Below are 57,671 nucleotides of genomic sequence, written 5' to 3' on the forward strand. Positions count from 1 at the left end.
GGGGCGTCGTCTCTTCCGGTGGAGGGGTTGTCTTTTCCGGCGGAGGGGTTGTCTTTTCCGGCGGAGGCGTCGTCTCTTCCGTCGATGGGGTCGTGTTTTCGGGCGGGGGCGTCGTCTTTTCGGGTTCGGTTGTTTTTTCAGCCTCCGGTGTTTTATCGGGTTTTGCCGTGGGGGCGGTCGTTACGGCCTCGCCGCCCGAGGCGACCATGGCCTCGCCGTCATCCGCGTGCGCTGCCGGGGCCGCTACCAGGCAAAAACACAGCAGCAACGCGCTTGCGCGCCGCGCGCTCATATTCATCAGATCGACTCTCCCTTGTAAAGTGGCATCTTTATTCCAACTTAACTGACGCATGAAGGGCCGCATTTCTTGCGGACTCATGAAATTTTAATGTTTCCTGCCGGATGGAAAAACGGGCGGCGTTTCCGCCGCCCGGCAGCCCGCGGGCTTATCGGGTTTCCAGCAGCTTATCCTTGAGCTCCTTTTCCAGGCGGTTCAGCTCCTGCTGCGCCTGCGCGCGGGCGTTCGCGCCCTCGGTCTGGATGCGCTGCACCTCGGTGATGGTGTCGATCAGCGCGACGTTCGCGGCGCGCACGGTTTCGATGTCGATGATGCCACGCTCGGCCGCCTTCGCCGTCTCGATGGTGCCGGTCTTGAGCAGCTCCGCGTTCTTCTTGAGCAGGTCGTTGGTGACGTCCGTCACGGCCTGCTGCGCCTTGAGCGCGCCCTGCGCGTGCGCCATGCCCAGCGCGATGACCATCTGGCTCTTCCACAGCGGGATGGTGTTGACGATGGTGGACTGAATCTTTTCGGAGAGGATGGTATCGTTGTTTTGCATCAGGCGCACCTGCGGCCCCATCTGGATGGAGACCATGCGCGAGAGCTTCAGGTCGTGAATCTTCTTTTCAAAGCGGTCGATCATCGCGGCGAAGTCGTTGGCCCGCTGCGCGTCGGCGGCGTCCCCCGTCTCCTTCGCGTGCGCGATCAGGGGCGGCAGCTCCTGTTCGCGCAGCGCCTTGAGCCGCTCCTCGCCCGCGACGATGTAGAGCGTCAGCTCGCGGAAGTACTTCTGGTTGAGCGCGTACATCTCGTCGAGCATGGTGATGTCCTTCAGGAGCTGCTCCTGGTGCCCGCGCAGCGCGGTCACGATGGTGTCCACGTTCACCTCGACCTTGTCGTAGCGGGCTTTCATCTCCACCACGCTGGAAGAGCTCTTTTTGAGCCAGCCGAAGAGGCCGCCCTTCTTCTCGTCGTCCACGTCGAAGCCCTTGATCTCGGCGACCAGCTTGGAGAGCATGTCTCCGACCTCGTTTGTGTCCTTGGTGCGCACGTTTTCCAGCACCTTGTCCGAAAAGGCGGAGATCTGCTGCTGCGCGGCCGCGCCGTAGGAGAGCACCACGCGGCTGTCCTCCACGTCGATCTTGTCCACGAAGTCGAGCACGGCCTTGCGTTCCTCGGCGCTGAGCGCTTCCAACGTGAGCGAGGGGTCCTCGGGCGCCGCCTGCGGGACAGACGCTGTCTGCGGGGCGGGCGCCGTCTGCGCGGCAGACGCCGTCTGCGCGGCGGGCGCCGTCTGCGGGGTGGGTTCGGTGGTGAGGGTGGGCACTGTATTCTCTGTCCCGAGCTTCAGTTCGGGGACGGACGGTTCGTTCATGATGGTTCCTCCTCGTAATCGTTTCCTACCTTATATCATACCGCAGTTTTCCGCTCTCGTAAAGTAAAAAAAGCGGCCCCCCCCGAATGGAAGGGGCCGCGTCGGTAAAATGCATCGGGTCATATAACGCTCAAGCGGACGTCCCGAGCGCTCAGCACCGCCTGCCCTCAGGCGTTTTTCCTGCGGAAAGGCAGCACGTTGCTCTTTAAGGCGGGCTGTTCCATTTGAGGCGTGTTCATTGGGGGGATGCTCTGCGAAATGACCATTTCTTCGATCGCGTCCAGGATGAGAATTTTCTGCACGTCCGTGCACTGGCGAAAATATTTGAGCATCCGGCGCTCCTGCTTGGTGAGCTCCATTTAACGACCTCCTTAATCCGGTGTATACAGGAACCGACAGAATTCTCTGATAGGTTAAAGCATACACGCTTTGCGTGATTTCGTCAACGCATTTCGACACGGTTTTCCCCCAAAAAGGCGAAAAATCGTTCGACAAAAAACGCAAATCGCGCGGGCGGGGAGCGCCGCCCCGGCCTGCGAAAAGACGCCTCTGCCGCCCCATGCCCGCCTCTTCCACGCGGAATTTGCGCAAAAAAGCCCGCCCCTTCAGCGCTTTGAAAAGGCGGGCGGCGCAAAGCCTGCGTCAGGCAATCGAAAGGGCGATCTCCATCATCCGGGTGAACGTCTTCTGGCGGTTTTCGGCGTCCAGCGCCTCGCCGGTGACGATGCTGTCCGAAATGGTGCACAGGCACAGCGCCTTCTTGCCCGCGCGCGCGGCGTTCAGGTACAGCGCGGCGGCCTCCATCTCCACGGCGAGCACGCCCAGCTTCTGCAGCTTCGCGGCCGCGCCCGATTCGTCGTAAAAGACGTCCGAGGAGTAGATGGGCCCGACGACGAGCTCCTGGCCGAGCGAACGGCCCGCCTCCACCGCGCTTTGCAGCAGGCCGTAGTCGCAGCAGGGGGCGAGGTTGCCCTCAAAGCCGAACTGGCGGCCGAAGGAGGAATTGGTGTAGGCGCTCATGCCCGCGACGATGTCGCGCAGCTTGAGCTTTTCGCTCATCGCGCCCGCGGAGCCGATGCGGATGATGGCCTCCACCCCGTAGAAGTTGAACAGCTCGTAGGAGTAGATGCCGATGGAGGGCATGCCCATGCCCGAGGCCATGACGGACACGCGCTTGCCCTGATAGTCGCCGGTGTAGCCCTGCACGCCGCGCACGTCGTTGACGAGCACGGGGTTTTCCAGATAGGTTTCCGCGATGAAGCGGGCGCGCAGCGGGTCGCCGGGCATCAGCACGGTTCTGGCAAAGTCGCCCTCCCTGGCGGTGATGTGCGGGGTGGGGATGTTCGGATTCGACATGGAAAGCCCTCCTTATAAATAGGCGGCCTTAGCCGCCGCGTGGAATGAAGCCGTCACTTGCCCTCCGGGGCCATGTGCACCATGCGCTGGGGGATCGACAGCGCGATGCCCTCGGCGTCGAAGGCGTCCTTGATGCGCCTGCGCAGCGCCCGCTCGACCGCCCAGTGCTCGCCGGGCGCGCAGTCCGCCAGCACGCGCAGGTTCACGCCGTCCGCCGCGAGGTCCGTGACGCCCAGAATCTGCGGCGCGGCGGTGAGGCCGGGCGTCGCGGGGAAGCTCTCCGCGAGCACCCCTTCCAGCACCCGCGTCACGCGGTCAAGGGGCTGTGCGTAATCGACGGAAAGATCCACCACCGCGCGGTGAAAGCTGCGCGTGTGGTTGGAGACGGTGCGGATTTCGCTGTTGGGGATGACGTGCAGGTCGCCGGAAAAGCTGCGTAGCTCCGTCACGCGCAGCGTCATGCGCTCCACCTCGCCGGTGAGCCCCGCGAGGCTGACCGTGTCGCCCACGGCGTACTGCTCCTCGAGCAGGATCAGCACGCCCGCGAACACGTCCTTCACGATCGTCTGCGCGCCGAGGCCCACGGCGATGCCGCCGACGCCCGCCACGGTGAGCAGCGAGGCGACGTTGATGCCCAGGCTCGACAGCGCGGCGACCGCGAGGATGAACCAGGCCACGGCGTCGTAGGTGTGCAGCAGCAGGGCCTCGAGCGTGCGGTGCTTGCGCTGGTCCTCCCGCGCGCGGGGGGACCCCTCCTCCTCCCTGCCGCGCGCGCCGAGCCGCGGCAGGCGAAGGGAGAGCAGGCGGCAAAGCCCCGTGCGCAAAAGGCGCTTGACGGCCATGCCGAGGAGCAGGATGACCGCCGCCACCAGCAGCCGCGACGCCCACGAGAGCGCGCCCTCGAGCAGGGCGTCGCGAAATGCGCCGAGCGATGCCATGAACGATTCCCGCAAAGGCTCTTCCCCCTTTCCGCGTCCTTTTTCTCTATTATAGTGCCCCGTTTTGCGCCTGGCAAGGGGACGTCCGAAAAAGGTTTTCCCGCGCCCCGCTTTCTCGCCCCTTGACAAAGGGCTGTCAAAATTTTATAATGCCCTCGAAGGCACAAAAGCCCACGGAGCTTGTGGGCTTGCCGGCGCGCTGCCGGTGCAACACAAATAAGGAGGTTGTTTTTCCTATGAAAAAGTTCCTCGCTCTCCTGCTCGCGGCTGCTCTCATGCTCGGCATGACGACGGTGTTCGCGGAGGACAAGCCCCTGGTCGAGATCATCCTGCCGGGCGCGACGCACGGCTGGGTCGCCGCGGTCACCTACTTTGCGGATCAGAAGGCCAAGGAGCTCGGCCTCAACTACAAGGTGCTCAACAGCGCCGACCCCAACGAGCAGGCCGGCCAGCTCGAGCAGGCGATCACCGATAAGGCTGCCTGCGTGGTCATCCTGCCGCACAACAACGAACTGAACGACGCCACGCAGATGGTGCTGGACGCGGGCATTCCGGTCGTCAACTTCGACCGCAAGCTCGACGTGCCCGTCACCAGCTATCTGGCGGGCGACAACCGCTCCATGGGCGTCAACAGCGCCAAGTACATCTCGGACAAGCTCGGCGGCAAGGGCAAGGTCGTCGTGCTGACCTGCGTGTCCTCCGGCTCCGTCAACGACGAGCGCGCGGGCGGCTTCAAGGAAACCATCGCGGAAATCGCGCCTGAAATCAAAATCATCGGCGAGTACGACACCACCACCTTCGCCCGCGAGGACGGCCTTGCGACCATGGCGGACGTGCTGATGGCGAACCCCGAAATCGACGCCGTCTACTCCATGGACGACGAGACCTCCATCGGCGCCCTGCAGGCGATCGAGGAGGCCGGCCGCACCGACATCAAGGCCATCACCGGCGGCGGCGGATGCCAGGAGTACTTCAACATGATGCCCGGCAAGGACATGAACATCGCCTCCGCGCTGTACAGCCCGGCGATGATCGCGGACTGCGTCGAGCTGGCGGCGAAGATCGTCGCGGGCGAGACGGTCGAGCCCCAGGTCATCATCGACGCGGCGATCGTCGACAAGGACAACGTCGCGGATTACCTGAGCGCCGACAACCCCTACTAAGCATCCCGTCATTCGGAAAAAACATGCGCCCCGCAGAGGCTTCCGGCTAAGAGCCAGGGGCCCTGCGGGGCCCTTTCATATTGCTTGTTGAAGGAGGAACCGCCTATGGAACCGCTCGCGCTGAAAATGAGCGCCGTCACGAAGGCGTTCCATCAAAACGTCGTGCTGCGCGGCGTCGATTTCACGCTGAGGAAGGGCGAGATTCGCGCGCTGCTCGGGGAAAACGGCGCGGGCAAGTCCACGCTGATGAACATCCTGGGCGGCATCCTGCCCATGGACGAGGGCACGATCGAGCTGGGCGGCCAGAGCGTGCGCTTTACCTGCGCGCGGGACGCCATCGAGCACGGCATCGCCTTCATCCATCAGGAGCTGAACCTCGTCAACGACCTGAGCGTCTACGAGAACGTGTTCCTGGGGCGCGAGCTGAGGCGCGGCATCGGCCTTGACATCGCGCGCATGAAGGAGGAGACGCGGGAGATTCTCTCGCAGATGAACATCCCCCTCGACCCCGCCGCGCCCGTCAGCAGCCTGGACGCCAGCTACAAGCAGGTGGTCGAGATCGCCCGCGCGCTGCACCAGCAGGCGAGGATCATCATCATGGACGAGCCCACCACCTCGCTGACGGACGTGGAGATCGAGCACGTCTTTTCCCTGCTGCGCACGCTCAAGGCGCGGGGCGTCTCCATCATCTTCATCTCGCACAAGCTGGGCGAGGTGCTTTCCCTGTGCGACAGCTATACGGTGCTGCGCGACGGCGTCATGGTCGCGGACGGCGACGTGCGCGACGTGACGGAGATCGACCTCGCGCGCTTCATGGTCGGGCGCGACCTGAGCGCCCAGCAGGACTATCAGGCCCGGCCCACCGGCGGCGAGGTGCTGAAGGTTTCGCACTTCTCCTCCCCCCGCCGCTTCGAGGACGTCTCCTTCACCCTGCGCGCGGGCGAGATCGTGGGCTTCACGGGGCTGCTGGGCGACGGGCGCAGCGAGCTGTTTTCCGCGGTGTTCGGCTGCGACCCGCAGGCCCTCGGCGACATGGAGCTCATGGGCAGGCGGGTGCGCATCCGCTCGACCGAGCAGGCGCTCCGCCTGGGCATCGGCTACGTGCCGCGCAACCGCAAGGAAAACGGCATCGTGAAGGACATGAGCATCCTGGAAAACGCCTCGCTGGTGACGCTGCCGGGCCTTCGGCGCAAGGGGCGGCCCGGGATCGACCACCGTCTGGAGCGCGAGCGCTTTTCGCAGCACGCCGCCGCCATGCGCATCAAGATGGGCGGCATGGACGAGGCCATCACCAGCCTTTCCGGCGGCAACCAGCAGAAGGTGGTGCTCGCCAAGTGGCTGGACGCCCACCCCAAGGTCATGATCTTCGACAACCCGACGCAGGGCGTGGACGTGGGCGCGAAGGAAGAAATCTACGGCCTGATCCGCGAGCTGGCCGCCTCGGGCATCGCGGTGGCGGTGCTCTCCAGCGAGGCGCCGGAGGTCATCCGCCTGTGCGACCGCGCGCTGGTGCTCTACCACGGGCGCGTGCAGGGCTGCCTTTGCCGCGAGGCTATGAACGAGGAAAACATCATGCTGCTGGCGACGGGCGGCCGCCTGAGCGGCAGGGAAGAACCCAAGGGAGGAATCGCGTGATGCAGGCTACATCGACAGCGCAGGCGAAGAAGCGCTCCTGGCGCCGCCTGTGGGCGGAAAACCCCTATTTCAGCACGGGCATGGCGCTGCTCGTGCTCGTCCTCATCATGACGGGCGTGCTCATCTGGAAGAACAACTTCGCTTCGTTCGCGGACTTTGGCGCGACGTGGATCTCCAACTGCGTGAACATCTGCCGCAACAACGCGGTCGTGGGCATCATCGCCCTGGGCATGACGCTGGTCATCATCACCGGCGGCATCGACCTGGCGGTCGGTTCCACCATGGTCGGCATGGGCACCATCCTGCTCGTGCTGATGGATACGGGCGCAAACGGCGTGCTCGGGCGTCTGGGCATCACGGGCATCCCCGCGATCCTGATCGCCGCGCTGTGCTGCATGGCCTGCGGCACGGGCACCGGCGCGCTGATCGGCGTGGGCGTCACCAAGGGGCGCATTCCCCCCTTCATCGTGACGCTGGGCGCGATGAACATCATCCGCTCGCTGGCGCAGCACTTCATGCAGGGCCGCGCCGCCCCCGGCGTGCCGGACGCCTTCAAGCTCGTCAGCAACCAGGTGATCCTCGGCCAGCGCATCCTGCCGGTCGTGTACTGGATCGTGCTGGCGCTCGCGCTTCACTGGGTCAGCCGCCACACCGCCTTTGGCCGCCACGTGTACGCCGCGGGCTCCAACGCGCGCACGACGCGCCTTTCGGGCATCAACGTGGACAAGGTGCTCATCAAGGTCTACGCGCTCGAGGGCTTTCTGATCGGCATCGCCGCCATCGTGGAGGCCGCGCGCATGGGCTCCATGAACACGGCGAACGCGGGCCAGGGCTACGAGCTGGACGCCATCGCGGCGGTCGTCGTGGGCGGCACGCGCATGAGCGGCGGCAAGGGCTCGATCCTCTCCACGGTGATCGGCATGCTGATCATCGGTGTCATGAACAACCTGCTCAACCTGCTGGGCGTGCCCGCCTTCCTGCGCGCGGCGTTTAAGGGCGCGATCATCGTGCTGGCCGTGCTGCTGCAGAGGAAGGAAGCGGAGGCCTAACACGGGAAAGGAACCCGGCCGCAGGCGCGGGCAAACTTTTCCCTTCGCCTGCGCCGGGCGTGCCGCCGCAGATAAATGGATTTGAGGGAAGCCACAGGCCGCCCTCCAAAAGGAGGTTTTGAAGATGGTTCGCGTAGGTCTCATCGGGTGCGGCGCGATCACGCAGCGGCGCCACGCCCCGGAATACAGCCAAAACCCCGACGCCGTGACGGCGGCGTGGTTCGACACCGTGCCCGAGCGGGCGCAGCAGATGGCGGAAAAGTACGGCGGCAGGGTATACCCCACCTGGCAGGCCGTCATCGACAGCGGCGAGGTGGACGCGGTCAGCATCTGCTCGCCCAACCGCATGCACGCCGCCATGTCCATCTACGCGCTGGAGCGCGGGCTGAACGTGCTGTGCGAAAAGCCCATGGCGACCACGCTGGACGAGTGCGAGCGCATGGTCGCGGCGGCGCGCGCGGCGAAGAAGATCCTCATGATCGGGCAAAACCAGCGCCTGGCCCCGGCGCACGTAAAGGCGCGCGAGATGATCCAAGGCGGCACGACCGGCCGCGTGCTCTCGTTCGAAACGCACTTCGGCCACGGCGGGCCGGAAACCTGGAGCGTCGGCCAGGGCGCGGGCACGTGGTTCTTCAAGCGAAACGCGTCGGGCTACGGCGTGCTGTTCGACCTGGGCGTCCATAAGATCGACCTCATCCACTTCCTGCTGGGCGAGTACTGCGAGGAGGTCGGGGCGATCCTCGCCACGCGCGACAAGACCGACGACACCGGCATGCGCATCGACGTGGACGACAACGCCGTGTGCGTGCTGCGCATGCAAAGCGGCGTCGTGGGCACCATGGCCGCCTCCTGGACGTACTACGGCGGGGAGGACAACTCCACCACCCTTTACTGCGAGAACGGCATTTTGCAGCTCTTCCGCGACCCCAGGTACGCCCTCATCTGGCGGCCGAAGGACGGGCGCGTGCGGCGCTATGCCCTTTCCTCCATCCAGACCAACGACCGGCAGACGAAGTCCGGCGTCATCGACGCCTTCGTGCGCGACGTCGAGGCGGGCCGGCGCGTCTCTTCCTGCGTGGACGGCGAGCAGGTGCTCATGGCGATGCGCACCGCCTTCGCCGCGGCAAGGTCCTTCGAGGACGGGCGGTTTGAAAAGGTTTGAGCTTTCAGGGAGCGGATTTCCGCTCCCGCTTTTTTTCGCCCGCGGACGGGGGACGCCACCCGGAAAACGGGCGGAAGATATGGAAATCCACCTGTTTCATCTAGGTGAAAAGAAAGAAAAGAATGTTTTACAGACATTACAAATTGCTTTCGGGGCGCTCCCTCTTGCGTTTTGGGGCGTAAACTGATATACTTTTATTATGATTGTATGGAACGTGCGAAAGGAGTGAGCCCCCATGCAAACCATCGAAACGGGTAAAGCGGTCGTGGACATCATCGTCTGGCCGTCGAATAGACCCTGGACTTCCCGCTATGCGACCAGCTATTCGATCGTCGGGGATACGTGCACGCTCGTGCTGACCGAGCACATCTTCCGCGACCCCAAGCGCGCCAACACCGCCTACAAGCGCTTTGCGCGCCGCATGCAGCAGGAGGGCTTCACACCGCCGAGCGTCCTTTTTCACCAGATGACCTCCGCCGCCTCCAAGGGGCTCTTCTGCGTGCTCTCGCCCAAGCAGTCGCTGTTCAACTCCGCCTGCCCCCTGGGCCGCATGACGATGCTGGACGTCGGCAGCGACGACAAGCGCATGGTCATGGCCATGGTCAAGGGCGAGGCCGGAGAAGCGTAAGACGGGCGGTGCCCGCCTCCACTTCCGAACGATCGCTTCCGTGCCGCACGTTTGCGTCCGTGGCCGCGAGCGCGCGGGTGCGCGCCTTCCGACGCGGGCGGTGCGCGGGCGGTGCCCGCCTCCACTTCCGAACGACCGCTTCCGTGCCGCACGTTTGCGTCCGTGGCCGCGAGCGCGAGGATGCGCGCCTTCCGACGCGGGCGGTGTGCGGGCGGTGCCCGCCTCCACTTCCGAACGACCGCTTCTGTGCCGCACGTTTGCGTCCGTGGCCGCGAGCGCGAGGATGCGCGCCTTCCGACGCGGGCAGGTGCGGGCGGTGCCCGCCTCCACTTCCGGACGACCGCTTCCGCACCCTGCGTTTATCTCCGCGACCGCAGGTCAGCCCCTCCACGCGACGCCAGAAAATCCCCCGCGCACGCGATGTCTCCGTGCGCGGGGGATTCGTCTTGCCGGAGGGATGTGAAGCGCAAAGCCGCGCCGTCTGCCCTTATTTTTCGCGGCGGATGGTGCAGTAGAGGCACACGCCCGTCACCAGCAGCAGCAGCGTCGCCCAGAACAGCGCCGCCCATTCCTCCTGCGTCGCGCCCATGAACGTGGACCCTTTCAGCGTCACCTGCGCCACGTTGCTGATGCCCGGGGTCTGATTGCCCGCGCGGTAGGTCGCGAACACGCCCAGCAGCCGCTCGCGCTCGCCGCTCGAAAGCGCCTTGGCCGAGGCGATGAACTCGATGCGCTCCTGCGTCGGGACGAGCCTGCCGTCCAGGCCCATCTGGGCGGCGTCCAGGTGCACGTTCCACGAAAGCGTCTGCCCGCTGATCTTGTTGCCCATGCCGCGCGTCACGAAGCGCGCGAGCGCCATGCCCTGCGGCAGCGCCGCCTGCACCGTCACGTCCGCCGGGGCGCGCCCCTTGTTCTCGATCACCAGCGCCAGCGGGATTTCGTCCCCGGCGCGCGCGCTCGTCGCCTCGCACAAAAGCTGCAGCGAGAGCAGCGGCCCCTGCACCGTCACCCGCTGGGGCGTCAGCCTCTCGTCCCCCGCCGTGACCTGGCTGACCAGCACCTTGCGGCCTGTCAAGACGCCGTCCAGCACGTCCGCCTCCACCTCCACCCGGCCCACGCGCACCGCGTAGGCGGGTTCGACCAGCGCTTCCCCGTCATACGTGGCCGCTGGCACCTCGACGTCCCAGACGAGGTCCGCGCCGTCCACGCGCGCGCCGGCCGGTACCTTCATCTCCACCGGGCGCAGTCCCTCCGGGAGCTGCTGGCGCACCGTGACCCGGCCCGCGGCCGGGCCGTTGTTCGTCAGCAGCACCGTGTACATCAGCGCGCCCTCCGGCTGCGCCACACGGGCGCTCGCGTTCGTGCGCACGCTGATGCGCGGGGCGAGCAGCGAAAACGACGCCGTATCCTGGTAGTAGCGGCTGTCCTGCGACATGGTGACGACCGCGTCTATCGCCTGAAAGCCGTCCTCCGCCCCGGGCACGGGCTGAACCGTCAGCCGCCACACGAGGCGCGTGCGCGAGGGCTCCACCGCGCCGCCCGCGTCGAGCTGCGCAGCGGGCAGCTTGCCCTGCCATAAGAGCGGCGTGCCCTCTACGGCAAAGCAGCCCTCCGGCACGCTTAAGGACACCGAAACCGCTTCCTCGTAGAGGTGCGGATTGCTCACGAGCGCCTCGAGCGTCACCACGTCCCCCTCGACGATGCGCACCGCGTCCGCCTGACAGACGAGCGACAGGTCGCGCGCGTTCGACTGACCCAGCGCGGCCACGTACTTGCCGATACCTTCCTCAATGCCGGATAAGACCTTGTTCACGTCCAGCGGACGGCGTTCCTCCGCCCCGGCCGGCAGCGCCAGCAGGACGAGCATAAAAAAGACCGCCCAGCGAATGCATTTCTTCACCTTTACCCCTCCCTGTGCAAATTAGGTTGCCAAGGGAAAGGCGGTTTATGCAGTCTTCGGACGGTTTTATCGTTTTACGCTCGTTTTCGGCGCGCCGCTGGACGGCGGATTCAGGTTTCCTCCACGTCCAGCGCGCCGGATAGGTACAGACGGCTGCGCCAGGCGCCCATGCGAAGCCGCAGCGAATAGACCGCCGCACGGACGATCTCGTCCGCCGCCATCGCAATCCAGATGCCCGCGAGCCCCAGCCCCAGGCCGATGCCCAGCGCGTAGCCCAGGCAGACCGCGACGAGCCAGGTGCCGCCCAGCGCGATGTAGACCGGCACCCGCACGTCGCCGATGGACGTGAGGCAGCGCGTCATGGTGATGTTGAAGGAACGCCCCAGCTCGAGGAAAAACTCGATAAAGAGGATCTGGCGTCCTAGCGCCAGGATCTCCGGCTCCTGCGTAAAGATGCCCAAGATCGAATCGCTGAATACGAAGAACACAGCGGTCAGCGACATCGAAACCGCGGCTGAGACGCCGATGGTGGAAAAGATGCGCCGCTCGATCCGCTCGATGCGGCCCGCGCCCACCATGTAGCCGATGACGATCTGCGTCGCCTGCGCGATGGCCATGGAGTAGACGTAGGCGCAGTTCGCCAGCGTGGAACAGTAGACCTTCGTGGCGATGACCAGCGGCCCCAGCGGATTGATGAAGCTCAAAATCACCATCTGCGAAAGGCTGTAGGAAAGCTCCTGCCCGGCCGTCGGCAGGCCGATGCCCACCAGCCGCCCGAGCAGCCGCCGCGGGAAGGGACGCAGGTGCGAAAGGCGCATCCGAACGCCGGTCTTTTTCCTGAAAATGCAGAAGAGCAGCAGCAGACCCACGGTCTTGGAAATGTCCGTGGAGATGGCCGCGCCGACGATGCCGAGCCTGGGCAGGCCGAAAAGGCCGCTTATGAGCACCGCGTTGCCCGCGATGTTGAGCGCGTTCATGATGACCGCCGTGAGCATGACCTCGCGCACGAAGCCGTAGGCGCGCAGCACCGCGGCGAAGACCATGTACAAGCCCTGCACCAGCGCAAAGGCGCCCACGATCATCAGGTAATCGTTCGCCTGGCCGAGGATGTCCTCGGGCACGCGCAGCAGGCGGAAGAACAGGCCGCTGCCGAAGACGAGCATCAGCGTCACCGCGAGCGAGACCGCGCCGATGAAGGCCACGGAGACGGTGCAGATCTGCGCGAGGCTCCTGCCGTCCTTCGCGCCGATCTCGCGCGAGACGAGGATCGAGGAAGCCATGCAAAGCACGTTGATGACGATGATCGTCAGGTTCATGACCTGATTGCCGTTGCCGATGGCGGCGACCGCCTCCTGCGAGACGCGGCTGACCATGAACTGGTCGATGTTGCCCACGAGGAGCTGAAGCAGCAGCTCGACGAAGATGGGCACGGACATGAGGAATACGGCCCGGGTGGTGCTGTTTGCGCCGTTTTGCATGCTCTCATTCCTTTTAGCGGTCGTACACTTCTGCCCATACGCACAGGAAGGGGCCCAAAGGCCCCTTATCGCGATTGGACGTTCTTTGCCGGGAAACCGCGTTTCCCCCGGTTCAGCGCAGCACGTCGTGGCAGATCGTGTTGCCGCCGCCGTCCTTTGCGCGCTGAAGCGAGCGCTGCGTGCGGGAAAGGGTGGACAGCCAGTTCTGGTCGCCGCCGAGCACCAGCGAAACGCCGAGGGAAAGCGTCGTGTGACAGGGCGGCATGGTGCCGAAGAACTGCTCCTCCACGGCGCTGCGCAGCGCCTCGCAGCGCATGAGCGCGTCCTTGAGGCTGATCGCGCTGAGCACGAGCATCAGGGCGTCGCCCTCCCAGCGGGCGACGAGGTCGCTCTTGCGGGTGCGTCCGTCGATGAACTGGCCGAGCATGACGATGAACTGCTCCGCCACCTCGCGGCCGTGCAGCTTGCGGATGACGGGCATGTCGTCCGGGTAGATCAGCACGAAGGCGGCGGTCTGCCCGCCGCCCAGCAGCTCCTCCGAGGACAGCTGCATGAAGCGGGGGTAGTTGGCGTCCAGCCAGCCGGTCATGGCCGCCTGGGTTAAAAAGCCGCTCGCCGGGTCCACGAAGGCGGCGGTGCGCAGGTCCGCATAGGCCTTCTTGAGCTTGGTCTGCTCGCTGAGAAGCTGCTCGCGCGCGATGTCGAGCTTTTCCTCGCTCTTCTTCTGCTGCAAATCGCTCATCCGCTTCGCGTAGCGCAGCACCAGATAGGTGACGAGCATCAGCAGGGCGACCAGCGCGATCAGCGAGAGCGCGGACTGAAGCAGCAGGCCCCGCATCTGCGCGGGCAGCGCGTCCATCGCGTCCTCGATGACCGCGCGGCGCGTGAGCGCAAAGATGCGCTGGGCAAAGAAAAAGATGTCCAGCGCGAACCCGATCATGAAGACCGACATGGTCAGGACGAGCGGACGACCGATGCGCGTCTTCTTCATGCGTTCAATCTCCTTTTTCGTCCCGCCGGGGACGCAAAATAGTCCTGTGCGTACTTTATATCATATGGTCCGTTTTGTCAAGGCGAGCTTTGCGCCAGCGCAAAAAGCCCGCCCGGCGAAAGCTTTTTCGCCAGGCGGGCATGCCGGTCGGCCGCGTCATCTCCGTGCCATCGCCACGCGGCGGCGCATCGAAAGACGCCTGAGGATGCGGGCGGGCGAGAACAGGCTCGCCACCTCGCAGGTCGCGCAGACCTTATCGGACAGCGTGACGACAAAGCTCTCCGCGTAGCGCGGGAGCGTATAGCCCAGGGGGAACATGTGGCTCTCGATGATGTTCTCCTCGCGCGGCGTCAGGGTGAAATACCTGCGCGCGTTTTGCAGCGCCACCATCGGGTGACAGTGCGCATGGCAGCCGCAGTCCGGCCCGCTCACGTGCCAGTCGTAGAAGAACAGGTCGTGCAGGAGCCCGCCGCGCGCGGCCTCGCGCGCGTTCAGCCCCAGCTTCACGGCGATGCGAAAGCTCATATACGCGACGTAAATGCTGTGATCCAGGCGCGAGACGCTGCCATGCTGCTGATAGTCCCCCAGGGCCTGCACCTTCGGGTGCGCCAGCAGGTCGTTCGTCTCGCGCAAAAAAGCCTCGAAAGAATCGTCCTTGTTCAACGGAATCACCTCTTTATGATCTAACGGACAGCGTCGTCCTTTTCTTCCCCCGCGGCCGCCCAGCCCATTGCAAGTTGCTCTCCCGTCTGCTACACTGTGGGCAGCGGCCCTTTTTATCATAACACAAATGGGGCAAAGGGAGACTGCTTTTTATAAATTTTGTACAGGAGGAATTTTTGCCATGTTTGACATCGCCATCGTCGGCGCAGGCCCCGCCGGGCTGTCCGCCGCCGTCACCGCGCGCCAGCGCGGCCTTGAGGTGCTCGTGATTTCGCGCAAGGACGCGCGCGGCTGGCTCGCCCGCGCGGAGCGCATCGACAACTACCCCGGCCTTCCCCACGTCTCCGGGCCCGAGCTGCTCGCCGCCCTGTCCGCGCACGCAAAAGACATGGGCGCGCAGTTCATGGAAGGCATGGTGCAGCAGATTCTGCCCATGGGGAACGCATTCTCGCTCGCCATCGGCAGCGAATACATCGACGCGCGCCGCGTCATCCTGTGCATGGGCGCGCGCCAGCCCCGCCTGCTGCCCGGCGAGGAGGCGCTGCTCGGCCGCGGGGTGAGCTACTGCGGCACCTGCGACGGCATGCTCTACCGCGGCAAGGCGGTCGCCGTCGTCGCGGAGAGCGCCGAGGCGGTGCACGAGGCGAACTACCTCGCGGGCCTCGCGGCGCACGTGCGCTACTTCGGCAGGCCGGACGCCGCGCTCGACCCCGCCATCGAGGTGATCGACGAAAAGCCGGCCGCCGTGGAGGGCGAATCGCGCGTCAGCGCGCTCGTCACGAGCGCCGGGCACTACGAGGAGGACGGCGTGTTCATCTTCCGCGACGCCATGGCGCTGGACACCCTGCTGCCGGGTCTCGCGCACGACGGCCCCTTCATCCGCGTGGATCGCGGCATGCACACCAGCCTCGCGGGCGTCTTCGCGGCGGGCGACTGCGCGGGCAAGCCCCTTCAGGTCGCCAAGGCGGTCGGCGAGGGCTGCGTCGCGGCGCTTTCCGCCGCAGAATAGCGGGCAGGCGGTGCCTGCACCCATCTCCGAATAACCGCTTCCGCATTCAGCTTCCTCGCACGCGGCCGCGGGCTGCGGGCGGGCGGGCTGTGCCTGCACCCATCTCCGAATAACCGCTTCCGCATTCAGCTTCCTCACACGCGGCCGCAGGCTGCGGGCGGCAGGCGGTGCCTGCACCCATCTCCGAATAACTGCTTCCGCATTCAGCTTCCTCGCACGCGGCCCCATGCGCAAAAGCGCTTGGAGCACATAAAAATCCGGGACGCTTTTTTTGAAAAAGCGCCCCGGATCGTCTTTTCTGGGGAATCCCAGCCGCGCCGGGCCCTTACTTCACCTGAATCAGCTCGTAGCCGCGCGTGCCCAGGCCGATCTTCTCGGCGTGCTCCAGGCAGCTTTGCCACTCCGATTCCGGCGTGGAGTTGCGGAAGTGGTCGTGATGATCGACGAAGCCTTCCCTGTGCATGTTGTCGTAGAGCTGGCTGCCGGGCATCGGCTGGGCGGCGAGGCAGGCGTCCGCGCAGGCCTGGTCGAGCGCCAGCGGGTCGAAGGAGGCGAACATGCCGATGTTCGGCAGAATCGGCGCGTCGTTCTCGCCGTGGCAGTCGCAGTTGGGCGACACGTCCACGATCAGCGACACGTGGAAGTTCGGCCTGCCGTCCACCACCGCCTTGGCGTACTCGGCCATGCGGCAGTTGAGCTCGGAGACGGCGTTGCTGTCGTTGAAGGCGATCGCGTCGAAGTTGCAGGCGCCGAGGCACCGGCCGCAGCCGACGCAGTTTTCCTCGACCACGTGCATCTTGCGGGTCTTCTCGTCGAACGCGAGGCCGCTGTTCGCGCACTCGTGCCGGCACCGGCCGCAGCCGCGGCACAGCTCCGAGTCGATGCTGGGCTTACCGCAGTTGTGCTGGTCCTTCTTGCCCGCGCGCGAGCCGCAGCCCATGCCGATGTTCTTGATCGCGCCGCCGAAGCCCGTCGCCTCATGGCCCTTGAAGTGCGTGAGGCTGATGAATACGTCCGCGTCCATGATCGCGCGGCCGATCTTCGCCTCCTTCACGTGCTCGCCGCCCGCCACGGGCACCGTCACGTCGTCCGTGCCCTTGAGCCCGTCGCCGATCAGCACCGGGCAGCCCACGGTCAGCGGGGTAAAGCCGTTCTCCCAGGCGCAGTACAGGTGCTCCAGCGCGTTCTTGCGGCTGCCCGGATAGAGCGTGTTGCAGTCCGTCAGGAACGGCTTGCCCCCCAGCTCCTTGACGACGTCCGCCACCGCCTTCGCGTAGTTCGGCCTAAGATAGCTGATGTTGCCCAGCTCGCCGAAGTGCATTTTGATCGCCACGAACTTGCCGTCCATGTCGATTTCGCCGATGCCCGCGCGGCGCATCAGCTTTCTGAGCTTTTCGGGCAGACCGTCTCCGAATGCCTTCGTGCGGAAATCCGAAAAGTAAACCTTTGCCTTCTCCATGCTGTCAAACCTCCTGATTCTTCGCTGCGGCAAAACGGCCGCCTCGCGAATCGATCCTTTGCGTACCCTTTTATATTAGCACCTGGAGTGCACTCCAAGTCAAGGGGTTTCAAAAAGTTTTTCGTCCGCCGGGCGCACGCTTTTGACCCCGAAGTACGAGGCCATGCCCACGTTCTTCCAGTCGTCCGGGGCGGGGCTCAGCGTGCCCATGGCGAACTGCGATTCCATCGTGACCGCGGGCACCGTCACGTCGTCCCCCGGCCCGGCGGCGAGGAGCGCGTCGTACTGGCGCTGCACCTGCGCCCGATAGCGGAAGGCGTCGCCCGAGAGCACCTCGCGCACGGCCTCCGGGTAGCTGCCCTGAAAGTTCCCGGCGGTCAGGCAAAGCGCCAGCGCGCCCGCCAGCGCGAAAGCCGCGGCCCGCTTTTTTCCGTCCGCGCGCATCGGCGTCCGCCCCGTCCGGCGCCTTGCCAGCGCGCCCAGCGCGTAAGCGTAGACGAAGGGGATCGCGCACAGCGAATAGGCGTGGTAGAGGTTCACGATGCGCGCCGGTCCCGCATAGCCGGACGTGTACATGTGCGGAAAGATCATCGCGCACAGCAGCAGCAGCGAGACGGCCGCCACGGCCAACGGCGCGCGAAAGCGCCCCTTCGCGCGGGCCATGCGGCGGTAAAGGGCGGGCGTCAGCGCGAGCAGCAGCGCGAGCAGCGGCGTCCGCGTGAGGAAGCGCCAGAAGTAGGAAAGCGCCGCCGTGAGCGTCCGCCAGAGGGAGCGCGCGAACCAGAAGCTCTCCTCCTGGAACCAGCCGTCGCTCGCAAGGCGCACGCTGTTGCCCGGCGCGGCGATGGAGCACAGCAGCAGCAGTGCGGGCAGCGCGAGCAGCAGCGCAAAGCGCAGCGCGGGCGCGCGCCGGCTTCCCGACGGCGCGTCGAAGACCGCCTTTGCGCCCAGCAGGAAGAGCGCGGCGAGCGTGTAGAGCGCGGTGATGTAGTTGTTCAGCCCGATAAAGGCGAGCAGCAGCGCGAGCAGCGCCGTGCGCCCGGCGCCGAGCCGCCCGTCCGCGCGCAGGTCGTCCGCAAGCAGCAGCGCGAAGCCGGAAAGCGCCTGCGTGAACGTATAAAACCACGCGCCGTTGAACCAGTAGATCCCCTCGACGTACCCCGGCCAGAAGAGCATCTGCAAAAGGGACAGGGCGTAGAACGCGGCGTTTCCCTCCGCGCGCGAAAGGCCCAAATAGCGCGTGCACAGCCGCCGCGTCACGAAGAAGAGCGACGTGAGCCACAGCAAAAGCAGCGCTGCGGCGTGCAGCGGGTAAAGCGAGAGCGAGAAGACCGCCGGGCTCAGCGTCATCACCAGAATGCCGGAGAGCGTGCCCTGCCAGTCTCGCCAGGTGCGCAGCGCGTAGCTGACGGCGTCCTTGAGCACGTGCGGCAGCGAATGCGTGAGCTGCCACGTGCGGTGGGTGATGGAGGCGAAGACGTAGTCGTCCGTCGCCGGGTGCGCGCACAGCGCCCCCACGAAGAGGGGCAGCAGCAGCGCCGCCCACAGCGCGAAAAGCGCGCAGACCGCGGCCCGTTTTCTCATGCGCGTTCCCCCTCTCCGTTCGGTTTCACCCCTTGAGTATAGCGCATCGGCCCGCCTTTTGCAACGCTCTGGCGGCAATCGCGCAAGTTGACATCGATTCTATTCTTATGGTATGATAAAGGCACAACGCAAGGGAGGTCTTTGACATGGTCTTTGATCGCATAGAAGAGCAGGAGCGTTATTACGGCCTGCATCCCATGATGGAGGAAGCGTTCGCGTTCCTCGCGGAGAGCGACACGCTCAACCCCGGCCGCTATGAGCTGTCCGGCGGCATGTACGCCATGGTTTCCGAGGGCGATACCCGCCAGATCCGCGACGTGCAGCTCGAGGCGCACAAGAAGTACATCGACCTGCAATACTGCTTCGCGGGCGGCGAGCGCATGGCCTGGGCGCACGTGCAGGAGCTCGAGCCCGTTTCCGAGTACGACCCGGAGAAGGACATCTACTTCCTGACCGGCCCGTGCACCACCGTCAGCGTGAAGCCCGGCAACTTCTCGATCCTCTTCCCCTCCGACGGGCACAAGGCCTGCTGCCACAACGAATTCCAAAAGCATTACAAGAAGGTCGTCATCAAGATTCCGCTCAAGGAAGAATAAGCGGCCCCAAATCGCCCCCCGGCATCTCTCAACCAGAGCCGGGGGGCGATTTGACGTCCTGCCCTTCAACGGCGAAGAAGGCCGCGGGCGCGGCAAAGGGGCAAAAAACATCGCCTCCGCGGCCCTGCGCGGAGGCGATAGGGATTCAACCGTCCTTGCGGAAGTACTCGACGCCCATCGCGGCGAGGCCCAGCACCAGCAGCACGGCTGACAGCAGCAGCGGGAACGTCATGCCCGTCTCCAGCACCGTCGTCAGGAACCGCCCCGGCGGGGTAGCCCAGCCTGAAACCAGGTTGTTGCCGACGTAGAGCAGCACCGCCATCCCCCAGATCGTGCCCAGCAGCGACAGCACGCCGCCGATCACCGTCTTTTTCATCGGAATCTACCTCCCCTTACCGTGCGCCCCTTTTACATGGGTGCCTTTTTTCATGCCTGCGCACAGCTTAGGCGGACTTGCGGCGCTTCACCGCCCAGATGAGCAGGCCCGAGAGCGTCAGCACAGCGCCCCAGCGGCACAGCCCCGCGTAAAACGCGACGCGGATGCTCTCCACCGTGCGCAGCAGCACCTGCGCGCCGCTCTGGCCCTGCAGCTTCCAAAAGGTCGCCGCGATGTCCTCGGGCTCCACCAGCACCGCCGGGATGTACTCCGGATAGAAGTACACGGGCGACAGCATCTGATTGAAGAGCAGCGCCGCCGCGAGCGCCAGCGCCGCCACCGCGAGCGCGCGCCAGAGGATGTTCAGGACGAACCACGGGAAGATCTGCGCCATGTAGCGCTCGCGGAGCCGAGCTTGCGTGCGCGCGGTGAAGGCGCGCACGCCGTCCGTAAAGCGGCCCACGAAGAAGCCCCAGACGGCAAAGCCCAGCCCGCACAGCAGGAAGCGCAGCCAGATCGTCGCGCCCACCTGCTCCTGGCGCAGGTCGTACAGCGTGCCGCCGGGCATCCAGCCCGTGGCCACGGACTTGAAGGTCGTCATCGCGCCGCCGTTTTCGACCGGGCGCGCGGTGAAGTTCAGCGTTTGAAGCTGCGGCCTGCCCACGTCCGCCACGGCGGCGAGCGGCAGGTACAGGCCGTACTCCGTCTCCTCGCCGGCGCCGCGCGTGTGGCGCAGCACGCCCACGACGCGGTAGTTTTCCCCGCCGACGGTGATCTCGCGGCCCACGACGTCCACCATGCGGAAGACCTTGAGCGCGAACTGTTCATCCATCAGCGCGACGCGCGCGCCCTTTTCAAGCTCCTCCGGGTAAAAAAGGCGGCCCCTTTGCAGATAGCGGGGGTAGAGCTCGAAGTACCGCTCCCCCACCGCCGTCAGCGCGCCGGAGGCGGCTTCCCCGCCCTCGGCCGTGACCGTCACCTGCGGCGCGTAGCCGGACAGCGTGTGCACGGTCACCGCCCCCTCGAGCGCGGTTTCCGTCATGTCGGAAAGCGATTCCATGCGCTGCTTGAGCTGGCTGTCCTGCTTCGGCGCGTCGGGATCCACCGCGTCGCCCTGGGATTCAACGTCCGCGAGCACCGCGTACTGGAGCAGCCCCGGCACGGAGTAGATCGAATAGACGGCATAAGCGGACAGCAGCACGCCGATCAGCAGCACGAAGGCCGCCAGCTTTGCCGGGCGTTTGGGCATACATGAGTCCCCTTTCAGGATGCTTTCAAAGTGCATTTCTTGGGTGGGATTTAAGGGGCCCGCCCCTTAAGCGCAGGGCTTCGCGTCTTAGTTGACGTACTCCATGACGCTCTTGCCGTCCTCGATGGCGCGGTCTTCCTTGTCGCAAAGCTTCGTGCCGCGCAGGTCCTCCTGCACGGAGACGATCGTGTCGCTGCGCTCGAGCACCGTCACCGACTGCTTGACCGCCTTCATCTGCGTGCCCCAGAAGTTGTAGTTGTAATCCACCGTGTACACGAAGTCGAGGTTCTCGCCCTCGTTGCGCACGGCTGAGGCGGGCACCAGCGTGGAGTTGTTCTTGGCCTTGTAGGTGACCTTGACGCCAAGCTCCTGGTTCATCAGGCTGCGCAGGCCGCCCAGCTTGGTGACCGTGCCCGGCTCCAGCGCGACGTGCAGGTATTTTTCGCTCGTGCCCTCGCGCGTCACGGCCGTGACGGAGGACTTGATGTCGTCAAATTCGCTCTTGATGTCCGCGCGCATGCCCTCGGTGAATTCGCGCTTGGAGGAGGAGACGTCCACCCGCAGCACGGGCTCGCAGTTCACGCTCATGGCGTAGGCGGCCTTGCTGCCGTCGTAGGCCTCGCCCTCCGCGATGTTCATCTCGGTGATGTAGCCGTCATGCGGCGCGCGGATGGAGCGCAGCGCCTCGCTCTTGGCGACCAGGTCGATCAGCTTTTCCTCGGCCTCGTCGATCGCCTTTTGCAGGCTCTCGCGCTTTTGAATGAACTCGTACAGCTCCTTCTTCGTGCGGCTTTCGGAGTACGTCTCGATGAAGGCGTCGTTCGCCTTGTTGAGCGCCAGCTTCTTGTCGATCACGCCCTCCATCTTCTCGATGAGCGTGGGATCGCCGCTGCGCTGGATCAGCTCCGCCCACTTGGACGTATCCGCGGGCAGCACGACGCCCGCCTGCGCGGCGGCGGTCAGCAGGTCGATCTGCGCGTCCTGCAGCTCCTTTTCGGCGTCCGCGGCGCGGCGGTAGGCGCTGTTCTTGTCCGAATCGGTGTTGGGCGTGAGCCTGATGTAGGCGATTTCGTTGTCGCGGTAATCCGCGTACGCCTTGGAAAGCGCCTCGCGCGCCTCGTCCACGGTCTTGTCGTAGCTGTCGGAGATCTTCGCGGTGGCGATCAGCGTGCCCGCCGTTACGAAGTCGCCCGCCTTGACCTTCAGCTTGTCGATCTGAATGGACGAACCGCTTTCCAGGCCCTCCGGCGTGACGTTTTCCGTCTTTTCAAAGTAGAGCTTGCCGGAAAGCGACATCTTGTCCTCGAACTTGCCCTGGCGCGCCTCTTCCAGCTTGATCTTCGGCGTCGTGATGGTCACGATCGTCTGCGCAAAGAACATGCTGCACGCAACCAATATCGCGAGGATGATCGCCCCGCGCACCGCGATTTTCTTCATGGATTTCTTCCTCCGAAATGGCAGTTTATTTCAGCTCCGAAAGCTGCACGCCGAGCAGAATGTCTTCCTGGAAGTACAGGTAGATCAGCAGCATGGGCATGATGTACAGCGCCGCGCCCGCGAACACGACGTCCGCGTTCGATTCGGTGAGGCTGTTGAACATGACGGACAGCGGCATCTGCATCTGGTCCTGCAGGTACGCGAGCGGCTGCTCGACCATGTTCCAGCTGTCCGCAAACGAAAGGGCGACCGCCGCGCCCAGCACCGGGCGGCAAACGGGCAGCATCACGGCGAAGTAGCACCGCCACGCGCCCGCGCTGTCGATCATCGCGGCCTCGAACATCTCGTTCGGGATGGCGATCATGAACTGACGCAGCAAGAATATGTAAAAGGGCGAAAACCACATGGGCAGCACGACCGCCCACACGGTATTGATGAGCCCCAGGCTTCGCAGCGCTATGACGTTGGGCGCCATGGTGACCTGAAAGGGCATCAGCATCAGCGCGAGCACGAGGAAGAAGAGCGCTTCCCTTCCCCTGAACGTGAAGCGGCTGAGCGAATAGGCCATCATCGGCACGAAGACCGCCTGCCCCGCGAGGATCAGCCCCGCGTAGAGCAGGGAGTTCAGGAACAGCTTCAGATAGGTCGGGTCCTCGATGAGGATGGTGTAATACTGGCGAAGCGTCGCGATTTTGGGCGAGAGCAGAATCGGCAAAAGCTGCGTGATGTCGTAATTGTCGCGCATCTTCAGGTAAGCGCTCATCTCCGACTTGGGGAAGAACGAATAGAAGACCGTGAACACGATCGGCACGAGCAGCAGCACGGAGAGCGCGCCCAGGAACAGGTGCAAAAACGGATGCCGCGCTTTGCGGTGCTTTCTTCTCAGCACGAAATGATTCCTCCTTGGGCGCTACATGCTCACGCGCTTTTTCGATTCCGCGAAGTACAGGATGCCGAACAGCACGAGCACGATCGCGGCGAACGAATAGGCCGCCGTCGTCACGTATTGATAGTTGATCTTCTGGAACATGTTGTTCATGAAGTGCTGCAGGGTGTAACACGACATGTCCGGGTAGGCGCCGCCGATGAAGAAGACCTCCTTGAAGATCTTGAAGGCGTTGATCCAGGCGAGCACGAACACCAGGAACGCGGTCGGGGAGATCATGGGCAGCGTGATGGAAATCTCCTGGCGCAGGCGCGAGGCGCCCTCGAGCGAGGCGTACTCGTACAGGGCGTTTGGCACCGCCTGCAGCGCGGAGGAGAAGATGACCACGGAAAAGCCCAGGTTCTTCCACACGTAAAGCACCACGACCGGCACGCGCATCGCGCCCGATTCCTTCCACAGCACGCGGTCGAGCCCCAGCGCCTGCAGGACGCGGTTGATCGGCCCGCCGTAGTCGAAGAGGATCAGGAAGAGGATCAGCATCGCCGCGGAGGGCATCAGGTACGGCAGCAGCAGGATATTGCGGTACGCCGTGGAGCTGTCGCCCAGCGTGCGCAGCATCGCGGCCAGAAAAAAGGCCGTCACGAAGATGACCGGCGCGCAGATGAGCGAAAGCGTGAGGGTATTGATCAGGCCCGTCTGAAACATCTGGTTCTGCCAGACGCTCAGGTAATTGGCGACGCCGACAAAATTGTTCTGCCGCGAGCCGTCGGTGACGCTGAAGTACATGCCCCCGAAGAAGGGGAGGATGTAAAAGATCAGCAGCCCGATCATGCCCGGCAGCAGAAAAACGGCCAGCATGCGCTTTTGCTTGAACATGCTATAGGTCCTTCCTTTGCTAGTAGAGACTGGCCGCGCGGCTTTGCGCCCCAGCGCCGCGCGCCCGGAGGAAGCCGCCGGCTTCGTCCGGGCGCGCGCGCACGAGAACGCCCCCGCGCTTTCATCACTGGTTTTCCATGTAGATCATCTGCAGCTTTTTGTCCATTTCCTTGGCCATCTGCTCGGCGTCGATCTGACCGCCGAGGTAACGGGTCAGGATTTCCTGAATCTGGGCGAGGCCGCCGTTTTCGTCGCTGTAGGACAGGAGCTGCGACCTGTTGCCCATGACCATGTTGCCCGCGAGCTGGCGGTAATTGGCGATCGATTCCGCGCTGATGGACCACTCGTTCTGGCTGTACTCCTCGATCCACTCCTTGTAGGAATCGATCTGCGCCTGGATGTCCACCCGCTCGACCTCGTCCGCCTTTTCGAGCTGATCCTCCAGTTCTTTGAGGTACTTGTTCATGCTCTTGAGGTTGCTGTCGTAGTACGGGTCGCGCACGGGCTCCGAACGGTCGGGATGGATCATGTAATCCAACTCTTTTTGCATGTTCGCGGCGCAGTACTCCAGGTACTGGAGCGCGAGGTCCGCGTTCTTGGAGTTGGGGTTCACGACGTAGACCTGCATGTCCGCCAGCATCGCCGGGCTCTCGCCCTCCTCGAAGGTCATCGGCGGGATGTTCCGGATGACGTTGTCGGCGTCGTAGTACATGCGCCCCAGCATGTTGTAGGAGTAGGTTTCAAACAGCCACTTGCGGTTGAACAGCTCGTTGGCCGCGTCCATCTCCTCCTGCGTCATCGTGGACCAGTCGTAGGTGGGAAGCTCCATCGCCTCCACCTGCCGGATGGCGCCCACGAACTTGGGGTCGGAGAGGGAAAGCGGCGCGTCGCCCGTGTCGTACTGGGCGATGTACTGCTGAAGCAGCAGGCCGAAGAGCTGCTCCTTGCCGCTGTAGAGGTTGATGTAGCAGTACTCCGGGTTCTCCTCGGCGCGGTTTTCTTCCCAGTCCACCAGGCCCTCGAAGAACTGGTCGAAGGTCGTGGGCATCTCGCCCATGCCCAGCTTTTCCCAGGCCGACTCGTTGAACATCCAGGCGTTGAGGTTGAAGGACTGCGGGAAGCCGTAGAGCTTGCCGTCCTTCATGATCGCCTCCGCGATCTGCGGGTACATGGTCGCGACGTCGTCCATCAGCACCTTGGAGTCGGACAGGTCGGAGAGGTAGCCCTTTTCCATGAGCTGCGTGAAGCCCGAGCGCAAATCCACCACGTACAGATCGACGTTGCTGTCCCCGGACATCATGTCGTTGCGGATGGATTCCGCGCCGGAGAGCCAGCGGTTTACGAACACCAGCGGCACGTTCGGGTTTTCATCCGCAAAGCCGCGGGCTGTGTCGTCCATGTAGCCGCCGAGGACGCGCAGCGCGCGCTCCGGGCGCTGGGAGGGGTCGAGCGAGCGCACGTACAGCCCGTCGTAGGACTCCAGCGCGTAGTAGCCGCCCGCGAGGATGCCCGCCACCGCCTCGTCGCTCACGCCGTTGGTGGAGACGTAGGCGACGGATTCAAACGTCTGCCCGTCCTTGGTGGCGAAGACCTCGCCCTCCTGGAAGAAGTAGAGCGTGTCGCTTTCCGCGTCGTAGGTAAAGCCGCCCGCGTTGTAGGACAGGCCCGTGGAGGACGGATCGCTGTTGTCGCGCGAGGCGATGAGGGTCGCGGTCACCGCGTCGGACGCGGGATCGTAGATCTGCACCTTCTTGCCCCAATCGTCATCCGAGCCGTAGCCGCCGATGAGCACCTTGCCGTCCTTGTAGGGCACGATGTTCATCGCGCCCTTGGCGGAAAGATCGGTGCGCTCGCCGGTCGCGAGGTCGTACTTCACCAGCAAAAACTCGTTGTAGCTGTAGCTGCTGGACTGCGGCCCCAGCGAGGCGTACAGCGCGCCGTCCATGAGCGTGAAGCTGCTCACGTTGCGGGCGTAGCTGTAATCGCCGTCCTGAACGGTCATGTCGTCCCACGAGAGGTTCACCGTCTTTTGGATGAACCCGTCCACGACCGGGCCGTAAGCGCCGGTCAGCGCGTTGACGCCGTAGAGCTGGTCCCCGCCCGTGACGAGGTAGGTCGGGAAGCTCTCGTACTGCGCGCGCTGCTCGTCCGACAGCTCCATCTCGTCCAGATTCATGCCGTTGCCGGAGTAGCGGAGGCTGGAGCTGTTTTCGATCTTGCTGTAGTCGAAGAGCGTCTCCAGCTCTTGCGCGCCGCCCGCGTACGCGTACAGGCGCTGGCCGCGGATGTACAGCTTGCCGCCGGAGATGGCGACGTCGTCCGCGTAATCGTAGGAATCCCCTTCCTGCGTGCGCGGGAAGATCGTCGCGTTGCCGCCGGAGGCGGCCTTGATCATCGGGGCGTCGGAAACCTCTCCTTCGTCGTCGTCCCCGACCGGCGTCGCCACGCCGCTGACGCCCCCATCGATGACCACGCCGCCCCCGCCGGAGCCTCCGCCGATCATGATGCCGGCGGCCTGCGCATAAGTCGTTGAAAGCATGAGCATGAGCGCCATCACGAGCGCCATCGTCTTCTTCATCATCCTATTTCCTCCATCTTCCTCGCGGCAGGCAGGCGTCGCCTACCCCACGACATAGTGTGTATGATTCGACCCCGGACGCGCATTTCCTGTCTTTGCGGAAAAATTGCCGCACACTTGCCTGCCCGTCCAGTTTTTAACCATCCATATGACGGGAATCCCCCGCGTTTTCTTTCCATTCTCATGATTTTCTAATGAAAAACATTACGCGCCTTCCAGCTGGATCATGCGCGCCTTTTGCGTCAGCTCCGAAAGGAACGCGTCGAGATCGAGCTGCCCCGCCAGATAGCGGTCCAGCAGCGTGTACACCTGCTCCGCTCCCCCGTCGTAGGTGAGCAGGGGCGCGGAGGAGATCAGCACGCCCTGCGGGGCGATTTCGCGCCAGCGGGCGATCGCCTCCGCGCTCACGCGCCACCTGTTTTCCTCCGTGTTTTGGAGCCATGCGTCGTAGTAGTCGATCAGCGCGTCGTAGTCGGGCTTGTCGGCCTCGTGCGCCGCCTCGCGCAGCGCGCGCGCCTCCTCAAGGCCCGAGCGCATGTCGCGGACGATCGCCTCGAAGTCCTCCACGAGCACGGGCTCGTCGTTCGCGGGCGAGATCAGGCGCGCGCTCTCCGGCCCCAGGGCCGTCAGCGCGCACTCCAGGTAGGAGGTCGCCAAATCGGCGTTCTTGCTCTGCGGGTTCGCGAACAGCACCATGCCGTAAAGCGCCGCGGAGCCCGGCCTCCCCTCCTCAAAGGGCGGCATGGGCAAAAGGTGTGTCCTGCCCCCGTCCGCGCTCTGCCACGTGGTCTTCCCCTCCGCAAAGGGGTCGCCGCACAGGCTGACGATCGACGCCCTGCTGTTCAGCCGATTCTGCTCCTCGCGCTCGCCTTCCGACAGGGATTCCCAGTCGTCCCCGCTTTTGGGCAGGGCCGCGATCTTCTCCAGCGCGTCCCGCAGGGCGGGATTCGTAAAATCGACCGCTTCGCCCTCCCGGCTGTATTGCAGGATGAAGGTCTCCAGCGCCAGGCGCGCGAGCTGCGCGGGCGCGCCGTAGTAGTTGTACAGGGCGACGTCCGGGTTGTCCTGCGCAAAATCCCGCTCCCAGCGGACGATCAGGTCGAGCAGCTCCCCGAAGGTCTTCGGGTATTCGCCCAGATCGTAGCGCGCCCAAAGGGCCGTGTCCACCGCGAGCAGGTTCTCCGCGGAGACGTAGCTGTAAACGGCCGCGGGCGCGCCGTCCTTCGTGCGCACCGCGTCCGCAAGCGCGGGGTACAGGCTCTGCGTGAAGCGCGAGATCGCCTCGCTCGCGGACAGGTCCAGCGCGTAGTCCTTGTCGATCAGCTCGCGCACGCCGCCCTCCATATCGAGGGTGAACACGTCGATGCCCTGCTCGCCGCCGGTGATCGCCTGCGCGATGCCCGCGGCGCTCTCGAAGTACACCTCCGCCGGGACGACGGGCACGTCCGGATAGCGCTCGTGAAACGCGCGCGCCACCTCGTCGTCTACGCCGCCCTGCACCACCAGCACGCGCTCGGGCAGGTCCGCCGGGTCGAGCGATGAGACGTACAGCGACTGCGAGAGCCGCGCGGCGTAGCGCCCGTCCGCCAGCAGCAGGCCGTCCCCGACGTAAGCCTCCGGCAGATAGGCCGCGATCTCGGGCTGGCCGTCTCTGGGCAGCCGCAAAACGGTCGCGGACTGCACGTAGTAGCAGGCATCCTGCGCCTCGCTGTAGACGACGCCCGCGGCGTAGCCCTCCTCGAAGGTCGCGAACGTCTCGCCCAGGGCGCGCGCGGCGGGATCGTACGCCACCGCGTTCAGGCTGCCGTCCTTTCCGCGCAGCAGGAGCAGCAGTTCGCCCGCCCGATAGGGCACGAGGCCTTCGAGCTGCTCATCCCCCGTTTGCAGCAGCTCGCCCTTGCCGGTGGAGACGTCGAAGGCCGCGAGCTGCGCGCGGTAGTCGTTCGTAAAGTCGCCGCTGACCACGGCGTACAGCCTGCCGGAGAGCACGGCGGCGTCCTCCACCCAGCGGTAGACCGTCTCGCCGTCCTCCGACGTCTGCATGAAGCCGGCGCTCAGCGCCACGTCCCAGGAGACGCCCGCGTCCCCGACGCGGCCCAGCTCGCCGGTCGCCTGGCGGTAGGCGTAGACCGTGCCGTCGTCCGAGGAAATCAGCAGCTCGCTGCCGCCCTGCGTCCCGAAGAGCCATTCGGCGTCGCCCTCGCCCGGCCAGCGGTACAGACCGCCGCCCGTGAGCAGGTAGACCTCGCCGCCGCTCGCGGCCATGGACTGGGTGACCACGTATTCCTCCACCCTGTCCGCGGGCGCGGACAGGGCGACCTGATCGCCCGCGGCCGACGCAAGCGGCGCGGCGCAAAACAGCAGGCAGAGCGCCGTCAAAATGCCAAGGGTGCGTTTCATCGCGTTCCCCTCCCCTTTATGTAAGATTAGGATGTCAGCCATAAGACGCACGGAAGGCGCGTTTTCTTGCGCGTGGGAAAATGCGGGATTTTAGTGGGCGTAGGTGATGGAGCGCATGATCTGTTCGATTTCCGGGGACGGCGCGTCTGCGTAAAGGCTGCCACTGATGTACAAATAGAAATTTCCGTTTACGAGCGTACAATAATATTCCATTGCCATGGGAAAATCTCTGCAAACGAACGTGTCGTTGTCAAGCGTCATCTGACAACGTTTTATCTGATAATAGTATTGTACGCCGTTGATCTCAATGATTTCGCCGCCCGCCTGCGCATTCTGTTCAACGAACGCAAAACGCAGCTTATCCCGAATGGGAAGTCCCGCAAACACCTGCTGCATCGCCGCGTCCATCGTCTCCGGCAGGTCGACGTACTCGAGGAGCATATCAAACGTCTGAATCAGCCTTTCGCGGGAGAACAATGGGCTATCCATCACAAAATCCGAACGCTTGTACTTGGTTTTGTCCGATGCGCTCATCTGGCCATAGCCATCTATCTGCTGCACAGAAAAGGAGTTCATTCCATTGTAAGATTCGGTTAAATCTCCATCGATGCCCCGTGAAGTCGACGGCGCTCTCCACCCCTCGGGGAGGGTAAATTCTACGCCGCTGGCGAGTCGCACGGGGATTTCTTTTGCGTCCTCCACCGGCGCTCCTCTAAAATAATTAGGACGCCCAATCAGGATCAGGTTGTCTACCAAATCGGCCAGCATCGCGTCGAGCTCTGCTCCCCATTCCTCGCCGATCGACGTGCCGGAAATTTGTAGCATGTATCCATCCAATACCGTCATATAGGTTTTCTTTTCCATCTGGATCAGCTCTTTCCCCGCCTCCTGGTCATACACGATAAAGGGAGCCTGCCGGTGCAAAAGAATTCTCGCGTTGCTCGACGAATTCTGGAAGTTGGTTAAATTGACCACCTCAATAATATCCATCAATTTAGACTGTGCAAAGTCATTGGATGCCGCCAGGGGGATCGAAAATATGGAAATCATTCCCAACGGATGATCGGCAATGCCTACCAGCAAAAGGTTGTCTTCCTCCATAGCGGCTTCAATCTCGGCGGCGCTAGCGCCGAACATCGCCGCCTGTTCCTCCGTCACGCTGCCGCGCACGCAAAAAACTCCCTCCGGCAGCTCCACCGAAACGCGCCCGTCCATCAGCTCCACGCGCTCCCCCAGCGCGGGCAGGGCCACGGCGAGCAGCGCGCACAGCACGCACACGAAAAACAGCCTCTTCTTCATTTGTTCGTCCCCCTTTTCCTTGGTCGTAAATGCAAACAGGGCGGACATGCCCATGTCCGCCCACAGAGCATCAACAAAGTAACGGAATACCAGAGAGGATGCATGAAGGGGAGACTTCCCCTTCATATGGAATCGTATCGACCGGCTTTGCCGGTCGGGCGGGGCGTTTTCCGTAGACAAATGCGCAGCATTTGCGGAGGAAAACATCACCCGTACCTTCGTGCAAAATGAACCTTCATTTTGCACGAGGCCATCGACCCAGTCGATGGCCAGAGGGCGGACATGCCCATGTCCGCCCCCAAGCGCCCTTTACAGATTTTCCGCGACCACCTTTTCCACGTGCGCCTTCTGCGCGTCGGTGAGGCGCGGGAACGGACGGCGGCACTCGCCCGCGTCGATGCCCTGCACGTTCAGGATGTGCTTGATCGACGGGAAGAGGCTGCACTCCACCAGCGCCTGCATGATGTGGTTGGCGCGCGTCTGAAGGCGCTGCGCCGCCTCGATGTCCCGGCGGGCGTAGGCGTCCTCGATCTGAACGAACAGCGGCAGCGTGAAGTTGAACGTCGAGCCGATGGCCCCGTCCGCGCCCAGGATGCGCGCGCCCAGGTACACCTCGTCGTAGCCGCCGTAGATCACCAGGCCCGGGTTCAAATCCCGCAGCCGCTCGATCTGGTGCAGGTTGAGGCTGGTCTGCTTCACGCCCGCGATGGTGCCGTCCGTCAGCATGCGGCGAATCTCCGGGTGCGAAAGGTCGATCTCCACGCCCGTGTTGCCCGGAAAGTTGTACAGAAACAGCGGCAGGTCCACCGCCTCGCGGATGTCGCGGAAGTAGCGGGCGATGTTGTCCATGCCGAACTTATAATAGAAGGGAACGGTCGAAACCAGCGCGTCGTAGCCGAGCGCGGCGGCGCGCTTCGCGTAGTCGATGGCCTCGTCGGTGGAAATCGCGGCGCAGCTCGCCATCAGACGCGTCCTGCCCCTGAACTGCGCGGCGACCTCGAAGCCGCGCACGCGCTCCTCGTGGCTCATCAGGAAGCACTCGCCGCTGCTGCCCCCCAGCAGCATGCCGCTTGCGCCCTGCGATAGGGTGCGCTCGATGATCGCGCAAAGCGCGCCCTCGTTCAACCGGTTCTGCCCGTCAAAGGGCGTCACCAGCGCGACAAAAAAGCCGCCCATGCCCTGCATCTTCTCCATCAGACCGAATCCTCGCTTTCCTGTGTCCTTTGTTCCGGCTTTTATTGTAGGCGGCGCGAAAGCGCCTGTCAAGGACAGGCCGAAAAACTTTCCGTTCCCGGAACAATCCGCCGCGAAAATGCGTTACAATAGTAGGCGTGATTTGGAAGGAGGCCCCTATGATGATGAAGAAATTTTTGCTGCTCTCCCTGTGCCTGGCCGTGCTCGTCTGCGCCCTGCCCGCATCCTCGCTCGCCGCGCGCGGGAAGGAACCCCTCTACACCTGCGACCTCGACGCCGCGGGCACGCAGGCGTTCCTCTCCGAGCGCTACTTCAAGGCGCGCTACGTGCAGGTGAAGGCCACCGTGCCCGAAGGATCGCAGGTGCGCCTCAAGGTGATCCTCGACGAAAACGAGACGCCCGACAGCCGGGACAAGACGGTCTTCAACCGCGTGTTCAAAAACGCGAAGGCTGCCTTTACGTCGCCCGAAATCTTTCTGGACTTCAAGAAATCCGCGACCGTCCCCTACCGCGTGGAGCTGTACGCGGACGACGCGCTTCTTTCCAGCACCTACATCTACCGTATGCTGCTCGTCTTAAACAACAACACCGTCTGCACGCGCGGCATCCGCTTCCGCGACATCGACGAGGGGATCACCAGCCAGTGGATGATGTTCACCCCCGTCGACCTGTACGACATCGAGCCGAACTACGGCGTCAAGGTGCTGGACCTGGTGGGCAGCAACATGTACCTGGTGGGCAAGCTGCAAATCGTCCGCAACTACGACCGGTTCCTCCTCACCATGACGGACATCGACACGTATGAGGGCGAGACGCGCGAAAAGGACGCGCCCTACACCGTGCCGGACGACCCCTACGCCCCGGTCATCGACGACCACGAAATCACCTTCGGCAAGCAGTCTATCTGCCTGTACCCCTCGCTTAAAAGCGTCACCGGTGTGGAGCCCGCCGACATGCCGCGCCACTTCAAGCTGGACACCTGGTATTCCATCACGCGCGACCTGTACGGCGAGGCGCGGGCGCTCCTTTACCTGAACGGCCGCGTCAGCTACGACCCCAACGGCCTGCTGCGCATCGGGGATTCGTTTGAAAGCGATTACATTCAGGATTTGGTGGACCTGATGGATTCCTTCCCCGACTACGAGAACGCCGACGGCTCGAACGGCTGAGCCGCTGGGCGGGATGAACGATGAAGGAGGCGCTTTTGATGAGCAAATCGAGGGTACTTGCCGTGCTGCTGCTGTCGCTGTCGCTCCTTTCCGTCCCCGCGCTCGCCTACGACGAGACCGCGACCTACCCTATCGTGGCGCGCGCGGGCGCGCCGGGCGAGCGCGTCGCGCTGCGCGCGGCCCCCGACCCCGACGCGCCGGTGCTGGGCCTGTACTACACCGGCGCGCGCATGGGGCTGACGGACGCCGGGGGCGGCGAATGGCGCGCCGTCACGCCCGGCTGGATGAACGGCAGCGTGGTCAGCGGCTACCTCCGCGCCGGTCAGGTCTATACGGGCAACCCCGAGGAAATCGTCTGCGAGGTGCCGGTGGCGGAGGTCTGCGCTGCGCAGGCCGCGCTGCGCGCGGAGCCCTCGCCTACGGCCCGGGCCGTGGGCACGCTGCCGAAGGGGACGCGCGTGTCGGTGCTGGGCGAAACCGAGGACGGCGCGTTTTGCCACGTAACGCTGGGGGAACGCCAAGGCTACCTGCCCGCGGAGGCACTTGCCGCGACCGGGCAGGACGCGCTGCTGGGCGGCAGCCTGCCCGCCATCGGCTACGGCGTGCGCGCGGCGGGCGACGTCCCCCTGCAAATCCTGCCCGGCGAGCCCGACGGCGAGGGACGCTTCGTCCCCGCCGGCACGTGGTGCGAGCTGCTCGCGGATTTGGGTGACACCCTACAGGTGCGCGCGCAGGGAGGCGACTTCTTGACAGGCTTCGTGCCCGCGGAGGGCTTCACCCTCTGCCGCACGGACGGCTGGCTGCTCGACGACGGCCCCCTGCTGCCGCCGGGGGAGTACGCCGCAGATGAGCTGCCCGCTGGGCTTTACACCCTGTCCCAAAGCGAGAAGGGACACGCGAGCGTGTACGTGGGCGCGGCGGAGCCCTATCAGGAGCAGCTCCTCACGCTCGACGGGCCCGGCGCCTGCACCTTTTACCTGCCGGAGGGCGCGGAGCTGATCTTCTCCGGCGACGGGGAGCTCGCGCCCATGCGCAGGGAGGCGCTGATCTCCTGGGCGCTCAACGACGGCTTGTTTTTCCAGGACGGCCGCTATTACTGCCCGGAGCAGCTCCCGTTCGGGGAAAGCCGCTCGTTTATCGCCTTCTACGCCCGCGCGAGCAGCACGTATGCCTCCGGCACGGTGACGGTCTACAGCCTGCTGGGCGAAAAGCTGCAGGAATACGCGATCGGGCCGGACGTCGAAGAAACGCGTATCGACATGCCCAACGACGGCTTCTTCGTCGAGACGCGGGGCGTGGTATTGATGGGCCGGTGCATGCACGGCTGAGCCGGGCGCAGGCAAAAGGACAGCGATTCAAAAAGGAGCCCTGCGGGCTTGCCCGCAAGGCTCCTTTTCTATATCCGTATTTTGTGCCGCGCGAACCTCGTGAAGCTAGGGTTTGGGCCTCTCAAACCCTTTTGCAACCGAGATAAGGACGTCTATCTGTCCTCCACTTAACCCTTGGACGGTGTTTAGAAGCTCATGAACCTTTGCAGGGGCGTCGAGCTCTGTGTCGAAAAACTCCTTCGGCGTGATGCCGAGATAATCGCAGATGCAGAAGAAGACGGCCATGGAAGGATAGTTGACGCAGGTTTCGATGTTATTGATGTAGCCTGGGCTTTGACCGAGGGTTAGGCTCATATCCCGCGCAGAAACGCCCTTGCTCTCACGCAACGCAGCCAGCCGCTTCGCAAATACGTCCTTCCGGGCGTCCCTTTCCATCGCTTACACCACCCTCAATTCCTGTTATCTAATTCTACTATATGCACTCCCTTCTATTATTCTGTCTGTTCATTAATTTATGTTGACGTATCCAGTTAAATTAGATATAATTGATTTGATGTATTTTTTAAACAGAAACCACGTCTTCTGCTCATTTATTGGAGGCCGTAATGTACGAAAGAATAATTTACACAAAGCGTTATCCGTCTGAAGACGACATAGAAGAAGCCTTTCAGAACGAGCCTGCCACATTGACGCCGGAGGAAAAAATCAAATTCAAGACGATACTTCAAAAAGTGGCCGACGAATACGAGCATAAGTCCGTATTTGTAGAAATAAAGAAAAAAAGAAAAGGTCGTAAACAGTTTATATCACTCGCGAAAACACTATCCAGAAGATATAAAATTGACGCAGACATTATACAGAACCAGCATGCGATTACAGTAAACCTCTATCTATGCTGGCGTTATTATAATCATTTCGCAGCGGTTCTATTTGCCGAGTTGTTCAAGATGTGTGATTTCTGCTCCTCCTTCAATCTACCGGCAGAGTCGAACCATTTTACGCTGTCTTTCGACTATATCACGCATGATCACTATGTAGCAGGGAAAAAAATCCGATACAAATGAGATGAGCCCGCCGCAAGAGCGTATACGAAAAAGAGCGTGTCAGGTTTTCCCTGATGCGCTCTTTTGCCGGATTTTCGTTGGACGGCGCGCGTCCGCGTCACGGCGCTGTGGCTCCATCCCCCGCGTCCCTTACCCGCACGGGGATGAGGATTTCCACGTCGCACAAGTCCGCCGCCTCGTCCCAGGTCACGTAGCGTTCGATGGTCGCAAGGCCGCTCTTTTCATAGCGGCTCTGCGGCAGGAACTCGCCGTTGACGCGCCGCCAGACCTCGCCCAGCGTGCCCGCGGAGATCCTTCCCCGCGCGGAAAAGCGCAGCCACGTCGCCGCCGGGTAGTCGTAGATTTCAAAGCCCGGCTGCGCCTCGCCCGCCCATTCCACGGCGCACATGTAATCGTTGCTGCCGTCCGGCCCGAAGCCGAAGCACAGCCCCAGGTCGAAGAAGCGGCCGCTGACCGCGCGCACGCGCTCGCCGCTGCCGTCCGCCTTCACGACGGCCCACGTGCCCCCGCCGTAGGGCGTGGTGCGCCGAACGCCCATCACCCGAAACGGCCCCTTTTCCAAAATGGCGTACTCCATCTGCTCAATCCCCCTCACCGTCAGTTCAAAGGTCAGCTTGCAGTAAAAGGTGAGCGGCGTTCCGGGCGCGCGCACCTGCGTAGGCGCCGCGCCGTGCAGCCGCCGGAACGCCACGCGGAAGGCGTCCGCAGAACTGTAGCCGTACTTGAGCGCGATGTCCAGCACGCTCTCGTCCGTGTTCTGCAGGTCGTATGCCGCCAGCGTCAGCCGCCGCCTGCGCACGTACTCCGAAAACGGAATGCCCGCGACCTGCGCAAACGACGCCTGAAACGTCGCGAACGCGCACGCGGCGATGCGGCTGATTTCCTCCCCGCGCAGGGGTTCCGAAAGGTTTTCCTCCACGTAGTCCATCACCCGGTTCATCCGCCCTGCCCAATCCATGCCGTTCCCTCCCGTGCGCTCAGTATACACCCTGCGCGCGCTTTTCGCCCGTCTTTTGGCGCAAAGGTTTTATCTGCTATAGTATACCACAGCCTCCGAGGCGCCTGGCCTCCCCTTTCCGCTCGCAGCCGCTCAAAATTTGCATTTTCCCTCCATTTCATCGTAATTATCGGCGTTATGTCTCCACATACGCTCCACATCATGCGCCGGTTTGGGAAAAGTACGGGCATCCTCCTCCACCGCGTCCCCTTTCAACGCGGATTCCGGCCTTTCGCGCTATGGTAAAAAAATCGTAGCTGTGATATAATGGTCTGTAACCCATTTTGCCCCTGCGCGGGCGCGAAGACGAGGAGTGGGGCCGTATGGAGGAAGCGACACGCCGCGAAGTGGAAGACTTCGCGCGCCTGATATTGACGCGCTATTTCTGTGAGTCCGACGTGGAATTTCTGATTTCCACCTTTACGCCGGACATCGTGTGGTTCGGCGCCGGTGAAAATCAAAAGGCGGAGGGGGCGCAGGCCGTCGCCGCCTGTTTTCGCGAAGGAAAGGGCGACCTCGCGCCCTGCCTCATGACGCGGGAGCGCTACGTCTCGCGCGAGCTTGGCGCGGGCGTCTACCTGTGCGAGGGAGAAAGCTTTATCCAGCCCCGTCCGGAGACGGGCCTTTACTTTCATACGCATCAGCGCGTCACGTTCATCTTTCAGCGGGTGGACGGCCGCCTGAAGACCGCGCACATCCACAACTCCGTGTCCTACGCAGCGCTCGGCGCGGACGAGCTCTTCCCCGTGCAGTTCGGGCGCGAGGCGTACGAGCATCTCCAGTCGCAGCTCGCCCAAAAGGAGCGCGAGGTGGACCTGATGCTCTCGCAGCTCCCCGGCGGCATGCAGATCTGCCGGATCGACGAGGACTTCACCACGCTTTGGGTCAGCCCCAGCCTGTGCACGCTGCTGGGCTTTGAGGACTCGGACGACTACGCGAAGAGCTGCGGAAGCTGCCGGGGCTTTATCCTTCAGGAGGATTACGCGCCCATGTTCGAGCAGGTGGAAAAGGCGTTTGCCGCGGGCGATTCCTACTACGCGGAATACCGCGTGCGCAGGCAGGACGGCCAGGTCATCTGGGTGGGCGACGTGGGCAAGCGCGCCGCCGACCCGGACGGCTCGCAGGTGCTCTACTGCTTCATCTACGACATCACCGAGCGCAAGCAGCAGGAGCTGCGCGCCGAGCGCGCGAACCTGGAGGTGCAGCGTCAGGCGCGCTTCCTCTCCCGGCTGTACGACACCGTGCCCTGCGGCATCCTGCAGTTCACGCCCGACAAAAGCCACCGCATCGTCAGCCTCAACCGCACGACCTGGCAGTTCTACGGCTTTCCCTCCGAGGCCGCGTACCGCGAGGCGGTCAGCACGCCGCTGGAGCTGGTGCTCGCGTCCGAGCGCGAGCAGGTGGAGGCGCGCATCGCCTCGCTGATTCTGGACGGAGAGCCCATCAACTACACGCGCGAATGCCGCCTGCAATCGGGCGAAACCGCCTACATCAGCGTGGTCATGCAGCGGCTGCTGAGCGCCGACGGCGAGGACGTCATTCAGGCGGTGTTCACCGACGTCACCGAGACCCGCAGGCTGCAAATCGCCCGTCAGCGCGAGCAGCTGATCGAAAACCGCTCGCTGCGCGCGGCGATCTACACCGCCTACCCGCTCATCCTGAGCGTCAACCTGACGCGGGACACGTATAGCTGCTTCGGAGACGAGATGCCGGCCTACATCGACGCGCAGGGCGGCTCCTTCGAGGAGCTGGTGCGCCGCTCGTCCCAGGACGTCACCCCCGCCTACCGCGAGGCCTTCACGGGCGCCTTCTCGCGCGAGGGCATCCTGCGCCGCTTCGCGAGCGGCGAGCGCGAAATCTACCTGGAGGTTCAGCAGCGGGGCATGGACGGCGAATACCACTGGATCTCCATCCACCTCATCTACGTGGACAACCCGGTGGGCACGGACGTGCTGGCCATCGAGCTGGTGAAGCTGCTGGACAGCCAGCGCGCGGAGCAGGCCCGCCAGGAGCTGCTGCTGCGCGACGCGCTGGCCTCCGCCCGGGCGGCCAACGAAGCCAAGAGCGACTTCCTCTCGCGCATGAGCCACGACATCCGCACCCCAATGAACGCCATCATCGGCATGAGCACCATCAGCCAGCTAAAGCTCGGGGACGAGGCCCGCGTGCGCGACTGCTTCCAGAAGATCGACGCCTCCTCGCGCTACCTGCTCTCGCTCATCAACGACATCCTGGACATGTCGAAGATCGAGACGGGCAAGATGAGCATCGTCCGCGAGCGCTTCGACTTTTCCGAGTTCACGCAGGACCTCAACACGATCCTCTTCCCCCAGATGCTCGAGCGCTCCCTGCGCTTTGAGGAGCACGTGCACGAGCCGCTGGACCGCTTCTACGTCGGGGACGCGCTGCGCCTCAAGCAGATTTTGATGAACCTGCTGTCAAACGCCATGAAGTTCACGCATCCCGGGGGCTCCATCGTCGTGGACATCGCGGAGGGGCACCGCCAAAACGGCTTCGCCAGCCTGCGCTTTTGCGTGTCGGACACGGGCATCGGCATGTCGGAGGCGTTCATGGAGCGCATCTTCCAGCCGTTCGAGCAGGAGACGTCGGAGCGCGCCCGCAACAACGTCGGAAGCGGCCTGGGGCTCTCCATCGTCTACAACCTCGTGCAGCTCATGGGCGGCGAGATCTCCGTGAAGAGCCGCCAGGGCGAGGGCTCCACCTTCACGTTCAGCGTGCCCCTGGGCCTGACGCACGAGGACGCGGCGGCGGAAAACGCGCGCAAGCAGCGCGAGCTGCTGCACGGCCTGGGCGTGCTGGTCGTGGACGACGACGAGGTGGTGGGCGAGCAGGCCTGCGCCATCCTTGCGGACATCGGCGCGCACACGCTGTACGTGGACAGCGGGAAAAAGGCCGTCCGCGCGGTGCAGGACGCCGCCTCGCACGGCGAGGCCTTCGACATCGCCATGATCGACTGGCGCATGCCGGACATGGACGGCGTGGAGACGACGCGCGCCATCCGCCGCCTCGTGGGGCCGGAGACGACGATCATCATCATCTCCGCCTACGACTGGAGCGGCATCGAGGAAGAGGCGCGCGCGGCGGGCGCGGACTGCTTCATCGCCAAGCCCCTGCTGCGCACGACCGTGTGCGAGACGTTCACGCACCTGACGCTCCCCCGCCGCCCGGCGGCCGCGCAAACGCTCGACGCGCAAAGCTTTTCCGGGCAGCGCGTGCTGCTCGTGGAGGACAACGAGCTCAACCTCGAAATCGCCCGCTCCCTTCTGGAGATGCACGGCCTTGCGGTGGACGCCGCCCCGAACGGGCGGGCGGCGCTTACGGCCTTCGCCGCCGCGCCCGAGGGCCGCTACCTCGCCATCCTGATGGACATCCGCATGCCCGTGATGGACGGCTTGGAGGCCACGCGCGCCATCCGCGCGCTCGACCGCCCGGACGCGAAGTCCGTGCCCATCTTCGCGATGACCGCAAACGCCTTCGACGAGGACCGCGCGCTCGCGCGGCAGGCGGGCATGACGGGCTATCTCGTCAAGCCCCTGGACATACAGGCCATGCTGCGCGAGCTGTACGCGCTGCTGTAAAGGAGGGCCCATGGCCGGCGAGCTTCTCTTCCTGCACGCGCAGGCGATGTTCCTGTACGGCGCGGACGCTGGGCACGCAAACCCGACTTTTGGCCGCAAAGAAAAGGCGCCGGGCGCATCCTGCCATCGCAGGAAGCGCCCGGCGCCTCGTTCATTCCGCTCTTCTTTCTCGCCGCGGCCGCGTCATTGGAGGTGCGTCACCGTGTAGCAGGCGATCTCGCCCTGCTCGGTGTTCGCGGCGTAAATGCGCGCGCCGCCCTCGATGGGCTGCACGGCCACCTGCGTGGGCGCGCAGGGCGCGTCCAGCACGGTCGATTCCTCCTGGCCGATGCGGCCATGGGCGCGGTAGAAGACGTGCAGCGTCAGCTCCTTGTCGCCCAGGCGGCTGCCGGACAGCGCGCACATGCACCGGCCGATGCGCCCGCACCAGAGCACGTGGCCGAAGGCGAGCGGGTGCGTGTAAATCTTCTGCCAGCCGCCGTCCTCGCGCCCCCATACGTTGAACGCGCTGCCGTGGAAGCCCTGAATGGTCAGAAGGTCGCTCCCGCCGTCGCCCTCCAGGTCGGTCATGCACACGTCGCTCGTCTCCTGCGGCAGGATGCACGCGGTCTTCCAGACGCCTCCCTCGTGCGAGACGGCAAAGACGCCCTCCTCGCCGCTGACGATCAGCTCGTAGGGGCCGCTCTGCGGCTGCACGGACAGGCCGTGGTTTTTGTGGAGCGTATCCAGGATCATCTCCATCTCCCCCACCGTGCCCGCACGCACGTCGAGCGGGAAGGCCGCGACGTAGCCCGGCTGCGACCAGTCGCCGGTAAACGCCTTGGCGCGGCAGAGCACGCCCGCGACCAGATAGCGGCTGCCCGGCTCGCCGCACAGGGCGATGCGGTGCGCGAACGGCAGGTCGCAGAGCTTCGTGACCTCGCAATCCGCGGTGCCGTCCGCGTTCCTCTTGCCCACGCGCACGAGCACGACCTGCGCCCCCTCGGACTTGAAGACGGGATAAAAGCGCTGGATGGTGAGGAACGTGTTCTCGCACTCCGGCACGGCGACGAGGTTCATGCACCCGCCCGCCAGCGCGCCGCGCAGCGTGACGGGGCCCTGCGCGGTCAGGATGCAGCACGGGCCGTCCACCCCTTCGGAGGCGGCGAGGCAGCAGGCCTCCCCTTCATAGGTAAAGGGGCTGACCGAATAGGGCTGCTCCAGACTGCAAAGAACCTTCTTTTCGATTTGCATGCGGTTTTCTCCTTCTCGCTTTGATAGGCTTGGAACCCTCTTCAGGCGCGCGCAAAGGCCGCCTGTAAAAAGTCGCGGACGACCGCCTCGGTCGCGAACCCGTCGCCGTCCTCCGGCGTCCTGATTTCGACCGTGACGGAAAGCTGCCTGCCCGACGAACCGCCGTGTTCCCTCGCCGCGCGCAGCAATTCGGCCGCCGTTTGAAGCGTGAGGTAGCCCGCGCTCTCAAAGCCCGGGGCGGCGCCCACCGGCAGGTGGTAATCGCCGTAGAGGGGCGAAGCGGGGTCGAGCACCGCGTTGCACAGGTGAAACTGCGCCATGTACGGCGCGGCGAGCGCGAAGGACCGGAGCAGGTCGGCCCCGCCTAGCGCCTCGTGCGCGCTGTCCCAGCAGATGTAGAGCGGCACGCCCGCCGCGCGCACGGCCTGCGTCAGCGCCACCGCCTCCTCCATGGGGCCGATGAGCTGGCGCTTGTGCACCTCGCGGTCCAGGGGTTCGATGAGCAGCGCGGCGTCCGGGTAGCCCGCCATCTGCGCCTGCAGGGCGGCGAGGGAATCGCACAGATAGCGCTTCGCGTCCTCGCGCAGCGCCGGGCCCACGTCCGCGCCGCTGGGGATGCCGATGAGCTCCGCCCCGCACTCCGCCGCCTCGTCCACGAGGGTGCGCAGGCGGGCGACCGTGTGCGCGCGCAGGGCCGCGTCCGGGGTGGAGAGGCTAAGGCCCTCGGCCGTCATCGTGGGGATGGTCCAGAGCGTGAGCTTCGCGCCGTGCGACTTCACGAGCGCGCGCAGGCGGCGGCGGTTTTCGGGCGAGGCGAGCGCGCCCACCTCCACCCGGCCGTAAAACCCGCTGTCCAGCACGCGGGCGACGGCGTCAAGCTGCGCCCCCTCGTCCGCGCGCAGGGGAAAGAAGACCTCGCTGATGAGCAGTGATTTGAGTATTTCCATGCTTTCCCTTTCTTATTCTATGTGAAAGAGACGTTGGGAGACAATGCTCCCAACGCCATAGGTCGAAAAAATCCGCTTTTCATGAAGGGGGAATGCCGTCATCCGTCCATCCCCTCCGGGCCCCGTCGAGCGTCCCGTTTGAGGCCGCGTCTTACGCCTTCGCGCCCGCGCCGTTTGCGGCCGCGCGCTTATTGATCTTGCGTTGGTTGAACACCGAGAAGATGATCGAGCCCAGCGCCAGCACGATGAACACCACCGCGATGGGCGAGGTGAAGATCGCCCCGAAGTTCCCCTTCTGGATGTTCATGAAGCGCACGAAGTTCTTTTCGCACATCGGCCCCAGGATCAGCGCCAGCAGGATCGGCGAGAGCGGGAACTCGTACTTGTTCATCAGGTATCCGATCAGGCCGAACGCCACCGTCACGCCCACGTCGAACACGTTCTTGTTGATCGAGAACGAGCCCAGCAGGGAGACGATCAGGATGATCGGCATCAGCAGCTTCTTTTCCACCGACACGATCTTCGCGAAGAACCGCACGCCCAGGCAGCCGATCAGCAGCATCGCCAGGTTCGCCATCATCAGCGCCGCGAACACGCGGTACACCGTCGGCAGCTCCGTGACGTACATCATCGGGCCCGGCTGGATGCCCTTCATGATGAACGCGCCCAGCAGGATCGCCGTCACCGAATCCCCCGGCACGCCCAGCGACAGCAGCGGGATCATCGCCCCGCCGGAGCAGCCGTTGTTCGCGGATTCCGTCGCCGCCACGCCCTGCGGAATGCCCGTGCCGTAAAGCTCCGGGTTCTTGCTCGCGCTCTTGCTCGCGCCGTAGGACACGAACACCGCGATGTCTCCGCCCGCGCCCGGGATCGCCCCGATGAAGGTTCCGATCAGGCCGCCCGCCAGGATGTTCTTCCAGATCGCCCGAATGTCGGAGAGCCCCGGCAGCACGTTCGTGATCTTCTCGTGCGACTGCTCCTGCTTCTCCTCGCCGTTCACGATCCGCTCGATGCCCCCGAACACCTCCGCCACCGCGAACAGGCCGATCAGCGTCGGGATGAACTGGAACCCTTCCAGCAGGCCCGTCTGCTTGTACGTGATGAACCGCGGGATGCCGTTCGTCGGGTCCAGGCCCACCGTGCACAGCAGCATGCCGAAGAACGCGCTCACCAGGCCCTTGGAGATCGACTTGCCCGAGATCGCGATGATGACCGACAGTCCGAACACCGCCAGCATGAACATCTCGCCCGGGCCGAACGACATCGCCATGCCCGCGATCGTCGGGGAGAGGAACGTCATCACCAGCGCGCCGATGATGCCGCCGCAGAAGGAGGAAAACATCGCGATGGAGAGCGCGCGTCCCGCCTGTCCCTTCTGGCACATCGGGTATCCGTCCAGCAGCGTCGCCGCCGCGGCCGGAGTGCCCGGCGCGTGGATGAGGATGGCGGAGATCGACCCGCCGTACATGCCGCCGCAGTAGATGCCCAGCAGCAGGCCGATGGAGGGAATCAGGTCCATGCCGAACGAGAACGGGATCAGCAGCGCCACGCCCATCGTCGCCGTCATTCCCGGTATCGCACCCAGCAGGATGCCGCCCGCAGCGCCCAGCAGCGTCATCAGGATCACCTGAATGTTCCCGAACACCGCCCCGTAGCTTTGAAAGAGCAAACTCCAATCCACAAGACCGCCCCCCTTCTTAAATTTTGTCCACGAGCTCCGCCAATACCTTCAGCGGGCCCATGGGGATGTTCACGGTCAGCACCTTGTAGAACACAAACCACATCAGCAGCGGCACCAGCACCGACACCAGCACCATCTGCACCCAGTTGCGCTTGCCGATCATGACCATGATGACGAATGAAACGACGGCCGAGCAGATGACGTAGCCCAGCGGCTTGAACAGCGCCACGAACCCCGCGCACAGCAGGATGACGATCAGCGCGTAGAGCACGCCCTTGTTCTTGACGAAGTTGATGCTCGCGGCGGGCGCGGCCAGCGGGTCGCCCTCGCCCATGGTCTTCAGCTTCACGATGGACTGCACCAGCAGCACGGCCGAAAAGATCAGCATGCCCGCGATCATGATCTGCGGGAACATCGCGGGCTGCACGTAGGTGTTCTTCATTTCCCCGAAGCTGAAGGTCTGCACGAGCGCCCAGATGCCGATTGCCAGGAAGAGCAGGGCGCCGATCAGGTTGGAAAACGCCTGGGTCTGGGTCTTCCTCCTCACGATGAATCACATCCTTACCTGAACATGTAGAATGAGGTTTTCCGCCACAAAAGATGGGCAGGCATTGGCCTGCCCATCTTCTGGCCGTCGGCCTTGCCGACGGCCTCGTGCAAAATGAAAACTTTGCACGAAGGTCACGGGTTACGATTTCATAGGAAGGGGAAGGCTTCCCCTTCACGCATCCCCGCTTACAGGACGACGCTTTGTCGATCCTCTGGGATGGGCAGGCGTGAACCCGCCCATCCCGGGGCTGCCTTGGCCGCGTCTGCGGTCCTTTGGGGATTACAGGCCCAGAACCTCCATCGCCGCGCCAACATCGACGAAGCTCTGCGCGAGGAACGCGGTGTACTCCTCGGCGTTCTGGTAGGCGATGGTCTGGCCGTTGTTCTTCATGAACTCCACGAAGTCGGGATCGACGACCGCCTCTTCGCAGGCCTTCACCAGCGTCGCCTTGACCTCAGCGTCCACGCCCTTGGGCACGGCCATGCCGCGCTGCGTGAAGTAGGTGATGTCGTAGCCCTGCTCGATGCAGGTCGGGATCGTCATCTCCGCATCGCCGACCTTGACGGTCGCCGGCGCGGTATCCATGACGCCCAGGCAGATCAGGTCGCCGGACTCGACGAAGGAGCGGGCTTCCGCCAGGGAAACCGTCACGCCCTCGATGAAGCCGCCGGCAGCGTTCTGCACGGCCAGCGCGGCGCCTTCCTGATAGGTGATCATCTGAATGTCGATGTCCGCGGCGCTCATCAGGTAGCCGCCCGCGATGTGCCAGACGGAGGCGTTGGAAGAACCGCCCATGCGCACTTCGCCCGGATGGGCCTTGCAGTACTCGATGTAGCTCTTCAGATCCGTGATGCCGTTGGCGGCCGCCCACTTCGCGTTGACGGTGACCGTCGCGGCGTCGGTGTTGACGCGGCAAAGCGGCTCGTAGCTTTCATACGTCAGGTCCGAGACGCCCTGGTTCTTGTACACGGACAGCTCGAACGTGATCATGCCGATCGTGTAGCCGTCGGGATCGGCATCCGCAATCGCCTGGTGGCCGATGATTCCGCCGCCGCCGGTGCGGTTGTCCACCGTGAGGGTCTGGCCCAGGGACTTCTCCATCGCCGCGCAGAAAGCGCGCAGGCAGGCGTCGGTGCCGCCGCCGGCACCCCACGGGCAGATGACGCTGATGCCCTTGGTCGGGTAATCAGCCGCGGACGCGGTCACGCTCACGCCAAAGAGCATCGTGAGGGCGATCGCAAGGGCCAGAATCTTGGCAAACTTGTTCATGGGAAATGACCTCCTCCATGTTTGAAACCCGCTGGGCCCGTCAAGAGCGTATACAGGTTTCTCTTGTTAAAATTTATCACATATTACGTATAACGTCAATCCTTTTTTTCCTCAAAAAGTCATTTTCTGCATACTTCTATTAAAATTTCTTTATTTTTTGAAATTGCGTTCGTATATATGAACGATTGCTGTCGATTTCCCCAAAACCCGCGAAGAAGGACGAAAAGGGCCGCCCGCCGCGAAAATGCGGCCTGGCGGCCCTTTGGCTTACGCCTTCGCGCCCGCGCCGTCTTCGGCCGCGCGCTTATTGATCTTCCGCTGGTTGAACACCGAGAAGATGATCGAGCCCAGCGCCAACACGATGAACACCACCGCGATGGGCGAGGTGAAGATCGCCCCGAAGTTCCCCTTCTGGATGTTCATGAAGCGCACGAAGTTCTTTTCGCACATCGGCCCCAGGATCAGCGCCAGCAGAATCGGCGAGAGCGGGAACTCGTACTTGTTCATCAGGTACCCGATCAGGCCGAACGCCACCGCCACGCCGACGTCGAACACGTTCTTGTTGATGGAAAACGCGCCGAGCAGGGAGACGACCAGGATGACCGGCATCAGCAGCTTCTTTTCCACCGACACGATCTTTGCGAAGAACCGCACGCCCAGGCAGCCGATCAGCAGCATCGCCAGGTTCGCCATCATCAGCGCCGCGAACACGCGGTACACCGTCGGCAGCTCCGTGATGTACATCATCGGGCCCGGCTGGATGCCCTTCATGATGAACGCGCCCAGCAGGATCGCCGTCACCGAGTCCCCCGGCACGCCCAGCGACAGCAGCGGGATCATCGCCCCGCCGGAGCAGCCGTTGTTCGCGGATTCCGTCGCCGCCACGCCCTGCGGAATGCCCGTGCCGTAAAGCTCCGGGTTCTTGCTCGCGCTCTTGCTCGCGCCGTAGGAGACGAACACCGCGATGTCCCCGCCCGCGCCCGGAATCGCCCCGATGAACGTGCCAATCAGGCCGCCCGCCAGGATGTTCTTCCAGATCACCCGAATGTCGGAGAGCCCCGGCAGCACGTTCGTGATCTTCTCGTTCGAGCGTTCCTGCTTCTCCTCGCCGTTCACGATCCGCTCGATGCCCCCGAACACCTCCGCCACCGCGAACAGGCCGATCAGCGTCGGGATGAACTGGAACCCTTCCAGCAGGCCCGTCTGCTTGTACGTGATGAACCGCGGGATGCCGTTCGTCGGGTCCAGGCCCACCGTGCACAGCAGCATGCCGAAGAACGCGCTCACCAGGCCCTTGGAGATCGACTTGCCCGAGATCGCGATGATGACCGACAGCCCGAACACCGCCAGCATGAACATCTCGCCCGGACCGAACGACATCGCCATGCCCGCGATCGTCGGGGAGAGGAACGTCATCACCAGCGCGCCGATGACGCCGCCGCAGAAGGAGGCGAACATCGCGATGGAGAGCGCGCGGCCGGCCTCGCCCTTCTGGGCCATGGGATAGCCGTCGAGCACGGTCGCCGCCGCGGCCGGGGTGCCCGGCGCGTGGATGAGGATGGCGGAGATCGACCCGCCGTACATGCCGCCGCAGTAGATGCCCAGCAGCAGGCCGATGGAGGGAATCAGGTCCATGCCGAACGAGAACGGGATCAGCAGCGCCACGCCCATCGTCGCCGTCATTCCCGGTATCGCACCCAGCAGGATGCCGCCCGCAGCGCCCAGCAGCGTCATCAGGATCACCTGAATGTTCCCGAACACCGCCCCGTAGCTTTGAAAGAGCAAACTCCAATCCACAAGACCGCCCCCCTTCTTAAATTTTGTCCACGAGCTCCGCCAATACCTTCAGCGGGCCCATGGGGATGTTCACGGTCAGCACCTTGTAGAACACAAACCACATCAGCAGCGGCACCAGCACCGACACCAGCGCCATCTGCACCCAGTTGCGCTTGCCGATCATGACCATGATGACGAACGAGACGGCGGCCGAGCAGATGACGTAGCCCAGCGGCTTGAACAGCGCCACGAACAAGACGCACAGCAGGATGACGACCAGCGCGTAGAGCACGCCCTTGTCCTTCAAAAAGTTCAGCGTGGCGGCGGGCGCGGCCAGCGGGTCGCTCTCGCCCATGGTCTTCAGCTTCACGATGGACTGCACCAGCAGCGCGGCTGAGAAGATTACCAGGCCCGCGATCATGATCTGCGGGAACAGCGCGGGCTGCACGTAGGTGCCCTTTACCTGCGCAAAGCCCAGCGTCTGCACAAACGCCCAGATGCCGAGGCACAGAAAGAGGATCGCACCGGCCAGGTTGGAAAACGCGAGCGTACGGGTCCTTTTCACGGGGAATCACATCCTTCACGACGATTCGATGCGGCGGGCGACGGCCGCTCTTCCTTGCTAGAATCTATCACACTTTCCAGAACCCGTCAATTCAATAGGGTTTACTTTCTGCAAACTTATAGGTTTTCTTTATATGGATTGCAAAACGCGGTTCATATATATGAACCGCCAGGACGGCAAAACGCCCCGCCCGAACGGGCGGAGCGCTTGGGGTCTTCTCCGAAGGTCAATCGACGATCTTGTCGAACGGGTACTCCGTGCCGTAGGTTTCCACGTGCACGAGCTTCATGACCTGCTCGGTCTTGGGCGCGTTGGCGGCGTCCGTCGAGGTGGAAGCGATCACGTCCACCGTGTCCATGCCCTCGAGCACGCGGCCGAAAGCGGCGTACTGGCCGTCCAGATGCGTGGAATCCGCATGGCAGATGAAGAACTGCGAGCCCGCGGAGTCGTTATTGGTGGAACGCGCCATGGAGAGCACCCCGCGCTCGTGGGAGATGGGGTTTTCCACGCCGTTGTTGGAGAACTCGCCCTTGATGGCGTAGCCCGGGCCGCCGGTGCCGTCGCCGTCCGGGTCGCCGCCCTGAATCATGAAGCCGGCGATGACGCGGTGGAACTTAAGCCCGTTGTAATACTCATTGTTCGCCAGGGCGATGAAGTTGCCGACGCTCTGGGGCGCGGTCTCGGGGTACAGCTCGCCGTAGATGACGCTGCCGTCGTTCATCACGATGGTGAAGAGGGGCAGCTTTTCGGCGGCGTCCGGGGTCAGGGGGGTCACGCCCTTGCCGGTCACGTCCGCCTCGGCCTCGTCCTTCGTGATCGTCTCGAGCGTGGCGGTTTCCACGTAGCCCTGCAGGTTGCTGCCCAGCACGGTCACGTAGGCGTACTCCTTGCCGCCCACGGTGATCTTGCCTTCCTGGCTCATGGTGACGCCCGCCGCGAGGTCCGCGATCGCGATGCCCTCGGGCTTGTCAAGGAGCTGCATGCTCTCCGTCACGCGGTTAAAGATCAGCTCCGGCTCCGCGGCGGGGGCGATGACCTCCACCGTGATGAAGGCGTCGATGTTCACGAGCTCCACCGGGGACTCCGCCAGCCACGCCTGCTCGGCGGCGCTGTAGGCGTCGGACTTCTTGGTGTCGGTGACGCTCGCGGTGAGGCTTTCCTTCATCGTCTCAAAGTCCGCCGGGCCCGCGGTCAGGTCGGCCGCGTAGCGCAGGATGTGGTAGCCGTAGGACGCCTCGACGATGCCGCTCACGTCGCCGACGTTCTTCAGCGCCATGGCGTTGTCCACGAAGGACTGGTCGTAGCTCGCGCTGCCCGCGAAGACCGGGTAGCCTGGGGCCAGGAGCTCCTGCTCCATGCCCGCGTCCTCGCCGTAGGCGGCGACGGCCTCCATGAAGTCCTTGCCGCCCTCGATTTCCGCCAGGGCCTTTTCAGCCTTCGCGCGGCCGGACAGCTCCGCGTCGGACGGCGTCGCTTCCTCCGGCGTGGCGTCGGACGGCGTCGCTTCCTCCGGCGTGGCGTCGGACGGCGTCGCTTCCTCTTCCGCCGGATCGTCCGTCTTCATCACCAGCACGTGCTGGATCAAGCGGATGCCTTCCGGCGTGTAGACGACCTCCGCGCCCGACATGTAGTCGTTGAGGAACTGGTCCTTGTCGGCGTCGTAGAGCTCCTTCGCCTCGGCGATCTTCTGGTCGTAGGCGGCCTTCACGTCCTCGTCGGTCACGGTGACGTCGCGGGTCGCGTACTCGTAGAGCATGTTCAGCTTTTCGCTGACGACGGCCGATTCCGTGAGGTTCTCGACGGTGTAGGAATTCTCGGCAAAGAGCGCCTCGACGTTCTCCTTCACCTGCGCGGTGACGGCCTCGTCGTCCTCCCCGCCCGCAAGACCCAGCTGGGCCTTGTACATCTCGGTGTACTGCTCGTACATGGAATCGTAATCAGCCTGCGCCTGCTTTTCGATCTCCGCCATGCGCTCGTCGGTGATCGCAAGGCCCAGGTCGTCGAACTTCTGCAGGAGCACCTTCTGCTGCATGATGCCCTGCACGACGTTCTCCGCGATGAAGCGCTGGTAGTCCTCGTCAGCGGTATCGATGCTCTGGCCGTAGTAATACTCCATCAGCGCGGCGTACTGCGTCTTGGTCATTTCGACCTCTTCGCGCGCCTCGCCGTAGGTGAGCGTCAGCTCGCCCGCCTTGGCCACGACGTCGCTGTCCTGCGGCTCGGAAGGCGTCGCCGCGGGCTCTTCCGTCGGCTCGGCGGTGGGCTCCGCCGTCGGCTCAGCGGTCGGTTCCGCCGTCGGGGCTTCGGTCGGCTCTTCCGTCGGATCCGCTACGGGCTCGGCGCTCTCCTCCGCGGTAAGCGCGGCAGGCTCAGCGGCCGGTTCCGCCGTCGGTTCGGCGGTGGGCTCCGCCGTCGGCTCGGCGGTCGGGGCTTCGGTCGGCTCTTCCGTCGGGGCCTCGGTCGGCTCTTCCGTCGGGGCCTCGGTCGGCTCTTCCGTCGGGGCCTCAGTCGGCTCTTCCGTCGGGGCCTCAGTCGGCTCTTCCGTCGGGGCTTCGGTCGGCTCTTCCGTCGGGGCCTCGGTCGGTTCCGCCGTCGGGGCCTCGGTCGCCTGCACGGTCGGTTCCGGCGTCGCCGTGGGGGCGGTCTGCTGGCATCCGGTGAGCGTGACGAGCATCGCCACGGTCAGGACACAGCACAGGATGATACGAATGTGCTTCATGTTTGGTTTTCCCTCCAAATACTCTTGCGCGGGGTACGCCCCCTGCAAAGAATCCCTTTCCGCTGCGGCAAACGGGCCGGGGCCCATGCCGCCTTATCCCCCATTATAACAAGGAATGGAGGACAAAGCAACGTTTTCACTGAAAACGACACGGTTTTGCCATGGTGCGTTCACATTTGCGGCGCGCTTTGAAAGGGGCCGCGTCCACGGCGTCCACAGGATAGACGCGCAGCGGCGCAGCGCGGTTTCTTCCTTTTATATCGTATGCGTATAGGATCAAAAACAGAACGCCTTCGGCTGCGGTTACAGGACCGTGAGCGTGCCCGCGTCCGCGTCGAGGGCGCACGCGCGGCCCAGCGGCAGCGTCAGGTTCGGGGTGCAGTGCCCCGCCGTCAGGCCGCGCACCGCCGGAACGTCCGGAGGCAGCAGATCCTCAAACACCTGGGGCAGCGTCAGGCCGTAATCCGGGTACTCCACCTCGCAGTCGGTGAACTGGCCGAGCACGATGCCCGCGCAGCAGGAGAGCTTGCCCGCGAGGCGAAGCTGCGTCAGCAGCCTGTCCACGCTGTAGGTCTTCTCCCCGATGTCCTCCAGAAAGAGGATGCGTCCGCGCGTGTCCAGCTCGTAGGGCGTGCCGGTCAGGGCCGCGACGAGCGAGAGGTTGCCGCCCACCAGCTCGCCCCGGCCTTGCCCGCCGCGCAGGCGGGCAAGCGGCGCGCCGTCCGGGTTTTGAAGGGGCCCGCCCTCCCCCGCCAGCGCGCGCAGCAGGCTTTCCCGCGTCGGCTTGTCGTCCGAAAGCGCGTCGCTGACGGCCATGGGGCCGTGAAAGGTGCACAGCCCCGCGCGGCCCTGAATCGCCGCGTGCAGCGCCGTGATGTCGCTGTAGCCGATGAACGCGCGGCGGCTCTCGCGGATGGCCGCGTAGTCGAGCCGGTCCAGGATGCGCGGCGTGCCGTAGCCGCCCTTCATGCACAGCACCGCGTCCACGCCCGGGTCGGTGAAGGCGCGCATCAGCGCCCCCGCCCGCTCCCGGTCCGTGCCGGAGAGGTAGCCGTATTGCGCGTGCGCGGAAGCGTCCACCTGCACGCGGAAGCCCAGCGAGCGGACGCGCTCCGCCGCCCGCTCCACGCTCTGGCCCATGGCCGTGCGAACCGCGCCGGAAACGCCCACGATGCGCACGCAGTCCCCCGGCCGGACGGGGCGAGGGCTCGTCATATGCGCCGCCTCCTTTTCATGTTTACACAGTAAATGTTGTATTCCTGAAATCCAATCAAATGACGAAGAAGATGAAGCGCAGGGCTTCGAGGAACGCGTCGGTGTCGAAGCGCACGGTGCGGGAATCGACCTGCACGGCGTCCTTATAGCAGGCGGCGCGGCGGGCGAGGTAGTGCTGCTTGAAGTTGATCTCGACGGTGAAGTGGTCGGGCAGCGGGAAGATAAACTTATCGGGGTTTGCGAGGCAGTCGGCCGCGGCGGCCTCGGCCGTCTCGCGGATGCGGCGCACGGCGAGGTTCGGGTGGATGGAGACGGAGCCGTTGCCCACGCCGGTGCTGACGGGCACGGTGTAGATGTTGGGGTTCTGCGTCTTGATGAAGTCGCAGAGCATCTGATCGCCGGTGACCATGACGACCGGGACGCCGAGCATGGCGGCGGTAAGGCTGTTGATGTACAGCTCGCTGGTGCGGATGCCGTTGATGCGCACCTCGTTGTTCTGGGTGTTCATGGTATGGGAAAGGGGGTTGCCGTCCGCGCCCGCGGCGCTATGGTAGCCGGTGAAGAAGACGCCCGCGTGCGCTTCGGTGAGGCCGGACATCATGACGAACATGTCGCGGCCCCAGCCGCGGAAGATCGTCGCGGCCTCGGGCAGCAGCTCCGGGTTGATATTGCGCGCGCTGTCGTGGGCGTCCTTGACGAGCACACCCTCCGCGCCCGCGGCGAGGATGCCCTCGCAGGCCGCTGCCACCTCGCGCGACATCTGCCTCGCGAAGTGCTCGTAGCCGTCCTTGCCCTTCTCCGTCTCGTCCCAATGGGCGATGCCGCAGGTGCCCTCGATGTCCGCCGAAAGATAAAATTGCTTCATGGGTGAAACCTCCTTTATTCTTTGGGGCTGTGCGGGGTTTTAGGGGGACGCTGTCCCCCTTGCCCCCCTGCAAAAGGGCTTTGCCCTTTTGAATCCCTTCTTCGCTCACGCGGGGAGCTCTTTGGGGGGACGCTGTCCCCCTTGCCCCCCTGCAAAAGGGCTTTGCCCTTTTGAATCCCTTCTTCGCTCACGCGGGGAGGCTTTTTTGGGGGGACGCCGTCCCCCCTTGCCCCCTCTGCGAAGGGGATTTGTCCTTTTGAATTTCTTCCTCTGCTTACGCGGGGAGGGTTAAAAAGGAAAAGGCCGTCGCCGCCTGCAGCGCCGCGCCCAGCGGCAGGCAATCCTCGTCCACGTAAAAGTCGCAGGCGTGCAGCGGCGAGCCCACGCCGCAGCCCAGGTCGTAGTACACGCCCGGCACCCGCTGCACGAAGAAGCTGAAGCTCTCCACGCCCAGGCTCGGCGCATCGCGCTGCACGACGTTTTCCGCGCCCAGCAGCGCCCTGGCCACTTCCTCGAAGCGCGCGTGCAGCGCCGGGTCGTTTTGCAGCGCGCCGTAGCTGTCGGTAAAGGTGACCTTGGCCCCGCCGCCCAGGCTCTCGGCCACGCCCTTGCAGATCGCCGTCACCCGCTCGCGGCACAGCGCCTTCGTCTCGTCCCGCAGCGTGCGCAGCGTGCCGTGCAGCCGCACCTCGCCGCACACGACGTTGGATGCCTTGCCCCCCTCGATCGTGCCCAGCGACAGCACGGCGCTGTCCAGGGGCGAAACGTTCCTGCTGACGACGCTTTGCAGCGCTACCACCGCCTGCGCGGCGATCAGGATCGCGTCCACGCCCCGCTCCGGATACGCGCCGTGGCCCTCGCGCCCCGTGAACGCGATGCGCACGTCCGTGCTGCTGCCGCTCACCGGGCCGGGCTTGGTCAGCAGCTTGCCCGCGGGGAGCGAGGGCAGCATGTGCAGGCCCAGCATCCTGTCCACGCGCGGGTTTTCCATGCAGCCCGCGGCGATCATCTCCTGCGCGCCGCCGTAGGTTTCCTCCGCGTGCTCGAAGAGCAGCTTCACCCGGCCGGGCAGCTCCGCGCGATGCGCGAGCAGCAGCCGCGCCGCGCCGAGCTGGATCGCCATGTGCGCGTCGTGGCCGCAGGCGTGCATGCGGCCGGGGATTTCGGAGGCGAACGAAAGGCCGGTCGCTTCCTGCACGGGCAGGGCGTCCATGTCCGCGCGCAGGCCGACGGTCGGGCCGGGCAGACCGCCCTCGATCACGGCGACGACGCCCCGCTGCCCGGGGTAGGTCACGGGCTCCACGCCCATGCCCCGCAGGCGCTCCAAAAGGTATGCCTGCGTCCATTCCTCCTCGCCGCCCAGCTCCGGGTGACGGTGCAGCGCGCGGCGATCCCGCACGATTTCTTCGCGAAGCGCGAGCGCTTCGGCCTTCAATGTCTGTAAGTCCATCGTCAATACCTCTTATCATAGCGTCAGGAAGGGATTTTTAAGGGACTCTCCCTTTATATTATCGATAAGTCGCGTAATGCTAAAGGGGATGCATGAAGGGGAGACTTCCCCTTCATGGGAAATCGTATCGACCGGCTTTGCCGGTCGGGCGGGGCGTTTTCCGTAGTCAAATGCGCAGCATTTGCGGAGGAAAACATCACCCGTAACATTCGTGCAAAATGAGCCTTCATTTTGCACGAGGCCATCGACAAAGTCGATGGCCAGAAAGGGCTTCGCCCTTTGAAATCCCTACCTCGCTTCACAGCGTGGGCGTCAGCTCGTCGTCCACGAAGGCGATCCGTCCCGCCCGGTAGTATACCCGCGGCGGGCGCTTGCTCAGGATGGAAATCGCCTCGTTGCGGTTGGTGTTTGCCCAGTCCGCGTACTGCGCGAAGGGGATCATCCCGCCCAGCAGCGTCACCTCGTCGCCGGGCGCGGCGTCCGGGATGTCTGTCACGTCCGCCATCATCTGATCCATGCAGACCAGCCCGACGACGGGCGCGAGCCGCCCGCGGACGCCGACGCCCGCCACGCCGCCCATGCAGCGCGGGTAGCCGTCGCCGTAGCCCGCGCACAGCGTCGCGATGCGCGAGGGGCGCGTCAGGTTGGCGCGGTCGTCGTAGCCCACCGGCTCGCCGGGCGCGACGTCGTGAATCTGCGCGATCGTCGTCTTGAACGTCAGCGCCGGGTCGCACGCAAACGGCATGTCCTCCGTGTGGCCGGGGCGCACGCCGAACAGCAGCGCGCCCGCGCGCACGATGTCGTGCTGCCATTCGGGGTAGCGCATCATGCCGATGCTGTCGCAGATGTGCATCTCCGCGACCTCCACCCCCCGCTCCGCGAGCCAAGCGCGCATGCGCAGGAGGTTCGCGTGCTGGTATGCGTCGCGCTCCCGGTCGATCAGCGCGAGGTGCGAGTACAGCCCCTCGACCCGGATGCCAGCAAGATGCGACAGGCGCGCGATCTCGTCCGCGGCCTGCGGCGTCGCCTCAAAGCCCAGGCGGTGAAAGCCCGTGTCCACCTTGACGTGCACGCGGGCGGGCCGGCCCGCCTCCTGCGCGGCGGCGGAGAGGCGCTCGCCCTCCGCGAGCGAGGCGACGGTGAGCAGCAGCCCCGCCTCCACCGCATCCCGGCACAGCTCCGCGTCGCACAGGCCCATCACCAGCACGTCCGCGCGAATGCCCGCGCGCCGCAGGCAAAGCGCCTCGCGCACGCAGCTGACGGCGAACAGATCCGCGCCCTCCGCCTGTAGCGCCTGCGCCACGCGGTACAGCCCATGCCCGTAGGCGTTGGACTTGACGACGCAGGCAAAGCGCACGCCCGGCCGGGTCATGCGCTTTGCCTCTTTGTAGTTGTTCACGAGGGTGTCCAGGTCGATCTCAATCCACGTCCGGCGTACAAACGGTGCGTTCATGCCGATGGCCTCCAAAAGATTTTTCAGGACGCGGCAGGCACGGCGCGGAATTCCCGATCCGGTGCAGCTTGCCGCCGGGATGGCCTAATCCAAAATGAAAGTGGTTATTGCAGCCCCCGTCGCAGCCCGCGCCCGCGAAGCGAGGCGCACCCGGTCGTTACCCCGTAACCCCGCAGCCCGCGCCCAGCGAAGCGGCGGCGCCCCGGTGGGGCTTGGGGAGGCCGCGGCCTCCCCAAATACAATCCTTCGCGGCGACATGCGCGGCGCGAAGGCGCGCATTCCCCGGCCGATGGCCGGGGAATGCGGACCCGCACCCGAGGCCGCCCGGGAGCGCCCGCAGGCGCGACAGGCCGAGCACCCCCGTCCCCCAGGGGGTGGCAGCGGAGGGGGACGGAGTCCCCCTTTGCCCCCGTTACGCCTTATGACACGCCACCACGTGCCCGCCGCCCATGTCGCGCAGCTCCGGGCGGCTCGCGGCGCACGCCTCGCTCGCCAGCGGGCAGCGCGTGCGGAACGGGCAGCCGCTCGGCGGGTCGATCGGCGTGGGCACGTCGCCCTGAAGCACGATGCGCTGCGCCTTCGCCGCGCGGTCCGGGTCCGCGATCGGCACCGCCGAAAGCAGCGCGCGCGTGTAGGGGTGCAGCATGTTGCTGTACAGCTCCTCCACGTCCGCCATCTCCACCATGTGGCCCAGGTACATGACCCCCACGCGGTGCGAGATGTGGCGCACCATCGACAGGTCGTGCGACACGAAGAGGTACGAAAACCCGAACTTCTGCTGGAGCTCCTCGAGCATGTTCACGACCTGCGCCTGGATCGACACGTCCAGCGCGCTGATCGGCTCGTCGCAGACGATGAATTCCGGGCTGTTCGCCAGCGCGCGGGCGATGCCGATGCGCTGGCGCTGGCCGCCGGAAAACTCGTGCGGGTAGCGGTCCAGATGGTCGGGCTTGAGGCCCACGACCTCCACCAGCTCGCGCGCGCGGTCGTCCCGGTCCTTCGCGGAGAAGTCCCGGTTCATCAGCAGCGGCTCCTGAATGATGTCCGAAACCGTCATGCGCGGGTTCAGCGACGCGTAGGGGTCCTGAAAGATCATCTGGATGCGCCGCCGGTAGGGCAGCAGCTCCTTGGGCGACAGGTGCGAGATGTCCTCGCCGTCAAAGAGAACCTTGCCGTTCGTCGGCTCGTACAGCCGCACCAGCATGCGGCCCACGGTCGTCTTGCCGCAGCCGGACTCGCCCACCAGCCCGAACGTCTCGCCGCGCGCGATGTCGAAGGACACGCCGTCCACCGCCTTGAGCTGCCTGCTCTTGCCGGTGAGGAACTTCTTGTCCACGTCGAATATCTTCTGCAGGTTCACCGCCTGCACGATCGGTCTTTCCGCCATGTCCTTACACCTCCTCGCGCTCGACCTTGGGCGCCAGCGGGCTCATCAGATGGCACGCGCAGGCGTGCGTATCCGAAAGCCGGGTATGCCCGGGCACCGCCAGCTTGCAGACCTCCATCGCGTGCGGGCAGCGCGGCATGAAGGGACAGCCCTGCGGGGGCATCAGCAGGTCGGGCGGCGTGCCGGGAATCGGGATCAGCTTCTTCTTTTCGCCGCCCGCGGCCTTGGGAATCGAGCGCAGCAGGCCCCAGGTGTAGGGATGCCGCGGCTCGTAGAAGATTTCGCGCGCGGTGCCCTCCTCCACGATCATGCCGCCGTACATCACCACGATCCGGCTGCACATGCTCGCGATGACGCCCAGGTCGTGCGTAATCATCACGATGGACGTGTTCAGCTTCTTCTTGAGCGATTGCAGAAGCTCCAGGATCTGCGCCTGAATCGTCACGTCCAGCGCGGTGGTCGGCTCGTCCGCGATCACCAGCTTCGGGTCGCAGGCGATGGCGATGGCGATCATCGCGCGCTGGCGCATGCCGCCCGAAAACTCGTGCGGGTACTGCTTGAGCCTGCTTTCGGGGCTGGGCATCTCCACCAGGCGCAGAAGCTCCAGCGTGCGGGCCTTGGCCTCTTCCCTGGACATCTTCTTGTGCAGCCGCAGCGGCTCCATGATCTGCCGCCCGATGGGCATCAGGGGGTTCAGGCTCGTCATCGGGTCCTGAAAGATCATGCCCATCCGGTTGCCCTGAATGGAGCGCAGCTCGCTGTACGTCGCCTTCGTCATGTCCAGGCCGTCGAAGTTCAGCACGTCGGCCTGAATGTCCGCGTTTTCCGGCAGCAGGTGCATGACCG

General features: G+C 64.5%; 48 protein-coding genes and 1 pseudogene (1 of these 49 running past the window's edge). 12 read left to right on the forward strand and 37 right to left on the reverse strand.

The features are described from left to right. The 5 genes from C1725_RS00005 to C1725_RS00025 all read right to left on the reverse strand — a co-directional run. Window positions 1-298 (reverse strand): hypothetical protein (locus tag C1725_RS00005; protein ID WP_346026172.1); only part of this gene is annotated, 298 nt, incomplete at its 3' end. A gap of 148 nt (window positions 299-446) precedes the next feature. Continuing rightward, complete coding sequence (locus C1725_RS00010; protein WP_102409632.1) at window positions 447-1,652, reverse strand: toxic anion resistance protein; 1,206 nt, start codon at window positions 1,650-1,652, stop codon at window positions 447-449. Between the two features lie 167 nt (window positions 1,653-1,819). Continuing rightward, entirely contained in the window at window positions 1,820-2,011 is a 192-nt protein-coding gene (locus C1725_RS00015) for a hypothetical protein (protein WP_102409633.1), read from the reverse strand. Between the two features lie 283 nt (window positions 2,012-2,294). Continuing rightward, a complete protein-coding gene (deoD, locus tag C1725_RS00020; protein ID WP_102409634.1) occupies window positions 2,295-3,008 on the reverse strand; it encodes a purine-nucleoside phosphorylase in 714 nt (237 codons plus the stop codon). A 53-nt stretch (window positions 3,009-3,061) separates the two neighbouring features. Continuing rightward, entirely contained in the window at window positions 3,062-3,961 is a 900-nt protein-coding gene (locus C1725_RS00025; protein WP_102409635.1) for a mechanosensitive ion channel domain-containing protein, read from the reverse strand. 221 nt (window positions 3,962-4,182) lie between these two features. Here C1725_RS00025 and C1725_RS00030 point away from each other — a divergent pair, with 221 nt between their 5' ends. From C1725_RS00030 to C1725_RS00050, 6 genes are all read left to right on the forward strand, one after another. Beyond that, complete coding sequence (locus C1725_RS00030; protein WP_102409636.1) at window positions 4,183-5,109, forward strand: substrate-binding domain-containing protein; 927 nt, start codon at window positions 4,183-4,185, stop codon at window positions 5,107-5,109. Window positions 5,110-5,214: 105 nt separating this feature from the next. After that, window positions 5,215-6,744 (forward strand): ATP-binding cassette domain-containing protein, encoded by a 1,530-nt coding sequence (locus C1725_RS00035; RefSeq protein ID WP_102409637.1) that lies wholly within the window; start codon window positions 5,215-5,217, stop codon window positions 6,742-6,744. After that, on the forward strand, window positions 6,744-7,793 hold the full coding sequence (locus tag C1725_RS00040) for an ABC transporter permease subunit (protein ID WP_102409638.1): 1,050 nt from the start codon (window positions 6,744-6,746) through the stop codon (window positions 7,791-7,793). Before C1725_RS00035 ends, C1725_RS00040 begins: the two co-directional genes overlap by 1 nt. Window positions 7,794-7,917: 124 nt before the next feature. Beyond that, window positions 7,918-8,955: a Gfo/Idh/MocA family oxidoreductase gene (locus C1725_RS00045; protein WP_102409639.1), complete on the forward strand. Its 1,038-nt coding sequence runs from the start codon at window positions 7,918-7,920 to the stop codon at window positions 8,953-8,955. After that, window positions 8,942-9,142, forward strand: coding sequence for a hypothetical protein (locus C1725_RS18800; RefSeq protein WP_146009079.1), 201 nt, complete (start codon window positions 8,942-8,944; stop codon window positions 9,140-9,142). Before C1725_RS00045 ends, C1725_RS18800 begins: the two co-directional genes overlap by 14 nt. Before the next feature lie 48 nt (window positions 9,143-9,190). Beyond that, the gene (locus C1725_RS00050; protein ID WP_102409640.1) at window positions 9,191-9,583 is read left to right on the forward strand and encodes a hypothetical protein; all 393 of its coding nucleotides are present in this window, start codon (window positions 9,191-9,193) and stop codon (window positions 9,581-9,583) included. A 487-nt stretch (window positions 9,584-10,070) separates the two neighbouring features. On the opposite strand, the gene C1725_RS00055 is transcribed toward C1725_RS00050, so the two are convergent. The 4 genes from C1725_RS00055 to C1725_RS00070 all read right to left on the reverse strand — a co-directional run bounded on the left by C1725_RS00055 (window position 10,071) and on the right by C1725_RS00070 (window position 14,615). After that, window positions 10,071-11,483, reverse strand: a complete 1,413-nt coding sequence (locus tag C1725_RS00055; protein WP_102409641.1) for a DUF11 domain-containing protein — start codon at window positions 11,481-11,483, stop codon at window positions 10,071-10,073. Window positions 11,484-11,593: 110 nt separating this feature from the next. Then, window positions 11,594-12,961, reverse strand: coding sequence for an MATE family efflux transporter (locus C1725_RS00060; protein ID WP_102409642.1), 1,368 nt, complete (start codon window positions 12,959-12,961; stop codon window positions 11,594-11,596). Between the two features lie 112 nt (window positions 12,962-13,073). Further along, the gene (locus C1725_RS00065; RefSeq protein WP_102409643.1) at window positions 13,074-13,952 is read right to left on the reverse strand and encodes a diguanylate cyclase domain-containing protein; all 879 of its coding nucleotides are present in this window, start codon (window positions 13,950-13,952) and stop codon (window positions 13,074-13,076) included. A 156-nt stretch (window positions 13,953-14,108) separates the two neighbouring features. Beyond that, the gene (locus C1725_RS00070; RefSeq protein WP_346026173.1) at window positions 14,109-14,615 is read right to left on the reverse strand and encodes an HD domain-containing protein; all 507 of its coding nucleotides are present in this window, start codon (window positions 14,613-14,615) and stop codon (window positions 14,109-14,111) included. A gap of 181 nt (window positions 14,616-14,796) precedes the next feature. On the opposite strand from C1725_RS00070, the gene C1725_RS00075 reads away from it, so the two are divergent. Then, window positions 14,797-15,624 (forward strand): FAD-dependent oxidoreductase, encoded by an 828-nt coding sequence (locus tag C1725_RS00075; protein WP_102409645.1) that lies wholly within the window; start codon window positions 14,797-14,799, stop codon window positions 15,622-15,624. A 325-nt stretch (window positions 15,625-15,949) separates the two neighbouring features. Here C1725_RS00075 and C1725_RS00080 read toward each other — a convergent pair whose 3' ends face one another. Both C1725_RS00080 and C1725_RS00085 read right to left on the reverse strand, forming a co-directional pair. Then, window positions 15,950-17,083: a DUF362 domain-containing protein gene (locus C1725_RS00080; RefSeq protein ID WP_102409646.1), complete on the reverse strand. Its 1,134-nt coding sequence runs from the start codon at window positions 17,081-17,083 to the stop codon at window positions 15,950-15,952. A gap of 99 nt (window positions 17,084-17,182) precedes the next feature. Continuing rightward, window positions 17,183-18,667, reverse strand: a complete 1,485-nt coding sequence (locus C1725_RS00085) for a DUF6056 family protein (protein ID WP_102409647.1) — start codon at window positions 18,665-18,667, stop codon at window positions 17,183-17,185. A gap of 146 nt (window positions 18,668-18,813) precedes the next feature. Here C1725_RS00085 and C1725_RS00090 point away from each other — a divergent pair, with 146 nt between their 5' ends. Further along, the gene (locus C1725_RS00090; protein ID WP_102409648.1) at window positions 18,814-19,263 is read left to right on the forward strand and encodes a YhcH/YjgK/YiaL family protein; all 450 of its coding nucleotides are present in this window, start codon (window positions 18,814-18,816) and stop codon (window positions 19,261-19,263) included. Between the two features lie 145 nt (window positions 19,264-19,408). Here the strand turns inward: C1725_RS00090 and C1725_RS00095 are convergent, their stop codons facing one another. The 9 genes from C1725_RS00095 to C1725_RS00135 form a co-directional block, all read right to left on the reverse strand. Beyond that, window positions 19,409-19,639, reverse strand: a complete 231-nt coding sequence (locus C1725_RS00095) for a hypothetical protein (RefSeq protein ID WP_102409649.1) — start codon at window positions 19,637-19,639, stop codon at window positions 19,409-19,411. A gap of 67 nt (window positions 19,640-19,706) precedes the next feature. After that, window positions 19,707-20,888 (reverse strand): ABC transporter permease, encoded by a 1,182-nt coding sequence (locus C1725_RS00100; protein WP_346026174.1) that lies wholly within the window; start codon window positions 20,886-20,888, stop codon window positions 19,707-19,709. Window positions 20,889-20,975: 87 nt separating this feature from the next. Then, complete coding sequence (locus tag C1725_RS00105) at window positions 20,976-22,325, reverse strand: efflux RND transporter periplasmic adaptor subunit (protein ID WP_102409651.1); 1,350 nt, start codon at window positions 22,323-22,325, stop codon at window positions 20,976-20,978. A 25-nt stretch (window positions 22,326-22,350) separates the two neighbouring features. Then, window positions 22,351-23,214: an ABC transporter permease subunit gene (locus C1725_RS00110; RefSeq protein WP_102409652.1), complete on the reverse strand. Its 864-nt coding sequence runs from the start codon at window positions 23,212-23,214 to the stop codon at window positions 22,351-22,353. Window positions 23,215-23,235: 21 nt separating this feature from the next. Continuing rightward, window positions 23,236-24,087 (reverse strand): ABC transporter permease subunit, encoded by an 852-nt coding sequence (locus C1725_RS00115; RefSeq protein ID WP_102409653.1) that lies wholly within the window; start codon window positions 24,085-24,087, stop codon window positions 23,236-23,238. A 124-nt stretch (window positions 24,088-24,211) separates the two neighbouring features. After that, on the reverse strand, window positions 24,212-26,668 hold the full coding sequence (locus C1725_RS00120; RefSeq protein WP_102409654.1) for an extracellular solute-binding protein: 2,457 nt from the start codon (window positions 26,666-26,668) through the stop codon (window positions 24,212-24,214). Window positions 26,669-26,869: 201 nt separating this feature from the next. After that, window positions 26,870-29,065, reverse strand: a complete 2,196-nt coding sequence (locus C1725_RS19080; RefSeq protein ID WP_102409655.1) for a hypothetical protein — start codon at window positions 29,063-29,065, stop codon at window positions 26,870-26,872. A 90-nt stretch (window positions 29,066-29,155) separates the two neighbouring features. Beyond that, window positions 29,156-30,364, reverse strand: a complete 1,209-nt coding sequence (locus C1725_RS00130) for a hypothetical protein (protein WP_146009081.1) — start codon at window positions 30,362-30,364, stop codon at window positions 29,156-29,158. Window positions 30,365-30,673: 309 nt separating this feature from the next. Then, a complete protein-coding gene (locus C1725_RS00135; RefSeq protein ID WP_102409657.1) occupies window positions 30,674-31,558 on the reverse strand; it encodes a dihydrodipicolinate synthase family protein in 885 nt (294 codons plus the stop codon). 161 nt (window positions 31,559-31,719) lie between these two features. Here C1725_RS00135 and C1725_RS00140 point away from each other — a divergent pair, with 161 nt between their 5' ends. Both C1725_RS00140 and C1725_RS00145 read left to right on the forward strand, forming a co-directional pair. Beyond that, complete coding sequence (locus C1725_RS00140) at window positions 31,720-32,727, forward strand: hypothetical protein (RefSeq protein ID WP_102409658.1); 1,008 nt, start codon at window positions 31,720-31,722, stop codon at window positions 32,725-32,727. Window positions 32,728-32,765: 38 nt separating this feature from the next. Beyond that, window positions 32,766-34,055, forward strand: a complete 1,290-nt coding sequence (locus C1725_RS00145; RefSeq protein WP_346026175.1) for an SH3 domain-containing protein — start codon at window positions 32,766-32,768, stop codon at window positions 34,053-34,055. Between the two features lie 105 nt (window positions 34,056-34,160). Here the strand turns inward: C1725_RS00145 and C1725_RS00150 are convergent, their stop codons facing one another. Further along, window positions 34,161-34,490 carry a helix-turn-helix domain-containing protein gene (locus C1725_RS00150; RefSeq protein WP_102409660.1) on the reverse strand — a complete coding sequence of 110 codons (330 nt, stop codon included), beginning with the start codon at window positions 34,488-34,490 and terminating at the stop codon, window positions 34,161-34,163. A gap of 170 nt (window positions 34,491-34,660) precedes the next feature. Between C1725_RS00150 and C1725_RS00155 the strand changes: the two genes are divergently transcribed. Further along, complete coding sequence (locus tag C1725_RS00155; RefSeq protein ID WP_102409661.1) at window positions 34,661-35,119, forward strand: hypothetical protein; 459 nt, start codon at window positions 34,661-34,663, stop codon at window positions 35,117-35,119. A gap of 97 nt (window positions 35,120-35,216) precedes the next feature. Here the strand turns inward: C1725_RS00155 and C1725_RS00160 are convergent, their stop codons facing one another. After that, window positions 35,217-36,077 carry a helix-turn-helix domain-containing protein gene (locus C1725_RS00160; protein ID WP_102409662.1) on the reverse strand — a complete coding sequence of 287 codons (861 nt, stop codon included), beginning with the start codon at window positions 36,075-36,077 and terminating at the stop codon, window positions 35,217-35,219. A 362-nt stretch (window positions 36,078-36,439) separates the two neighbouring features. Here C1725_RS00160 and C1725_RS00165 point away from each other — a divergent pair, with 362 nt between their 5' ends. Next, entirely contained in the window at window positions 36,440-39,715 is a 3,276-nt protein-coding gene (locus C1725_RS00165; protein ID WP_102409663.1) for a response regulator, read from the forward strand. Between the two features lie 183 nt (window positions 39,716-39,898). Here C1725_RS00165 and C1725_RS00170 read toward each other — a convergent pair whose 3' ends face one another. The 15 genes and pseudogenes from C1725_RS00170 to C1725_RS00240 form a co-directional block, all read right to left on the reverse strand. Next, a complete protein-coding gene (locus C1725_RS00170) occupies window positions 39,899-40,948 on the reverse strand; it encodes a hypothetical protein (protein ID WP_102409664.1) in 1,050 nt (349 codons plus the stop codon). Window positions 40,949-40,989: 41 nt separating this feature from the next. Further along, window positions 40,990-41,895, reverse strand: coding sequence for a TIM barrel protein (locus C1725_RS00175; protein WP_102409665.1), 906 nt, complete (start codon window positions 41,893-41,895; stop codon window positions 40,990-40,992). Between the two features lie 151 nt (window positions 41,896-42,046). Further along, window positions 42,047-43,576 (reverse strand): tripartite tricarboxylate transporter permease, encoded by a 1,530-nt coding sequence (locus C1725_RS00180; protein ID WP_346026176.1) that lies wholly within the window; start codon window positions 43,574-43,576, stop codon window positions 42,047-42,049. A gap of 16 nt (window positions 43,577-43,592) precedes the next feature. After that, window positions 43,593-44,123 carry a tripartite tricarboxylate transporter TctB family protein gene (locus C1725_RS00185; protein WP_346026177.1) on the reverse strand — a complete coding sequence of 177 codons (531 nt, stop codon included), beginning with the start codon at window positions 44,121-44,123 and terminating at the stop codon, window positions 43,593-43,595. A 282-nt stretch (window positions 44,124-44,405) separates the two neighbouring features. After that, complete coding sequence (locus tag C1725_RS00190) at window positions 44,406-45,395, reverse strand: tripartite tricarboxylate transporter substrate-binding protein (protein ID WP_102409667.1); 990 nt, start codon at window positions 45,393-45,395, stop codon at window positions 44,406-44,408. 267 nt (window positions 45,396-45,662) lie between these two features. Then, window positions 45,663-47,192 carry a tripartite tricarboxylate transporter permease gene (locus C1725_RS00195; RefSeq protein ID WP_346026178.1) on the reverse strand — a complete coding sequence of 510 codons (1,530 nt, stop codon included), beginning with the start codon at window positions 47,190-47,192 and terminating at the stop codon, window positions 45,663-45,665. 16 nt (window positions 47,193-47,208) lie between these two features. After that, a complete protein-coding gene (locus C1725_RS00200) occupies window positions 47,209-47,736 on the reverse strand; it encodes a tripartite tricarboxylate transporter TctB family protein (protein ID WP_102409668.1) in 528 nt (175 codons plus the stop codon). 226 nt (window positions 47,737-47,962) lie between these two features. Further along, on the reverse strand, window positions 47,963-48,457 hold the full coding sequence (locus C1725_RS19585; protein ID WP_428829567.1) for a peptidylprolyl isomerase: 495 nt from the start codon (window positions 48,455-48,457) through the stop codon (window positions 47,963-47,965). 498 nt (window positions 48,458-48,955) lie between these two features. Beyond that, window positions 48,956-50,542 (reverse strand): annotated as a pseudogene (locus C1725_RS19590) (hypothetical protein); the annotation flags it as partial. A gap of 216 nt (window positions 50,543-50,758) precedes the next feature. Beyond that, on the reverse strand, window positions 50,759-51,670 hold the full coding sequence (locus tag C1725_RS00215) for an LD-carboxypeptidase (protein ID WP_102409670.1): 912 nt from the start codon (window positions 51,668-51,670) through the stop codon (window positions 50,759-50,761). Window positions 51,671-51,725: 55 nt separating this feature from the next. Continuing rightward, window positions 51,726-52,535, reverse strand: a complete 810-nt coding sequence (locus tag C1725_RS00220; protein ID WP_102409671.1) for a M55 family metallopeptidase — start codon at window positions 52,533-52,535, stop codon at window positions 51,726-51,728. 274 nt (window positions 52,536-52,809) lie between these two features. Beyond that, complete coding sequence (locus C1725_RS00225) at window positions 52,810-53,985, reverse strand: amidohydrolase (RefSeq protein ID WP_102409672.1); 1,176 nt, start codon at window positions 53,983-53,985, stop codon at window positions 52,810-52,812. 298 nt (window positions 53,986-54,283) lie between these two features. After that, a complete protein-coding gene (alr, locus tag C1725_RS00230) occupies window positions 54,284-55,438 on the reverse strand; it encodes an alanine racemase (protein ID WP_102409673.1) in 1,155 nt (384 codons plus the stop codon). Window positions 55,439-55,850: 412 nt separating this feature from the next. Continuing rightward, the gene (locus C1725_RS00235) at window positions 55,851-56,825 is read right to left on the reverse strand and encodes a dipeptide ABC transporter ATP-binding protein (RefSeq protein WP_102409674.1); all 975 of its coding nucleotides are present in this window, start codon (window positions 56,823-56,825) and stop codon (window positions 55,851-55,853) included. 4 nt (window positions 56,826-56,829) lie between these two features. Next, window positions 56,830-57,671 carry the 3' portion of an oligopeptide/dipeptide ABC transporter ATP-binding protein gene (locus C1725_RS00240; RefSeq protein WP_102409675.1) on the reverse strand. It continues 154 nt past the right edge of the window, so the window shows 842 of its 996 coding nt (coding positions 155-996); its start codon lies off the right edge, out of view; its stop codon occupies window positions 56,830-56,832.

It is taken from the genome of Beduinella massiliensis, assembly GCF_900199405.1.
In the GTDB taxonomy this organism is placed as follows: Bacteria; Bacillota; Clostridia; order Christensenellales; family Aristaeellaceae; genus Beduinella; species Beduinella massiliensis.

Excerpts from the sequence above, each read along its gene's own strand:
- C1725_RS00010 (WP_102409632.1), bottom strand. The coding sequence starts at position 1,652 with ATGAACGAACCGTCCGTCCCCGAACTGAAGCTCGGGACAGAGAATACA.
- C1725_RS00015 (WP_102409633.1), bottom strand. The coding sequence starts at position 2,011 with ATGGAGCTCACCAAGCAGGAGCGCCGGATGCTCAAATATTTTCGCCAG.
- deoD (WP_102409634.1), bottom strand. The coding sequence starts at position 3,008 with ATGTCGAATCCGAACATCCCCACCCCGCACATCACCGCCAGGGAGGGC.
- C1725_RS00030 (WP_102409636.1), top strand. The coding sequence starts at position 4,183 with ATGAAAAAGTTCCTCGCTCTCCTGCTCGCGGCTGCTCTCATGCTCGGC.
- C1725_RS00035 (WP_102409637.1), top strand. The coding sequence starts at position 5,215 with ATGGAACCGCTCGCGCTGAAAATGAGCGCCGTCACGAAGGCGTTCCAT.
- C1725_RS00040 (WP_102409638.1), top strand. The coding sequence starts at position 6,744 with ATGCAGGCTACATCGACAGCGCAGGCGAAGAAGCGCTCCTGGCGCCGC.
- C1725_RS00045 (WP_102409639.1), top strand. The coding sequence starts at position 7,918 with ATGGTTCGCGTAGGTCTCATCGGGTGCGGCGCGATCACGCAGCGGCGC.
- C1725_RS00050 (WP_102409640.1), top strand. The coding sequence starts at position 9,191 with ATGCAAACCATCGAAACGGGTAAAGCGGTCGTGGACATCATCGTCTGG.
- C1725_RS00060 (WP_102409642.1), bottom strand. The coding sequence starts at position 12,961 with ATGCAAAACGGCGCAAACAGCACCACCCGGGCCGTATTCCTCATGTCC.
- C1725_RS00065 (WP_102409643.1), bottom strand. The coding sequence starts at position 13,952 with ATGAAGAAGACGCGCATCGGTCGTCCGCTCGTCCTGACCATGTCGGTC.
- C1725_RS00075 (WP_102409645.1), top strand. The coding sequence starts at position 14,797 with ATGTTTGACATCGCCATCGTCGGCGCAGGCCCCGCCGGGCTGTCCGCC.
- C1725_RS00080 (WP_102409646.1), bottom strand. The coding sequence starts at position 17,083 with ATGGAGAAGGCAAAGGTTTACTTTTCGGATTTCCGCACGAAGGCATTC.
- C1725_RS00085 (WP_102409647.1), bottom strand. The coding sequence starts at position 18,667 with ATGAGAAAACGGGCCGCGGTCTGCGCGCTTTTCGCGCTGTGGGCGGCG.
- C1725_RS00090 (WP_102409648.1), top strand. The coding sequence starts at position 18,814 with ATGGTCTTTGATCGCATAGAAGAGCAGGAGCGTTATTACGGCCTGCAT.
- C1725_RS00095 (WP_102409649.1), bottom strand. The coding sequence starts at position 19,639 with ATGAAAAAGACGGTGATCGGCGGCGTGCTGTCGCTGCTGGGCACGATC.
- C1725_RS00100 (WP_346026174.1), bottom strand. The coding sequence starts at position 20,888 with ATGCCCAAACGCCCGGCAAAGCTGGCGGCCTTCGTGCTGCTGATCGGC.
- C1725_RS00105 (WP_102409651.1), bottom strand. The coding sequence starts at position 22,325 with ATGAAGAAAATCGCGGTGCGCGGGGCGATCATCCTCGCGATATTGGTT.
- C1725_RS00115 (WP_102409653.1), bottom strand. The coding sequence starts at position 24,087 with ATGTTCAAGCAAAAGCGCATGCTGGCCGTTTTTCTGCTGCCGGGCATG.
- C1725_RS00120 (WP_102409654.1), bottom strand. The coding sequence starts at position 26,668 with ATGATGAAGAAGACGATGGCGCTCGTGATGGCGCTCATGCTCATGCTT.
- C1725_RS19080 (WP_102409655.1), bottom strand. The coding sequence starts at position 29,065 with ATGAAACGCACCCTTGGCATTTTGACGGCGCTCTGCCTGCTGTTTTGC.
- C1725_RS00130 (WP_146009081.1), bottom strand. The coding sequence starts at position 30,364 with ATGAAGAAGAGGCTGTTTTTCGTGTGCGTGCTGTGCGCGCTGCTCGCC.
- C1725_RS00135 (WP_102409657.1), bottom strand. The coding sequence starts at position 31,558 with ATGGAGAAGATGCAGGGCATGGGCGGCTTTTTTGTCGCGCTGGTGACG.
- C1725_RS00140 (WP_102409658.1), top strand. The coding sequence starts at position 31,720 with ATGATGAAGAAATTTTTGCTGCTCTCCCTGTGCCTGGCCGTGCTCGTC.
- C1725_RS00145 (WP_346026175.1), top strand. The coding sequence starts at position 32,766 with ATGAGCAAATCGAGGGTACTTGCCGTGCTGCTGCTGTCGCTGTCGCTC.
- C1725_RS00150 (WP_102409660.1), bottom strand. The coding sequence starts at position 34,490 with ATGGAAAGGGACGCCCGGAAGGACGTATTTGCGAAGCGGCTGGCTGCG.
- C1725_RS00155 (WP_102409661.1), top strand. The coding sequence starts at position 34,661 with ATGTACGAAAGAATAATTTACACAAAGCGTTATCCGTCTGAAGACGAC.
- C1725_RS00160 (WP_102409662.1), bottom strand. The coding sequence starts at position 36,077 with ATGGATTGGGCAGGGCGGATGAACCGGGTGATGGACTACGTGGAGGAA.
- C1725_RS00165 (WP_102409663.1), top strand. The coding sequence starts at position 36,440 with ATGGAGGAAGCGACACGCCGCGAAGTGGAAGACTTCGCGCGCCTGATA.
- C1725_RS00170 (WP_102409664.1), bottom strand. The coding sequence starts at position 40,948 with ATGCAAATCGAAAAGAAGGTTCTTTGCAGTCTGGAGCAGCCCTATTCG.
- C1725_RS00175 (WP_102409665.1), bottom strand. The coding sequence starts at position 41,895 with ATGGAAATACTCAAATCACTGCTCATCAGCGAGGTCTTCTTTCCCCTG.
- C1725_RS00190 (WP_102409667.1), bottom strand. The coding sequence starts at position 45,395 with ATGAACAAGTTTGCCAAGATTCTGGCCCTTGCGATCGCCCTCACGATG.
- C1725_RS19585 (WP_428829567.1), bottom strand. The coding sequence starts at position 48,457 with ATGAACGACGGCAGCGTCATCTACGGCGAGCTGTACCCCGAGACCGCG.
- C1725_RS00215 (WP_102409670.1), bottom strand. The coding sequence starts at position 51,670 with ATGACGAGCCCTCGCCCCGTCCGGCCGGGGGACTGCGTGCGCATCGTG.
- C1725_RS00220 (WP_102409671.1), bottom strand. The coding sequence starts at position 52,535 with ATGAAGCAATTTTATCTTTCGGCGGACATCGAGGGCACCTGCGGCATC.
- C1725_RS00225 (WP_102409672.1), bottom strand. The coding sequence starts at position 53,985 with ATGGACTTACAGACATTGAAGGCCGAAGCGCTCGCGCTTCGCGAAGAA.
- alr (WP_102409673.1), bottom strand. The coding sequence starts at position 55,438 with ATGAACGCACCGTTTGTACGCCGGACGTGGATTGAGATCGACCTGGAC.
- C1725_RS00235 (WP_102409674.1), bottom strand. The coding sequence starts at position 56,825 with ATGGCGGAAAGACCGATCGTGCAGGCGGTGAACCTGCAGAAGATATTC.